The sequence below is a fragment of the Streptomyces sp. NPDC107522 genome, from assembly GCF_055657525.1.
In genome coordinates this window covers 1-57,671 of the sequence record NZ_JBVKAU010000023.1, presented here as the reverse complement: position 1 = coordinate 57,671, position 57,671 = coordinate 1, and the positions used below count along the sequence as shown (strand labels likewise).

The window sequence follows — 57,671 nt, the reverse complement described above, 5'->3', positions numbered from 1 at the left end:
CTTGGGCACTTCCCGCGCCGGTAAAGTCTTTACCTTTAAGGACCTGACCAGTTAGATCAGGGAGGCTGCCATCCACGCCGGAATCGACGACGGCTACCGTCACGCCTTCGCCCTGCGACTCGGCCCAAGTGTCTTTCATGGCAAATACATCCAAGACCCACTGCTGGTCCCTAACGTAGTCTGCCGAGGCAGTAGGTGCTGAGGTGAGGAGCAAGGCTCCCGTCAATGCCACGGTTCCTGCCGTGGACGCGACTCGCTTGAAACTCAATTCCCTGCTCCTCACTCAGCTGTGGCTGGGTGCTCAGCCTTCATATTTGGGCGACTACTTTTCGCCCAGTCCGCTTATTTGCTTACTCGATAGTCCGCGGTACGTTGCGGTTTCGGTCTTCTTCCGAGATCCAGGTCTCTTCATCCTCGACCAGGTAGTCGGGACGGTCGCCCCTGCTGTTCTCGTCCTCGGACCGTCGACCGTTGCGGCCGCCCATCCCCCCAGCACCGCCCGCCATGGCGCCGCGCTGGGTTCCGCCGCGACTGCCGTGCAGGCCTGCACCGCCACCGGCGCCCTTGCCAGCAACTCCCTTGGCCGCACCGACTACACCGCCGCGCGACTTCGCAAGAGCTCCACGGCCGCCAGCGCTAGCGCCGCCTCGTCCAGCCGCGCCAGCTCCGCCACCCCCCATACCGCCCATACCGGCACGGCCTGCAGCACCGCGGCCAGCCGCCGCGCCGCCACCAGCCAGACCGCCACGACCACCAGCAACTCCGATGCCGCCACGCCCGGCGGTGCCACCACGCCCGAGGCCGGATGCTCCGCCAGGAGCCACGACGCCAGGGCCCTGGGCTCCGCCGGCACCGACACCGCCGCCTCCGCCCCCTCCGATGCCAGGGCTCGCGCCAGGTCCCGTCCCCGTCAGGCCAGGCGAAATGCTGTCCACCTTCGTCTTGGCCGTCGGAAGCTGCGAGCCCCCCGTGATCCCAGGGTCACGGGGCACGGTGGGGGCGGGCTTGACGCTGGTCGTCGGCCCTGCGCTCCACGGCTTATTAACCGGCGTTGAACCGCTCGGGCGAGACGCACCTACACCAGGCGAGACGACAGGCGGCGGATACTCCACATCCCGGTTAGGCTCCTTGACTCCCTTGTCCGGGTTTTGAACTGGCGGGTTCTGGTTCAAGTTCCGCGTGATTCGCGCGTACTGAGCGCCCAGGTTCTCCATGACAGCGACGCCGTTGAGCTGAGCTTCTCGGCTGGCGCCAATCTTGCCTTCATTTTTCTGCGCAATCTGATCGGCGGTCATATTGCCTTGACGGAGATCGTTGGCTACTGCCGAACCGTCATCCCACTGCCAGTCGGTGAGACCATCGCCGATCTTGTCCAGAGTGCTGGGTTCCTCGATGGCATCCAGTTGCTCCTTGTACCTCCGCAACTGCGAGCCAGCATCGGCCATCTGTGAGCTGTTGAGGTCCGCATGCCAAGCTGTGTTTCGGATGCTCTGCGCGATTTCGCGAGCCTTCTTCTCGAAACTCCTGGCTGCTTCGCCCTCCCAGTGCGCCAGAACATTGTCGACTGCCTTGTCGAGCAGCCCAGCAATCCCGCCACCCTCGCCGCCGGCGAGAATTTCATTGACCTTGCCCCAGTGGCGGCCAACCTCCTCGATTGCCCCCGGGTTGGTGCCCTCAAGCATCTGCTTGAGCTCTTTAAGTGAGTAGTCGATGAATTGGGTCTTGGTTTGAGGCCGCACCGGATTCGCGGTGCAGGTGTCATACTCGATCTTGGGTGCGGGCAGTGCCTCGTCACCGGCCATTTTGAAACCTCCTTCGTAGGTGTTCCTCGATTTGGACTACTAGTCCCACTTGCCGGAGCCGCCGGAGTTACCACCCATTTGCTGCTTGTTCGCGTATTCCTGTTCGGTGTACTTATCTTTCACCTTGGAGGTGCTCTTGCCGAACTTATCGATCAGCTCATGCAGTCCCTCGATCGCGCCCTCAAGCTTGGTCTTCGAGTCTTTGTGGGCAGTATGAAGATCGCCCGCCTCCAGGAACATGCAAGTGTTCCCGAACGCATCCATCGGGATCTCCGTGTTGTACCGCGACGTCTGCCCCGCTTTATCCATATCGTCCAGCAGCGTCCAGAGCTTCCGGATGACCTCATCCAACGCGCTCAGATCAACGCGCATCCCGTTACTCATACCCCGTTGTCCTCTCCCCTGTATCTCAAGTTGTCAGCACCCACTCGGTGCCCAAGTCATCGCCCAACCCGACTACTACCCAGCAGCCCGCCCGGCCCGTACAGCCCGTCCGGACTCCCGATCTCGCCGGCTACGCCAGTCCCGCACAGCCACCCCACTCCCCGCAACCACAAGCGCCAGCGCAAACCCCGTGCCGAGCACATAAATTGCCACCCGGCGCTCCCGCTCCGCCTCGCTCTCCCCCATGGTCACAGCCATGGGCACGACCCCACCGGACCCCGCCGCAACCGGCGGATCCGGCTTGGGAGAAGTCGCCGGCTCGGAGTCGTCCGACAACGCGGCGACCGGATCGACCACACCCCACCCGATGTACCGGTTGGGTCCCCGCCCCGGCCGCTGGGCCGTTTCCTCGATGCGGGTGGCGATCTGGGCGGCGCTCCAGTCCTCGTGCTTCTCCTTCAGCAGAGCCGCTACGCCAGCCACATACGGCGCCGCGAAGCTCGTGCCGTCGGCTGTGCACTGGCCGTCCAAGGGGACGGTGGAGACCATGCCGACGCCGGGAGCCGCTACGTCGACGAAGTTGCCCGGCTGGGAGAAGAAGGCGCGTTCGTCGTTGCGGTCGGAGGCCGCGACCGCCAGGACGCCGTCGTACGAAGCGGGATACGTGTTCGCGGACTTGCCGTCGGCTCCGTCGTTGCCGGCGGCTGCCACGATCAGGGCGCCCGCCTTCACGGCTGCCGCGACAGCGTTCCGCAGTTCCAGGTTGTCTTCCTTGTTCGCGGTGTCCGAGGAGATGTTGATGATCTTCGCGCCCGCGGCGACCGCGGCGCTGATCGCCTGTGACATCGTCCGCGAGTTGCCCTGCTTCTCCCCCTCCCCGCCCGTGTAGCGGTAGGAGAGGATCTTGGCGTCGGGCGCGATGCCCACGAAACCCGTGCCCTTGAGCGGGCGGGCGGCGATGATGCCCGCCACCCGGGTGCCGTGACCTTCGATGTCCTTGGTGGGGGAGCCACCGACGTACGACTTGCCCCCTGCCACAGCGCTGGTCAGCTGCTTGTTGGACTTGTCGACGCCCGTGTCGATCACGGCGACCGTGACGCCCTTGCCCGTCGCCTTCTCCCACAGCTGGTCCAGGAGGATCCGCTGGAGCGACCAAGGCGTGGACTTGATGACGTCGCCTCCGAAGACGCACTCCGTGCTCGCCGACAGGCCGAAGTCCGGGCTCTCGGAGCGAGGGCTGTCCGGGGCGGCGAACGCCGGCGGCGCCGACGCAAGGCAGATTCCCGTCGCCGCGAGCACGCCAAAGACCCGCTGCAGTGCGCGGGTTCCACTGTTGCGGCCACTGCGGCCGTCGCGGCTACGCGTGTGGGCTGTTCGGCCCTTCACGTTCAGGCCCCTCATGTCCAGGCCCCCGGGGGCGTCCTTACTGCCTTGCTTCCTTCGAAGCTGGGTCATGTATGTGTCACGTGTGTGGCGATGGGTGTGAATGTTTTCGGGATTTGCTGTGTGCAACCCCGAATGTGGTCTGTACGGCCCCGAAGCAGAGGTCGGCCCAGCGGTCGCCGTGGCGTCCGCTGGGCCGATTCCCTTCATGTCATGTCCCTCGGATCGCCGACGGGCTACTGCCAGGTGCCGGCGTTGCTCTTCTCGGTCGCCTGGTAGTTCTCGGCCGCGCTCTGCAGCGCCGTGGAGATCTTCAGCAGGGTCGCGTGCAGGTCCGCGGCGGTCTTGTCCCACTCGCGCTGCTTGCGCTGGTAGCCCTCCTGCGCCTCACCTTCCCAGGTGTTGGCGACGCGCTTGACGGCGGCCTCGAGGTCGTCCAGCTGCTGCTTGATGCGGCCGGCGGTCGTCTTCACGTCCGTGGACGCGTTGGTGATCGTTGCGTAATTGACGAGGATCGACATCGTCATTCCCTTTCAGGAAGAAATCGAAGGAAGTCGGCGGGATTCAGGAAGATCAGGAACAAGCACCGAAGGACCTCGGAAATCAGGCAGAACCGAAGCCTTCGGACCGAACCGGCTCGATCAGCCGAAGTCCGACATGATCTTGCTGATCTCGGAGTTCTGCTGCTCTTCCGACGCGGAGTAGTTGCTCCGCGTGGAGTCCACGGCTTCCTTGATGTCGTTGAGGATGTCGCTCATCCTCTTCGCATCCGAGTTCCAGCGGTCCTGCAGCTGGCGGTAGGACTGGGCCGCCTGGCCCTGCCATCCGCCGGCGATCTGGTCGATCACTCCGTTGAGGCGGCGGATCTCGCCCTGCAGCTGACCGTTCACGGTGTTGATGTCACCGGAGAGCTTGGTGAGTTCGTCCTCTGTTACCCGGAACTGGCCGGCCATATGAACCTTCCCCCATGTCGTCGTTGGTCCGGGAAACCTGTGCCGGTCCCGGAGGAGCTTCGCACGCTTGAGCGCTGCAAACACTCTATCGTCAGCCTGTCACTCAACCACAGGCACGGCCAATCAGTTACACGGCTCACACACTTGGGCGATCATCTTGTGACCGGCGTGCCGTCTTACTCTCAAGTGCGTTTGCCCGTACGCCCGTTGGCCAATCACACCCGTCACTGGCTCTGCGGCTGCGCCGCGCTCGCCGTGTCCAGCGTGGGGCCCTTCGGGATGAACGTCGCCCAAGTCTGCGGTACGTACGCGGGCTTGGAGAGGTCCTCGTAACCAAGTCGCGTGCGCGCCTTGTCCGTCTCGCTGGCCTCGCCCTCGGAAGAGCCCGACGAGGACGAGCCCGCCGCACTGCCCTTCGCCTCGCTGTCGGGGCCCGCAGGCAGCGAGTACCTGAGGCCCGTGTCCGTCAGCAGGTACACGCGACCGCCGCCCCCGGTCGCACCGGTGATCTCCTGGAAGAGGAGACCCGAGCCGGACGAGACGTAGGCGCTCAGGGAGTCGGTGATGACCCTCTTGGGGTAGTTCTTGCCGGCCCAGGCAGCGAGCTGCGGCTTGTTGTTCTCGATGCCGCCCTTGTAGACGCTGCAGGAGGTGGTGAGGGCGTCGCCGCTCGGCGAGGACGCCGGGTTGGCCTGCCGCGGAACGGTGAGGGGCCAGCCCTTGTCGTCGTAGAAGCGGTCCGCAGAGCCGCCGTTGGCCTCGATGATCTCCGGGGTGCTCGCCTTGACGGGGGTGGTCCCGTCGTTGGCGACCAGCAGAGCGGCGACGAAGGGCGAGATGACGGCGACCCGGTCCTTGAGGACGACGTAGAACTGCTCGTTCTGCGCGTCCCGCGCCCTGAGCACCTGCCCAACCGTGGTCACCCCGGGGAGCCCCTGGACGGAGGTCGCGTCGCCGGCGTTCGGGACCGTCGGGAAGGTGATGTCCGTGCCCTTGTTGAGGGTGTTCAGCCACTCCTGGCTCACCGCCTGCGGCTGGGCCGTGGCACTGCTGCCGATGACCGCGGTACGCAGCTTCTCCATGGCGGTGTCGTCGAGGCCCGCCTCGCCGCCCAGCAGGAAGCGGTTGCCCCGGCCGTCGACCAGGTACTCGCGGCCCGTCTCGGTGTCCTTGACGTACAGGGCCTCGAGCGGGTTGACCTTCCCCGAGTTCTCCAGCGACTTGGCGTCGTCGGCGTCGAAGACGAAGACGGCGCGGTCGATGGCGCCCTCCTTGCCCGGCGCCGGGCGCTCGCACACCGCCCACGTCTTCGGCTTGTCCGCGTCGTCCTTGGAGGGCAGCCGGTCGGGGGCGTAGGGGATGCCGAGCGTCGCACCGTGCCGGATGCCGCTCTTGTCGATCTCCTTGCCGGGGACCTCGAGGACGGTGCCCTTGCCCTTGTCGAGCAGCAGCTTCGCGGAGGCGTAGTTGAGGACCGGGTGGAGGACCTTCTCCACCTTGTTCTTGTCCGGGTTCCCGTCGAGGACCACGTACCGCGTCGTGGAGTCGCTGTCGACGATGATGTACTGGCCCGGCGTGTCCCAGCCCTTGGGCGCCGTCGGCTTGATGACGCCCCAGGCGATGAAGCCGATCACCAGCACGATGCCCACCGCCAGGCTGGGCATCACCGTACGGACGGGACGCGGCGCGCCTTCCTCCGAGCCGCCCGGCGACGGAGCCAGGAAGGCCGCGACGGTGCGCTTGCGAGCGAAGGTGTAGGCGGCGAGCTCATCCCGACGCTGCTTTGCCATGGTCCCCGTTTCTCCCGTTTGTGATGCTCGATCGTGTTGCGGACTCAACGGTGTTCGGCGGTACTCGATCGCGTTTGTTACGACTTGACCGTGCTCTGAAGGCCGCTTCCGTCACGCAGCCACCTACTATGCCCTGCGCCACGCGGCCGTGATTCATCAGGTGTGCGGCCGACCCCGCATCTTCACAGAGCTTCACGACAGCGCTCCACCATGCGGGGTCGGTCCGTGAAACTCTGGTCACCTGGGGTTTCGGTGTCCCCTGTGTCGCCTCGCGTTCCGCAGCGGGTACCGTGAGCCACTCGTATGGCCGATGTGGGCCCGGTCAGCGGCCATTGCTTCGAACGGCCACTACTTCGCGAAAGGGATGTCCCGGGGGATGACCAGCGCTACGAGCACTCGGCGCGGACGCCGCGCACCGCAGCAACAGGGGGGTCCGAGCGGCAGCGGCAGACGTTCGTCGGCTGCCCAGGCCGCCCCGGTCGCCGCATCGCCGCGCACGTTGCCCCGCCCCGGCGGTCTGGGCCCGGTGCGGCTGCAGCAACTCATCCTGGTGGAGCTCGCGGCGGCGGTCATGCTGGCCGCCTGGGCCGCCGACCAGTCCTGGCTGCTGGTCCCCGCCGGTGTCGTGGCGGCACTGCTGCTGCTCCTGGCGGTCCTGCGCCGGGGTCGTCGTCCACTGCCGGAGTGGTACGAGACGTCGCGCGCGCTGAGGCAGCGCCGGCGCGACGCCAAGTTGCCCGTGCCGCCCGGGACGGACGCGATGCTGGCCCCCGTCGTGGAATGCGACCCCGCCCTGCGGACGTACAGCTTCGTGTCGCGTGACGACCGGTCGATCGGGATGATCGGCGACGGCACCTTCCTGACCGCCGTGCTCTTCGTGCAGCCGAGCGACGAGCCGCTGCGTCCGGCGGCCGCCGGGCGGCAGCTGCCGCTGCGGCTGATCCAGGACGCCCTGGAGGTCGACGGGATCCGCCTCGCTTCCGTGCAGGTCGTGCAGCACACCCAGCCCGCGCCGGCGCCGCACCTGCCGCAGCAGTCGCTCGCCGCGCGGTCGTACGGCCCCCTCCAGGCGCAGTCCGGTGCCCCCGCGCTCCGGCTCACCTGGGTCGCCCTCAAGCTCGACCCGGAGCTGTGCCCGGAGGCGGTTCAGGCCCGCGGGGACGGCGTTCCCGGCGCGCAGCGCGCACTGCTGCGCGTGGCCGACCAGTTGGCGAGCCGGCTGGCCGGCGCCGGCTTCAAGGCGACGATCCTGGACGAGACCGAGCTGGTGCACGCCCTCGCCACGTCCAGCTGCCTGAACCCGCGCGCCAACGCCCAGCACGGCCAGGACGGCCGGACCCAGCGCCGTACGGTCGAGGCGGTACGGACCTGGCGCGTCGACGACCGGTGGCACACGACGTACTGGGTGTCCCGCTGGCCGCAGTTGGGCGCCGGCGGTGTGGCGCTGCCCGAGCTCGTGACGCGGTTCACCTCGCTGCCGGTGCTCGCCACGACGTTCAGCATGACCCTGAGCAAGGCCGGCAACCGGGGTGTCTCCCTCACCGGGCACATCCGCGTCACCGCTCGCGGCGACAGTGAACTCGGCCAGGTGGGACGGGAGTTGGAGCGGGCCGCGAGTGCCGCGAAGGTCGGCCTCGTCCGTCTCGACCGGGAGCAGGTCCCCGGAGCCCTCGCCACTCTGCCGCTCGGAGGTACGTACTGATGTCCCACCCCGCCCCGACCATGCCCCAGGGACAGAACCAGGGACAGCAGGGCCGTACCCCCGGACGTACGCCCGCGCACGTGGCCTCGCCCACCGACACCGGCATGATCCCGATCATCCGGCAGCCGGAGCCGCCGCAGCAGCAACGCCGTATCTTCAGCCCGGGGTTCGGGCTGCGCGGCCCGCGCCGCAACCGCCATGTCGTCACCGCCGACGAACTCGCGGCGATCAGCATGCCGCTCGGTGACGACGGCGTGATCATCGGCACCGACCCGGAGTCCCAGCCGGCCGTGCTCGGTCTGTCCCGTCCGACTCCTTTCGACGTCGTCCTCGTGGGTGGTCTGTGGCTCGCCCAGGTACTGGCGTTGCGCGCCGCCGCGACCGGTGCGCGCGTCGGCGTCGAGACCGGACGTCCGCAGGCCTGGCAGCAGTTGGCCCAGGCGGCCGGCGGCGGCCAGCAGTGTGTGACGGTCTATCCGGTGGGCCGGGTGCCCGCGCAGGGGCCGTCGGTGTCGAGTCCGGTCGTGCTGTTCCGGGACTGCGGCATCCGTCCGCCGCGCGGGCGGGTGACGTCCGTGCCGTGGCAGGCCGTGGTGACGGTGCTGCCGTTCGTCAGCGAGCACGCGCCGCGTTGGCTGGCGCAGGCCCATCTCGTCGGGATCCAGCGCATCTCGCCGTACGAGACCGAGGTGGTGAAGGACACGCTGGGTGTCCCGGAGGAGCATCTTCAGCACCTTCCGACCCTTCACGACGGCGTCGCCCTGTGGTGCACTCGCAAGCACCACAAGTTCGTCATGACCGAACCCACGGATGCGGAGACGGGTCTGCTCGGTGTGGCCCGCCGTATGGACTGACGCGTCGGCCGGCTGACGCGTCGTCGTCTCCCGCGGCGGGGCGCGAACAAGCGGACAAGTCGTGCCCATAGGGCGTTTCCGTCCGCGCCCATGGGGGCTTTTCCGTCCCGCCATGCGAGTGATTAGGCTTCTGGTGGTGCGGTGACGATCGCAGTCGCGTGGGACTCGCCACTCGGTCCGCCCGGCCGCGACGACGACCAGCTCAGCAGCAGTGGCTGACCAGGAGGCAAGCAGTGAACAGGGATCGGTCCGAGTACAACGGCGGGAGCCCGACCTCGGACGGGGACGATCACGAGGTGGATCTCACCGGCGAGTTCGAAATCGTCTACACACCTCCCGCCTGGTACGCCCAAGGCACGCAGGGTGGCTCCACGGGCGGCGGACAGCAGGACGCCCCGCAGACGTCACCACCACCGCCGACCGGCCCACCCATCGGGTCGCCCACCGGACCGCCGGGCGGTCCCGCGGCGCAGGGTCCGGCACCGCACGCGCCCGCACCGGCGCAGCCGCCCGCGCAGCCCGCGCCGCAGGCTCCGGCACAGGGCGTGCCCGGCGCGAACCAGCAGGGCGCGGCCCCGGGTGGCTACGGATTCCCGCAGCAGCAGTCCACGCCGGGTGGCGCCCCCGCGGCAGCGCCCGGCGGCTACGGCTATCCCCAGCAGCCGGGCCAGGACACCTCCGGTGGCTACGGCTATCCCCAGCAGCAGCCCGGCCAGGGGACGTCCGGTGGCTTCGGCGCGCCCCAGCCGGGCCAGGACACCTCCGGCGGTTTCGGCGCCCCGCAGCAGCACACTCCTGCCCAGCCGCCCGCCGCCCCCGCGCAGCAGCACACTCCTGCCCAGCCGCCCACCGCCCCCGCGCAGCAGCACACGCCTGCCCCGGCGCCCGCCGCCCCCGCGCAGCCCGCCCCTGCCCAACCGCCCGCCGCCGCGCCCGGCTTCCCCGTGCTGCGCCCGGTCGACGAGGACGCCCAGGCAGCGGCCGCCCCCGCCCCGACCGCAACCCCGGCAGCCGGTGTCCCGGCGGCGCCCGCCCCCGAACAGCCCGCCCCTGCCCAGCCGGTGGCGGAGCAGCCTGAGGTCGAGCTCAACCACGCCGCCGCCGATGCCGAGGCGGCCCGGCTGTTCGGCGGTGGCGACGACGACGAGCCTGAGGAGCAGCGGAACGACGAGGCGGAGTCGGGTGACGCCGCCGCGTCCGCGACCGGTGCGGAGGGCGACGAGCCCACGCCGGTCCAGTCCGACGACTCCCCCGCGCAGCCCGATGCCGAGCCGGCGACGGCGCCGGCGCCGGCTGAAGCGGAGCAGCAGGCGGAGCCGGAGACGCAGCCCGCTCCGGCCGCCGCTGCCCCCACGGCCCCCGCACAGCCGCCCACGGCTCAGCCGCAGCCTCCGGCTCAGGCACAGCCCACGGCTCCGCCGCAGCAGCCGCAGGCCCAGCCCGCCGGACAGGTCCCCGGGGCGCCCCAGGCCAACCAGGCGCTTCCTCCGCTGCCCCAGGGCTTCGTGCCCGCGGACCCCGCCCACGGAGCACCGCAGCAGGCGGGCCACCCGGACCCCCAAGCCGCAGCAGCCGCACAGGCCGCTGCCGCCCAAGCCGGCGGATACGGCTACCCGCACCAGGCACCCGCCCAGCCGCAGCCCGGCCAGCAGGGACAGCCCGGCCAACCAACCCCGCCGCAGGGCGCGTTCGGCCCGGCCCACCCGCAGCCCGGCCACCCGGCGCAGCATCAGCCCCAGCACCCCGCAGCGCAGGCAGGCCAGCCCGCTCCGGTCGACCCGCGACAGGCACCCCAGCCCGCGCAGCAGCCCGCCCAGCCGCAGCCGCCCGCCCAGCCACAGGCCGCCGGCTACGGCTACCCCCAGCAGGCACCTCATCCCGCGCAGCCGCAGGGCGTACAGCCGCCCGCCGGTTACGGCTATCCGCAACAGGCGCCCGACCCGGCGCAGGCCGGTTACGGCTACCCGCCTCAACAGCAGCCGCAGCAGGCGGGCTACGGCTACCCGCAGCCCGCCCAGCAGCAGCCCGCGCCCGCGCAGCAGCCTCCGGCCCAGCCCGAGCAGCAGCAGGTGCCGCAGCAGCACCCCCAGCACAACCCCGCTGTCCCGCCCGCCGCCTACGGCAACCAGGGCGCCCAGGGCAACCAGGGCTGGAGCGCCCCGCCCGGCCCGCAGGCCGGCCCCGGTGCTCCCCAGCAGCAGCAAGCCGCGCCCGGCACGCCGCTCGGCTACAACGCCGCCGTGGAGCTGTCCTCCGACCGCCTCCTGCGCAACCAGCCGAAGGCCCGCAAGAACAACCAGGGCCCCTCGCGCTTCAAGCTCGGCGCCAAGAAGGAGCTGGCGGAGCGGGAGCGGAAGCTGCAGCTGATCCGTACGCCGGTGATGTCCTGCTACCGGATCGCGGTCATCAGCCTCAAGGGCGGCGTCGGCAAGACCACGACGACCATGTCGCTGGGCGCCACGCTCGCCACCGAGCGCCAGGACAAGATCCTCGCGATCGACGCCAACCCGGACGCCGGCACCCTCGGCCGACGGGTCCGGCGTGAGACGGGCGCGACGATCCGTGACCTGGTGCAGGCGATCCCGCAGCTGAACAGCTACATGGACATCCGCCGCTTCACCTCGCAGGCGCCCTCGGGTCTCGAGATCATCGCCAACGACGTGGACCCGGCGGTCTCCACCACCTTCAACGACCAGGACTACCGCAGCGCGCTCGACGTGCTGGGCCGGCAGTACCCGATCATCCTCACGGACTCGGGTACCGGTCTGCTCTACAGCGCCATGCGCGGAGTGCTGGATCTCGCCGACCAGTTGATCATCATCTCCACGCCGTCGGTGGACGGTGCGAGCAGCGCCTCGACGACGCTGGACTGGCTGTCGGCGAACGGCTTCGCCGACCTCGTCCAGCGGTCGGTCACCGTGATCTCCGGTGTCCGCGAGACGGGCAAGATGATCAAGGTGGAGGACATCGTCGCGCACTTCGAGACCCGCTGCCGCGGTGTCGTGGTGATCCCGTTCGACGAGCACCTGGCCGCGGGCGCCGAGGTGGACCTCGAGATGATGCGTCCCAAGACGCGCGAGGCCTACTTCGATCTCGCCGCGCTCATCGCCGAGGACATCGCGCGGACGCAGCAGGGCTTCGGCAACCCGAACATGCAGTACCAGCAGCAGCACCCCCAGCAGGGGTACGACCAGCACGCCCAGCAGGGCTACCCGCCCCAGCAGCAGCCGCAGCAGCCCTACGCCCAACCCGGTGGCGCCCCGCAGCCGGGACAGGGCTGGGGGCAGCCCCCGCAGCAGCCCGCACCGGGGCAGGGCTGGCAGCAGCAGCCGCCCCAGGACCCGCACCAGGGCCAGCCGCAGCAGGGCGTCGTACCGCCCGGCTGGACGCAGCAGTAGCGGACGGCTGGAAGAGAACCGGAAACAAGGAAGAGGGCCGGCACCTTCACGGTGCCGGCCCTCTGTCGTCGTGCCGTTCAGCCCGCGGCAGCGATGAGCTCCCGGCAGCGCTTCACGTCCTCGGCCATCTGCTCCAGCAGGGCTTCCAGCGACTCGAACTTCGCCTGGCCGCGCACGAAGGCGAGGAAGTCGACGGCGACGTGCAGGCCGTACAGGTCCAGCCCCACCCGGTCGATCGCGTACGCCTCCACCGTGCGCTCGGTGCCGTCGAACTGCGGGTTCGTGCCGACGGAGATCGCGGCCGGCATCGCCTCGCCCTGGGCGTGCAGCCAGCCGGCGTAGACGCCGTCGGCGGGGATGGCGGTGTGGGGCAGCGTCTCGACGTTGGCGGTCGGGAAACCGAGCTCCCGTCCCCGCTGCGCCCCTCGTACGACGACACCCTCCACCCGGTGCGGCCGGCCCAGGATCTCGGCCGCGCCCTGGACATCGCCCTCGGCGACCAGGCGCCGGGTCAGGGTCGAGGAGAACGGCTCGCCGCCGCCCGCCTCACCGGTCACGTACAGGTCGACGACCTCGACCTCGAAGTCGTAGACCTTGCCCTGCTCGGCGAGGAACTCGACGTTGCCCGCCGCGCGGTGGCCGAAGCGGAAGTTGGGGCCCTCGACGACCGCCTTGGCATGCAGCTTGTCGACCAGGACCTTCACCACGAACTCGGCCGGCGACAGCTTCGAGAACTCGGTCGTGAAGGGCAGGATCAGCACCGCGTCCACGCCCTGTTCGCCCATCAGCTCGGCGCGGCGGTGGTGCGGGGCCAGCAGGGGCGGGTGGCTGCCGGGGCGGACGACCTCGCTGGGGTGCGGGTCGAAGGTGACGACGACGGCGGGGACGCCCAGCTCGCGGGCGCGGTCCACGGCATGCCGGATGATCAGCTGGTGCCCGCGGTGCACACCGTCGTAGGAGCCGATGGTGACGACGCTGCGCCCCCAGTCCTGGGGGATGTCCTCCAAGCCACGCCAGCGCTGCACTGTGCCTGCTCCTTGTCGCAAACTCGTCGAACCGGTGTCCGTCTGTGCCTCAGACGCTCTTACGCAGGTCTAAGGGTGCCATGCCGGACGCCTCGGGCCCGCATCGGCATGGTGGCTGTGACCGGGTGCACGTGACGACGCGCCGGTCATGCGGGAACTCGTACGCCGGCCAGGTTCTCGATCATCCGGCGGGTGCTCGGGCCGACGACCGCCGACCACTCCTGCGGGGCCTCGGTCAGCCAGCCGGCGACCCGCCCGGCGAACCCGGGGACACGGCGGCCCAGGTCGACCAGGCCACGGTCGAAGCGGGCCGCGCCGTCCGGGGTGCGGACGAGCAGCAGACCGGTGTGGTGGACGAGGCCGCGGAGGTCGTCGTCCGCCCGGTCTCCGCCGCGCTGAACGGTGGCCTGCAGGAAGGCGTCCAGGACGGCGGGGGCGCGTTCGTGGCCGAGGAGGACGTCGCGGAGTTCGCGGCGCAGGGGGCGGGACTCGGGTGTGCCGGGCAGTGCGAGTACGGCGGCGAGAGCGGCCCGCACCTGTTCCACGCCGCCCCGCAGCAGGCCGGTGACCAGCGGCAGGAGTACGGCGCGTGCGGTGGGGCCCTGGTCGAGGCGCCGGTCGACGTACGCGGCCACGTCGGTGGCGGTCTCGGGGCGCCGCTGGACCGCCTCCCGGACGAGGGCGGCGACGCGGAGGGCGAGGCCGGGCGTGGTGACGTCGGCGAGGGTGCGCAGCGCCTGCCCCGGGTCGGGTCGGTTCAGGCGGTCGCGGAAGGCGTCCAGGACCGGCTCGGGGTGGGTGGCCAGGGCGGCGAGCAGGGCGCTGGGCGGGAAGTGCGGGTCGGCGTCGGTGAACAGGGCCAGCGCCTGCGGGAGGTGGCGGGCACGGGTGCGTGGATCCCGGACGAGCAGGGCGACCGCGCCGCTGTGCAGGGTGCAGTCGGCGGGGCGGGCGAGCAGGGCGAGGGCGGCGTAGCGGAGGAGCTCGCGGTCGGCCTCGGTGTGGACGTGGGGCGCGGCGCGCAGCGCGTACGCCATGGCCGCGACGCGCCGCCCGGGCCGCTCGTCGTGCGTCCAGCGGTCGACGGCCCGGCAGACGGCGGACGGTTCCTCTTCGGCCAGTACGGCGAGGAGTTCGTCGGCCTTGCGGTGCGCGCTGTCGACGAGCGTCTCGGTGAGGTCGTCGAGGGCGCGGTGGCGGTGGGCGTAGAGCAGGGCCTGGGCCGCGCGGGCGACGGTTGCGTGGGGGGTGGCGGGCAGGGGGCGGTCGTCGTCGAACCAGCGGGTGAGGTGGGGTTGTACGGCGGTGGGGGTGGTGGCGAGGAGGTGGGCCACGGCGTCGAGGTAGCGAGGCGTGTGGGAGGGGGGTGCGGTGGAGTCGGGCGAGGGCGAGCAGGCCGTGCACCACAGGTGCCCACGCGCCGGACAGCCCCGCCGCCGGCAGGGGGCGGTCGGGTGGGCCTCGCCCGGGACGCTGTCGGTCTCGTGCGGTGGCCCGTCGGCGCGGACGAGGTCGCTGAGGAGGGTGAAGCGGTCGGTGTCCGGGAGGCGGAGGGCGGTCCAGAAGCCGGGGTGGAACTCCGAAGGTGCGGGGCGTTCCTGGTGCCGCCAGGCCACGATGCGGTCGGCGAGCAGGCGCAGGACGTCCAGGTACGGCGTCGCGTCCGGGACGCGCAGCACGGTCTCGGCGAGGAGGCGGGCGGCCCACCAGGAGTGCCGGTCGGCGTCGAGGGCGTGCGTCAACTCATCCAGTCGGCGGGCGAGTTGGGCCGTGCCGTGCTGACGGGCCAGGAGCAGCAGGGCCTGCACGACGGGGCCGATGCGGTGGTGCGGCACGGGTACGGGGTGCGCGGCGTCGGGTTCGGTGCGGCTGCGGTGGACCAGGGCCTGGAGGGCCTCGTCCAGGTCGAGGTGCATGCCCTGGATCCAGTCGGCGAGTTCCTCGTGGGCGAAGCGGTAGCCGTTGCCGGCGGGGACGAGGAGGCCTTCGGTGAGGACGGCGGAGGCCCAGCCGGTGCCGCCGCCGAGCCTCGCGGGGGCGGGGCCCCAGGGGAACACGTCCTCGAAGGACGGACGGTCCAGCTCTCCCTGGCCCGGGCCGAGGCTGCGGCGGGCGGCCTCGTGGACCTGGCCGGACACCTTGGCGGCGAGGCGGCGTACGGCTGTGCCGCGCAGGCCGTTCTCGGCGGCGAGGCGGACGGCGATGCGGAGGCACATGAGGTCGAGGTGGGCGGAGAGGACGTCGTAGCGGTCGAGTGGGGGGTGGGGGGTGTCGGGGAGGGCGGCGCGGACCTCGGAGAGGAGGCGGAGGGTGAGGGGGTGGCGGGCGTCGGGGGTGGTGAGAGCGTCTTCCGGGATGCCGTAGCGGGTGCGGGCCTGGTGGGCCTCGTCGGGGGAGAGGTCGCCGAGCGGCACGCAGGGTGGGAGGCGCCGGGAGTACGCGCGCCCTGAAGGGGTCTCGTCCTCAAACGCCGGACGGGCTGACATGCCGGCGTCGAGAGGTGCAGCCTCCCCGTCCTCGAGCTCCCCACCCCTGTACAGCAGCTCCTCCGGAAACTCCGCCCCCGCCCCCTCCCAGTACTCCGCCCTGCACGCCACCACCAACCGAGTCCCCGTCTCCCGCAGCCACCGCGTCGTGCCGTCCGTCCAGGCCGCGAGGCGGTGGGACAGGAGTGGGGGCATTTCCTCGGGGCCGTCGAGGAGGAGCAGGAGGGGGCGGCCGGTGGTGTGGGAGAGGTGGGCCAGGCGTTCGGGGGTCGTGTCGCCCAGGGTGGTGGGGTCGGCGGAGGTCGACGCCGCCACGATGCGGGCCGCTCGGGTGAGGGCCCGGCGCGCGGCGTCGGCCACGGAGGTGTCGTCGTCCTTCAGGTCGGCGCCGCGCAGCCACAGCGTGGGGGCGGGTTCCGGGCCGCGGTGGCGGCGGACGGCCAGAGCCGCGAGTTCGGTCGTACGGCCGCTGCCGGGAGGCCCGACCAGGCCCAGGACCGCGGCCCCGCTCTCGGCGAAGGCGTCGAACTCCCTTGCTACCGAGGACCTTTCGACCGGGGCCACCGCCCCCGCTCCCCCGGCCTCCACGCGGCCCACGCAGCCCGCCAGTGCCCCCGGCGGACCGTCCTGCCCGATCGACGTGGCCGTCAGCTCCAGTACGCCCGCCAGGTTCAGGTCGGCTCCGTACGCGGGCACGGTCGCCGCGTTCTCCGCGAGCAGCTCGGCCAGCGCACCGTCGGGCGGGACGCAGTTCAGCAGCGGCACGGCGAACCCGGCGTCACGGTCGCCGGACCTCAGGGCCGTGCCGAGGACGCCCACCACCGCCCCGGTCCCGGCGTCGAGCACGGGTCCCCCGGCCGCCCCTCCGCCCAGCCGCAGCGCGTCCCGGCCCGCCGTGCCGATCGCCAGCTCCAGGGCGCCCTCGAGGAGGTGGAAGCCGCCGGTCGCCGTGTACGTCACGGACGCCGCGCCCAGCACCCGCGCCTCCCGCCATCCGCCGGCGGCGATCCGGACGTAGGCGCCGGTCTCGATCCGTTCCCGCACGGTCACCGGCAGCGGCTCCACGCCCAGGCCTTCCGTGCGTACGAGGGCCAGGTCCAGCTCCGGCAACGGGGTCACGGCACTCGCGGGAACCACACAGCTCCGGTCGCCCTCGGCGGCGTGCAGGACCAGTCGGGACAGCCCGTCGACCACCTCGTGGCTGGTGACGATGGTGCCGCGGTGGTCGGCCACGAAGCCGAGGCCGCGGGGCCGCCCGGCCAGGTCGTGGATGCGGACCAGAGCGTCGCCGCGGACACGGCCGGCCGGCGCGTCACCGTCCGAGTGTTCGCCGGCATGCCTCGGCCCGCGTGCGTGGCGAGCCCGGTCGTCGTCGTGGGACCGGGAGCAGTGGGGGTGCCGTGCGCAGCCGTCCTTCTCGGACCGGCCCGTCCCGTCCGGCGTCTCCCCCGGACCGGATGAGTCCCCCAGATCCCGAACACCCCAGGGGGCGTCCCGCGGGCCCCGTCCCGCCATCGTCGAACCTCCCCGCCATGCGCCCGTACGCCCATACACTCGCGCCCTGTTTTTTCGACAGTAGGCACCAAGTGATCAGCGGGACAGATCGCCCGGCGAACGCGCCCCCTTCCGCTCCCTCGGTTCACTCCGAGCGCCCGCACGGACGGGTGAACAGACGGGGGTCGCTGGATACACCCTAGAGGTGGGGGAACCGAGGGGGGACCGTGGAGCGGCGGGCAGAGGACAACCCCGTGACCGCCGCTCCACGGGCAGGCACCCGGCAGGGGCCAGACAGCCTCAGCCGAAGACGGCCAGGCTCTTCGCCTTGCCCTTGTGCTGCTCCACGAGCGCGAGGAAACGGCCCTCGGGGTCGAAGACGGCGACGGGACCGGCACCGGCGTACTCGTCGGGCATGTCGAGGCGGACGCCGTTCGTCAGCAGGCGGGCACGGCGGGCGTCCACGTCCCAGCGTGGGAACGCGGCCGCGGCGGCCTCGGCGATCGGCATCACCGTCAGTTCCTGCTGCAGCTGGTCCAGCGTCTTCGCGGAGTCCAGCTTGTACGGGCCGACGCGGGTGCGGCGCAGCGCCGTGAGGTGACCGCCGACGCCCAGGTCGGCACCGAGGTCACGGGCCAGGGCACGGATGTACGTGCCCGAGGAGCAGACCACCGACACGACCAGGTCGAGAACGGCGGTGCCGTCGTCGGCGACGGCGTCCCGGACGTCGTACACCGAGAAGGACGAGACGGTGACCGGCCGGGCGGGAATGTCGAAGTCCTCGCCGTCCCGCGCCCGCTTGTAGGAGCGCACGCCGTCGATCTTGATGGCGCTGACCTTGGACGGCACCTGCATGATGTCGCCGGTCAGCTTGGCGATCCCGGCGTCGATGGCGTCGCGGGTGACCTTCGAGGCGTCGGCCGCCCCCGTGATCTCGCCCTCGGCGTCGTCGGTGATGGTGGTCTGGCCGAGGCGGATGGTGCCCAGGTACTCCTTCTCGGTCAGGGCCAGATGACCGAGGAGCTTCGTCGCCTTCTCGACGCCGAGGACGAGGACGCCCGTCGCCATGGGGTCGAGGGTGCCGGCGTGCCCGACGCGGCGGGTGCGCGCGATGCCGCGCATCTTGGCGACCACGTCGTGCGAAGTGAAGCCCGACGGCTTGTCGACGATGACAAGGCCGTCGGGCGTGGTGTGCTTCTGCGTCATTCCGCGGTGTCGCCGTCCGTCTCGTCCTCGGAGCCCGGCTTGCGGTACGGGTCCGCCTCACCGGCGTACTTCGCGCCCGCGGACACCTCGCGCACCTTCTCGTCGGACTGGCGCGCCTTGTCGAGGAGGTCCTCGATGGTGCGGGCGGTGTCCGGCAGGGCGTCGGCGACGAAGGTGAGGGTCGGCGTGAACTTCACGCCCGCGGCCGCCCCGACGGCCGAGCGGAGCACGCCCTTGGCGCTCTCCAGTCCGGCCGCGGCGGCTGCCCGCTCCTCGTCGTCCCCGTACACCGTGTAGAAGACGGTCGCCTCCCGCAGGTCACCCGTGACCCGGGCGTCCGTGATGGTGACGTGCGAGCCGAGCCGCGGGTCCTTGATCCCGCGCTGCAGCTTCTGGGCCACCACCTCTCGGATGAGGTCCGCCAGCCTTTTAGCCCGCGCGTTGTCGGCCACTGGTCCGTCTCCCGTTCTTTCTTCTCTTCGTTCTGTGGTCAGTCGTCGTCGCCGTGGAAGCGGCGTCTCACGGACAGCAGTTCCACCTCGGGGCGGCCGGCGACCAGCCGTTCGCACCGGTCGAGTACGTCGCTGAGGTGCCCCGCGTCGCCGGAGACCATCGCGAGGCCGATAAGGGCCCTGCGATGGAGGTTCATGTGATCGACCTCGGCCGCGCTCACCGCGTACTTCCGCTGGAGTTCGGCGACGATCGGGCGGACGACGGAGCGCTTCTCCTTCAGCGACCGTACGTCGCCGAGGAGGAGGTCGAAGGACAGAGTCCCCACGTACATGTGTGTAGCCGGTTCACCCGCCGGTACGGGATCGATGGCCCTGCCGGTCGTGTGGCCAGGGACATCAGAAACCGTACATCGAAGGGGCCGGGCGGATCGACGGATATTACGCTCCGTAGACCTGGGCGCATCTCACGCGCCGGTCAGGCAATCTCAGTCCGTCCGGCGTTTGAGGACGAGGCCCGTTCAGGGCCGAAGCAGGGTCTGGGGGCTGCAAGCCCCCAGCAACGGCGCGCTGGCCGACGGAACCGATGTCCCGCCGGCCAGCGCACAAACCGTCGGCTTTACGCCCGCGGCTTCTCACGCATCTCGTACGTCGCGATGACGTCGTCGACCTTGATGTCGTTGAAGTTGCCGAGGTTGATACCGCCCTCGAACCCTTCGCGGATCTCGGTGACGTCGTCCTTGAAGCGACGCAGACCCTCGATGTTGAGGTTCTCCGCGACCACCTTGCCGTCGCGGATGAGGCGCGCCTTGGTGTTGCGCTTGACCTCGCCGGAGCGGATGAGAACACCCGCGATGTTGCCCAGCTTGGACGACTTGAAGACCTCGCGGATCTCCGCCGTACCGAGCTCGACCTCCTCGTACTCCGGCTTGAGCATGCCCTTGAGGGCCGCCTCGATCTCCTCGATCGCCTGGTAGATGACCGAGTAGTACCGGACGTCCACGCCCTCGCGCTCCGCCATCTGCTGCGCACGGCCGGCTGCCCGGACGTTGAAGCCGATGACGATGGCGTCGGAGCCCATGGCCAGGTCGATGTCGGACTCCGTGACCGCACCGACGCCGCGGTGCAGGACGCGGATGTCGACCTCTTCGCCGACGTCCAGCTGGAGCAGCGAGGACTCGAGCGCCTCGACGGAACCAGAAGCGTCACCCTTGATGATCAGGTTCAGCTGCTGGACCTCGCCGGCCTTCAGCACCTTGTCCAGGTCCTCCAGCGACACGCGGCGCGTGCGCTTCGCGAAGGCCGCGTTGCGCTCGCGAGCGGCACGCTTCTCCGCGATCTGGCGGGCCGTACGGTCCTCCTCGACCACGAGGAAGTTGTCGCCCGCACCCGGGACGTTGGTGAGGCCCAGGACCTGCACCGGCGTCGACGGGCCGGCCTCGGTGACGAGGTTGCCGTTGTCGTCGTGCATCGCCCGGACTCGGCCGTACGCGTCGCCGACCACCATGGTGTCGCCGACCCGCAGGGTGCCTCGCTGGACGAGGACCGTCGACACGGCACCGCGGCCGCGGTCGAGGCGGGACTCGATCGAGATGCCCTGCGCGTCCTGGTTCGGGTTGGCCCGCAGGTCGAGCGAGGCGTCGGCCGTCAGGATCACGGCCTCCAGCAGCGAGTCGATGTGCAGACCCTGCTTGGCGGAGATGTCGACGAACATGGTGTCGCCGCCGTACTCCTCGGCCACCAGCCCGTACTCGGTGAGCTGACCGCGCACCTTGGTCGGGTCGGCGCCCTCGACGTCGATCTTGTTGACCGCGACGACGATCGGGACCTCGGCCGCCTTGGCGTGGTTGAGCGCCTCGACCGTCTGCGGCATGACGCCGTCGTTGGCCGCGACGACCAGGATCGCGATGTCGGTCGACTTCGCACCACGGGCACGCATGGCGGTGAACGCCTCGTGACCCGGGGTGTCGATGAAGGTGATCTTGCGCTCTTCGTCGTTGACCTCGGTCGCGACCTGGTAGGCACCGATGTGCTGGGTGATGCCGCCGGCCTCGCCCGCGATGACGTTCGTCTTGCGGATGGCGTCGAGCAGTCGGGTCTTACCGTGGTCGACGTGACCCATGACGGTGACGACCGGCGGGCGGACCACCAGGTCCTCCTCGTCGCCCTCGTCCTCGCCGAACTCGATGTCGAAGGACTCGAGCAGCTCGCGGTCCTCCTCCTCCGGGCTGACGATCTGAACCGTGTAGTTCATCTCGTCGGCGAGGAGCTGGAGCGTCTCGTCGGAGACGGACTGGGTCGCGGTGACCATCTCGCCGAGGTTCATCATGACCGCGACGAGCGACGCCGGGTTGGCGTTGATCTTCTCCGCGAAGTCGGTGAGCGACGCACCGCGCGACAGACGAATGGACTCGCCGTTGCCGCGAGGCAGCATCACGCCGCCGACCGACGGGGCCTGCATGGCCTCGTACTCCTGGCGCCTCTGCCGCTTCGACTTGCGGCCACGACGCGCGGGACCGCCGGGACGACCGAAGGCGCCCTGCGTGCCACCACGGCCACCCGGACCACCGGGACGACCGCCGAAGCCGGGACGGCCACCGCCGCCACCACCGGGACCACCCGGACGGCCGGCGAAACCGCCGCCACCGCCACCGGGACCGCCGGGACGGCCGGCGAAGCCGCCACCGCCGCCGCCACCGGGACGACCGGCGAAGCCGCCGCCCGGACGACCGCCGCCGCCACCGGGACGACCGCCGCCACCGGGACCACGGCCACCGGGGCCACCGCCGCCGGGACGCGGGCCCGCAGCGGGACGCTGCGGCATCATGCCGGGGTTAGGACGCGGACCGGCGGGGCCGCCGCCGGGACGCGGGCCGCCGCCCTGCGGACGGGGCATGCCGCCCGGGGTCGGACGCGCGCCGCCCGGAGCCTGCGGACGGGGACCGCCCGCCGCGCCCTGGGGACGGGGACCGCCCTGACCCTGCGGACGCGGAGCGCCGCCGGGAGCGCCGGGGCCACCCGGGCCGCCGGGACGCGGGGCACCGCCCGGACGGGGCGCCTGCGGGCGCGCCATGCCGGTGGAGCCACCAGAGGTGAAGGGGTTGTTGCCCGGACGGGGACCGGCCGGACGGGCGCCGGGACGCGGGGCGCCGCCACCCGGACGCGGAGCGCCGGGACGGTCGCCGCGGTCACCACGGCCCTGGCCGCCCTGACCGGGACCACCCGGACGCGGCGCGCCGGGACGCGGGGCCTGGCCGGCCGGACGCGGGGCGCCCGGACGCGGGCCGGAGCCCTGGGAGGCAGCCGGTGCGGCGGGAGCCGACGGGGGTGCCGTGAACTCGGGCGTGGTCGGAGCCGGGGACGCCGGGGCAGGCCGCGGCGCGGGCTTCGGGCCCGGAGTGGGACGGGGGCCGGGAGCGGCCGGCGCGGCGGGAGCCGCGGGCTTCTCGGCGGCCGGCTTGGGGGCCGGCGGGCGCGGGGCGGCCGGACGGGCAGCCTGCGCCGGAGAGGGGGCTGCCGGCTTCGCCGGGGCAGCCTTGCGGGCGGGGGCGGGCTTGCCGCCTCCGTTGCCCTGCTGGAGGGCGTCCGTCAGCTTGCGGACAACGGGCGCTTCGATGGTCGAAGACGCCGAACGGACGAATTCACCGAGTTCTTGGAGCTTGGCCATGACGACCTTGCTCTCAACCCCGAACTCCTTGGCGAGTTCGTATACCCGGACCTTAGCCACTTCGCTCCTTTTAGGTCCGGGTTGCGGCCGGACCGTCGCTACTTCATGGGCGTACTCATCGCGTACTCATCGAGTGCTCATCGCAATCTCGACCTGCTTTCGACTCGCGAGGTACCAGGGCCGCACGGGGTTCCGTACGACGCTTCTTACGGTGTTGCCTGCTCAGCAACTGTTGTCTGCTCGACGTACCGGCGCAACGCCTTTGTGTCGAGCGCTCCCGGGGCGCGCAACGCCCGCGTGAACGCCCGGCGGCGTACCGCCTGGTCGAGACAGACCAGTGCGGGGTGTACGTACGCACCCCGGCCGGGCAGCGTACCGCGATGATCAGGGACGCACTCGTCCTCGATCGCCACGATCCGCAGCAGATCAGCCTTGGCCGCTCGCTCCCGGCACCCCACACAGGTGCGTTCAGGGCATGCGCGGACGCGTGTCCGGCCAGACACCGTTAAGTCTACCTCCCCGTACGCTCCTCACCCCTTTGGGGCAGGATTCGAACAGTTGCCGGGCGATAACCTGACGTGATCTAAGCGACCTGCGGCTTGGATCTATTCCCCGGACTGCTCGGTGTCCGGACGGATGTCGATCCGCCAGCCGGTGAGCCGGGCCGCGAGGCGGGCGTTCTGCCCTTCCTTGCCGATGGCCAGGGACAGCTGGTAGTCGGGCACGGTCACCCGCGCGGAGCGGGCCGCCATGTCCACGACCTCCACCTTGGAGACCCGGGCCGGCGAGAGGGCGTTCGCCACCATCTCGGCCGGGTCGTCCGACCAGTCGACGATGTCGATCTTCTCGCCGTTCAGCTCGCCCATGACGTTGCGCACACGGCCGCCCATGGGGCCGATGCAGGCGCCCTTGGCGTTCAGGCCGCTGCGGGTGGACCGGACGGCGATCTTCGTACGGTGACCGGCCTCACGTGCGATGGCGGCGATCTCGACGGACCCGTCGGCGATCTCCGGCACCTCCAGGGCGAAGAGCTTCTTCACCAGGTTCGGGTGCGTGCGCGAGAGGGTGACGGACGGGCCTCGGACGCCCTTAGCCACTCGGACGACGTACGACCGCAGCCGCATCCCGTGCGGATACGTCTCGCCCGGGACCTGCTCCTGCACCGGCAGGATGGCCTCCAGCTTGCCGATGTCCACGAGCACGTTCTTCGGGTCGCGTCCCTGCTGGACCACGCCGGTGACGATGTCGCCCTCGCGCCCCGCGTACTCGCCGAGCGTCGCGTCGTCCTCGGCGTCGCGCAGCCGCTGCAGGATGACCTGCTTGGCGGTGGTGGCGGCGATACGGCCGAAGCCGGACGGGGTGTCGTCGAACTCGCGGGGCTCCTGCCCCTCCTCGAGGTCCTCGGGATCCTCCTTCGCCCACACGGTCACATGCCCGGTCTCCCGGTTGAGCTCCACGCGCGCGTGGCGGCGGCTTCCCTCGGTGCGGTGGTAGGCGATGAGGAGGGCCGACTCGATCGCTTCGACCAGCAGGTCGAAGGAGATCTCCTTCTCCCGTACCAAGCCCCGCAGGGCACTCATGTCGATGTCCACGGCTACGCCTCCTCTTCCTTCTCGTTCTTGCTGTCCTTGCGGCTGAACTCGACCTGCACGCGCGCCTTGGCGATGTCGGGGAAGCCGAGTCTGCGGCTCGTGGCCTTGCGGCCCTTCACTCCGGGCACTTCGAGGTCGAGGCCGTCGTCGTCGACCTTCAGGATGCGGGCCACCAGCTCGCCGCCCTCGGCCAGTTGGAACTTCACCAGCCGGTCTACGGCGCGCACGTAGTGCCGGTGCTCCGAGAGGAGGCGCTCAGCGCCCGGGGTGCCGACCTCGAGGGTGTACTCGCCCTCGCCCATCGCGTCCGTCTCGTCGAGCTTCGCCGAGAGCGCACGGCTCACATCGGCGATCTGGTCCAGGTCCGCCCCGGTGTCGGAGTCCACGACGACGCGCAGCACTCTCTTGCGTCCGACCGAGTCCACCGCGATCTCTTCGAGATCCAGGCCCTGGGAGGTGACGAGCGGTTCGAGCAGTTCTCGCAGCCTCTCGCTCTGGGTGGTGCTCATCCGGGTGACTCCTCGGCCGCGTGTGCTGTTGTGGGATGGGTCGCGTGTCTGGTCAAAGGGTATCCGGTCGCAGGGAGTGTTGCCGTCCACCTGCCTGCGAACGGTGCCGCTGAGTGGTGCCGTCCGGTGACGCGGGTACCGTGATCACGGGCCTGCGGCCCGCTGCTTCGGCAGCTGCTTTCGTAACTGCGTTCGTGACTGCTTTCGTACGAGTTCCCCGAGGACGTCTGCCGTGCCGTACCCCTCGCCGCCGCGCTCCCCCTCGGGGCCGCGCAGAAGAACCCTGCTCGCCTCGGCCGCTGGGGCCGCCCTGCTGGTGGGCTGCTCCTCCGGGACCGGGAACTCCCGGGACTCTGCGGGCACCACGAGCGGCAGCCCGTCGCTCACCGAGCGGGCACGCGCGCGTGCTGCCCGGGACAGCGAGGGGCTGGTGGAGCGGTACGACGCGGTGCTCGCCGCCCATCCGGGGCTGGTGGCACTGCTGGGGCCCTTGCGGGCGGAGGCCCTGCGGCATGCGGGGGCGTTCGGCCGGGGAACCTCCGGACCTTCCAGCGGCTCTTCCTCGACGTCCAAGGCGCCGGAGGCCGGGACGGCGGCCTCGCCTTCGGCCTCCCCGTCGGCCACCGCGCCCACGAACGAGAAGGACGCCCTGGCCGAGCTCGCCGCGGCCGAGCGTGAGCTCGCGGACCGGAGGGCGAAGGCGCTCCTGGACGTACCCGGTGAACTGGCACGACTGCTGGCCTCCGTGGCGGCGGCCGGGGCGGCGCACGCGTTTCTGCTGACGGAGGGGGCCAAGTGAACGAGGCGGGCGAGAGCAGGAAGACGCAGCGGCTGACGGCTCTCCAGGCGGCGCTCGCGGCCGAGCACGCGGCCGTGTACGGGTACGGCGTCGTCGGCGGCCGGATCCGCGAGGGGCGGCGCACGGAGGCACGCGCGGCCTATGACGCACACCGGGCGCGGCGGGACGCGCTGGCGCGCGAGGTGCGCGACCTGGGCGCCGAACCGGTCGCCGCGAGCGCCGCGTACGCGCTGCCGTTCCCGGTACCGGACTCGGGCGCGGCCGTGCGGCTCGCCGCCGAGCTGGAGGACCGGGTGGCCGGGGTGTACTCCGACCTGGTGCGGGCAGCCGAGGGTGAGCTGCGCCGTACGGCCGCCGAGGCGCTGCGGGAGGCGGCGGTGCGGGCGGTGCGCTGGCGGGGCGAGAGCGTAGCCTTCCCTGGGCTCGCCGAGCGGGCGGGCACCGCGTCGGCATCGGCGGCGCCCACCGCGTGACGTGGGCCCGAGGAGCACGTACGGCAGTACGGGAAGGGAACGACTCGCGCATGGCTTTCGAACCGCCGCAGCGTCTGGTCAGGGCGCTCGGTGAGACGGCACCGGACGGTGACGACTGGTTGGAGAAGCTGCCGGAGGCGGCCCGCCAGGCCGTCGCGCTACGCGAGTTGACCGTTGAGCGGGTGCAGGTGCCCGGCGGGCGCAGCAGCCTGGTCGTCCTGGTCCGGCGCCCTGACGGGACCCCCGCCGTGCTGAAGCTGGCCCCGCCCCGGGCCCGTCCCGAGAGCGAGCGGGCGGCACTCGCCCACTGGGGCGGACTGGGCGCCGTACAGCTTCTGGAGCCCTTCGTGACCGAGGGTGTGCTGCTGTTGGAGCGGCTGCATCCGGATCTGTCGGTGCGGTCGCTGCCGGAGGCGAAGGCGCTGTTGGAGGCTGCGGGGACGTTGCGGCGGCTGTGGGTGGAGCAGCCGGCCGGGCATGTCTTCGAGACGGTGGCCGAGCGGACGGGGCGGCAGGCGGAGGCGATGCGGGCGACCGCGTCGGCGCATGCCGAGGTGGCGCCGCTGGTCGACGCCGCGCTCGCGGCACGCGAGGAGCTGTTGGCCGCGCCGCCCGAGCACCGGCTGCTGCACGGGACGTTCCGGCAGAGCAAGGTGCTGGCCGGGGAGCGGATGCCGTGGTTGGCGGTGGGGCCGGACCCGGTGGTCGGCGAGTGCGCGTTCGACCTCGCCCGGCTGGTGCGGGACCGGGTCGAGGACCTGATCGCCCAGCCGTCGGGGGCGGCGACGACCCGGCGGCGGGTGAAGCGGCTCGCGGAGTCGCTGGACGTCGATCAGGAGCGGTTGCGGGGCTGGACGCTGTTCCGGGCGGTGGAGTCCGGGGTGCGGGCGCTTCGGGTGGGGCGGCCGAAGGATGCGGAGCTGTTGCTGGAGTTCGCCGGGTGGCTTTAGGGCGTGCGGTGAGAGTGCGCCTACTCGGTGGGGTGCTTCGGCTGGTCGGCGGCTGCGGGTCATATGTGGCTGGTCGCGCAGTTCCCCGCGCCCCTGGGGCATCACCCGGCCCTCGGTTTGAAAGCGAGCGCCGGGCAGTCTGACGCTGCCCGGCGCCCGGTTCACGCCGTCAGGCGTGCGATCGCCTCGTCGACCGTCAGTTCCTCGCGCTCGCCCGTCTTGCGGTCCTTGAGTTCGACGACGCCCTCGGCCGCGCGCCGCCCGGCCACCAGGATCTGCGGTACGCCGATCAGCTCCGAGTCGGTGAACTTCACGCCCGGCGAGACGCCCGCGCGGTCGTCGCACAGGACGCGCAGGCCGGCCGCGGCCAGCTTCTCGGAGACGTCGAGGGCGAGTTCGGTCTGCAGGGCCTTGCCGGCGGCGACCACGTGGACGTCGGCCGGGGCGACCTCGACGGGCCAGCACAGGCCCTTGTCGTCGGCGGTCTGCTCGGCGAGGGCCGCGACCGCGCGGGAGACGCCGATGCCGTAGGAGCCCATGGTGACGCGGACCGGCTTGCCGTTCTGGCCAAGGACGTCGAGCTTGAGGGCGTCGGCGTACTTGCGGCCCAGCTGGAAGATGTGGCCGATTTCGATGGCGCGGTCCAGCTTGAGGCCGGTGCCGCACTTCGGGCAGGGGTCGCCGTCCTGGACGACCACGACGTCGACGTACTCGTCGACCTCGAAGTCACGGCCTGCGACGACGTTCTTCGCGTGCATGCCGTCCTTGTTGGCGCCCGTGATCCACGCGGTGCCGGGGGCCACGCGCGGGTCGGCGAGGTACTTGACCTTCTCGCCGAGGCCCTGCGGGCCGACGTAGCCGCGGACCAGGTCCCGGCGCTCGGCGAAGTCCGCCTCGGTGACCATCTCGACGACGGCCGGGGCGAAGTGGGCCTCGACCTTGTCCATGTCGACCTCACGGTCGCCGGGGACACCGACGGCGACGATCTCGCCGTCGACCTTGACGAGGAGGTTCTTGAGGGTGGCCGAGGCCGGGACGCCGAGGTGGGCGGCGAGGGTCTCGATGGTGGGGGTGTCCGGGGTCGGGATCTCCTCGAGCGCGGCGGCGCCGGTGGCGTCGACCGGCTTGAGCTCGTAGGTGATCGCCTCGGTGTTCGCCGCGAAGTCGCAGTTCGGGCAGTCCGCGAAGGTGTCCTCGCCGGCTTCGGCCGGGGCGAGGAACTCCTCCGACTTGGAGCCGCCCATCGCGCCGGCGGTCGCCGCGCAGATGCGGTAGTCGAGGCCGAGGCGCTCGAAGACGCGCTGGTAGGCCTGGCGGTGCAGGGCGTAGGACTTGGCCAGGCCGTCGTCGTCCAGGTCGAAGGAGTAGGAGTCCTTCATCAGGAACTCACGGCCGCGCAGGATGCCGGCCCGCGGGCGGGCCTCGTCGCGGTACTTGTGCTGGATCTGGTAGAGGATGACCGGCATGTCCTTGTAGGAGGACGCCTGGTCCTTCACCAGCAGGGTGAAGATCTCCTCGTGGGTCGGGCCGAGCAGGTAGTCGCCGCCCTTGCGGTCCTTCAGGCGGAACAACTCCTGGCCGTACTCGTCCCAGCGGCCCGTGGCGTCGTACGGCTCACGCGGCAGCAGGGCGGGAAGCAGCACCTCCTGGGCGCCGATGGCGTCCATCTCCTCGCGGACGATGCGCTCCACGTTGGCGAGGACCCGCTTGCCGAGGGGCAGCCACGACCAGATGCCGGCCGCCGTGCGACGGACATAGCCGGCGCGGACGAGGAGCTTGTGGCTGAGGACCTCGGCGTCCGCCGGGTCGTCGCGCAGCGTCTTCGCCATCAACTGGGACATGCGCTGGACCGGTGCGTTCGCCATGGTTCTCGTACTCCTGCCGGGTTTGGGTTATGGCAGGAGGTTAGCCGGGTGGGACGGGGCGGTGGAAATCGATTGGCGGCGGCGCCCACGCCTACCGGCGGCGCAGCGGGAGGGGGGCGCCCATGACGGCGTACGGCTTGGGGGCGCTCGGGAACAGGACCTGGCGGGCGAGGTCCTGGTAGCCGAGGGAGCGGTAGAGGCCGCGGGCCGGGCTTTCGACGTCGATCGCGGAGAGGATCGAGCGGGGTTCGATGGCGCCGTCCGTGATCGTGGTGATCAGGGAGCGGCCGACGCCGCGGTTCTGGTAGCGGGGGTGGACGTGGAGTTCCGTGATGACGAAGGAGTTGTCGAGCCAGTCGTCGTGGCCCTGGGCCCGGAGGTAGGGCTCCACGACGGTGGACCACCAGTGGGTGCGGTCGTTGGGCATGCCGTAGACGAAACCTACGAGGTTGCCTCCGGCGGTTGCGCCGAGGGCCCTTGCGCCTGGGTAGGTCATGTGGCGCAGGACGATCTGGCGGCGTACGGCTACTTCGTCGGGGCCGAGGCCGAAGGCTACGGCTTGGACTGCGAGCGCTTCGTCGACGTGGGACGAGAGGTCCAGGGGGCCGATCACGATGTCGTCTGGTTGGCGGCGGTGTCCGTGACCGGGAAGGCGCATGTGGGGAGCGTACAGGGGACTGCGGGTTGTAGTTCGGCTGCGGGTCGTGGGGGCTTGTCGCACAGTTCCCCGCGCCCCCAAGGGTGTTGGCCGCCGTCCCTTCAGAAGCGAACGCGATCAGAACAGGATGCTCATGAAGGCGCCCACCTCTTGGAAGCCCACCCTCGTGTACGTCCTTCGCGCCGCCGTGTTGAAGTCGTTGACGTACAGGCTGACGACCGGGGCCACGTCCGCCAGAGCGTAGCGCAGGACCGCCGCCATTCCGGGGGCCGCCAGGCCCTGGCCCCGGTACTCGGGGGCCACCCACACGCCCTGGATCTGGCAGGCGCGGTCCGTCGCGGCGCCGATCTCCGCCTTGAAGACGACCTTGCCGTTCTGGTCGAGGCGGGCGAAGGAGCGGCCGGAGCCCACGAGTTCGGCGACTCTCGCCTGGTAGAGGAGGCCTCCGTCGCCGGCCAGCGGCGATACGCCGACCTCCTCGGTGAACATCGCCACGCAGGCCGGCATGATCGTCTCCATCTCGTCCTTGCGGATGCGGCGGACGTACGGATCCGGGGTGATGTCGGCCGGCATGCGGTCGGTGACCATGAGGGGCTGGTGGGCGCGGACCTCGCGGGCCGGACCCCAGCCGGGTTCCAGCAGGCGCCAGAGCTGGGCGGTGGATTCGGCGGGGCCGACGATGGAGGAGCAGCGGCGGCCCGCGCGCCGGGCTCGGTCGGCGAACGCCCGTACCGCTCGCGGGGTCGCGCAGATCGGGACGAGGTTGGCGCCCGCGTAGCACAGGGACGTCAGCATGCCGTCCTCGTACCAGCCCCACATCTCACCGCCGAGGCGCCAGGGGTCGAGGCCGGCGACCTGGACGCGGGACGTCACGAAGGCGTTCACGACCGGCTCGCGGTCGAGGACGGCGAGCGCGGCGTCCAGGTCGCTCGGTTCGAGCACCCGTGAGGTGGTCTGGGTCAACACGTTCGGGGGGCCTCCGGGGAGCTGCTGGTCTCCGCACTGTACCTGCGGAAGCTGAGCCGTGCCGCCCTGCCTTGGTGCCGCCTGCTTTGAGGTGCCGTGGGCTGTGGTTCGCCCAAGAGCTCGGGGGGGTCGTGCGTCTGCGCGAGTGCGGGTTGTGTGGGGCTGGTCGCGCAGTTCCCCGCGCCCCTTTGGGGCGCTGCAGTCAGCCCGCCACAGAGACCGACGGCTCCCCGCTCGCCACGCCGTCCGCCTCCATCTGTTCGGCCAGCTTCATGGCCTCCTCGATGAGGGTCTCGACGATCTTGGACTCGGGGACGGTCTTGATGACCTCGCCCTTGACGAAGATCTGGCCCTTGCCGTTGCCGGAGGCGACGCCGAGGTCGGCCTCGCGGGCCTCGCCGGGGCCATTGACCACACAGCCCATGACGGCCACCCGCAGCGGGACCTCCATGCCGGTCAGGCCTGCCGTGACCTCTTCGGCCAGCTTGTAGACGTCGACCTGGGCGCGGCCGCAGGACGGGCAGGAGACGATCTCCAGGCCGCGCTGCTTGAGGTTCAGGGACTCCAGGATCTGGTTGCCCACCTTGACCTCCTCGACCGGCGGGGCCGAGAGGGAGACCCGGATCGTGTCGCCGATGCCCTGCGAGAGCAGCGCGCCGAACGCCACCGCCGACTTGATCGTGCCCTGGAACGCCGGGCCCGCCTCCGTCACACCGAGGTGGAGGGGGTAGTCGCACTGGGCGGCGAGCTGGCGGTACGCCTCGATCATGACGACCGGGTCGTTGTGCTTGACCGAGATCTTGATGTCGCGGAAGTCGTGCTCCTCGAAGAGGGAGGCTTCCCAGAGAGCCGACTCGACGAGGGCCTCCGGGGTCGCCTTGCCGTACTTCTGCAGCAGACGCCTGTCCAGCGAGCCCGCGTTGACGCCGATGCGGATCGGGGTGCCGTGGTCCTTGGCGGCCCGCGCGATCTCCTTGACCTTGTCGTCGAACTGCTTGATGTTGCCGGGGTTCACACGGACCGCGGCGCAGCCGGCCTCGATCGCCGCGAAGACGTACTTCGGCTGGAAGTGGATGTCCGCGATCACCGGGATCTGGGACTTGCGGGCGATCGTCGCGAGGGCGTCGGCGTCGTCCTGCGTCGGGCAGGCCACGCGCACGATCTGGCAGCCGGAGGCCGTGAGCTCGGCGATCTGCTGGAGGGTGGCGCCGATGTCCGACGTACGCGTGGTCGTCATCGACTGGACCGAGACCGGCGCGTCCCCGCCGACCGCCACGGATCCGACCTGGATCTGCCGGCTCTTCCGGCGCTCGGCGAGCTTGGTCGGAACGGACGGCATGCCGAGAGAAATCGCAGTCATCTGCTGTGCAACCCCAAGTCGTGGATCAAGGTCCGGTCCCGTCAGCAGCGGGCTCCAGGCTTCGAGATTACGGCACGGGCGCGGACCCCAGCACTCCCCCACCTCGAACCCACTCGGCGGGGGGACCCCCATCGGTCCGTAAACCCACTCAATGGAAGGCGGCCCGGGACAGAGGGTCCCAGGCCGCCTCGAACGCCGTATGACTAGGAGATTCTGACCGGGTTGACCACGTCCGCCACCAGCACGAGCAGCGTGAAGCAGACGAAGATCCCGGCGACCACGTACGCCACCGGCATCAGCTTCGCCACGTCGAACGGGCCGGGGTCCGGGCGGCGCAGCACCTTCGCCGTGTTGCGGCGCAGCGACTCCCACAGGGCGCCCGCGATGTGGCCGCCGTCGAGCGGCAGCAGGGGGAGCATGTTGAACAGGAACAGGGAGAGGTTGAAGCCCGCCAACAGGAAGACGAACGTGGCCAGCTGCTGGGACGCCGGGATGTCCAACGTGGCGATCTCGCCGCTGACCCTCGCGGCCCCGACGATGCCCATCGGGGAGTCCGGTTCGCGCGGGCCGTCGCCGAAGGCCGCGTCCCACAGGGCGGGGATCTTGGAGGGCAGCGCCACCAGGGAGTCGACGGCGTCGCCGACCCGGTCGGTCATCCAGGACACCGAGTCGCCGAAGTCCTGTTTGACGACGCCGGTGGCCGAGCTGAAGCCGAGGAAACCGGCCTTGACGTACTCGCCCTCGACGTACGCCCCGCTCGCGTCCTTCTTCAGGACCCGGTTGGTGGCGATCTTCGCCTCCAGGGTCACCTGCTCGCCCTTGCGGTCGACGACGATCGGCACCTCCTTGCCGGCGCTGTCGCGGATCAGGTCGGAGAGGGTGTTCCAGTCGTCGGTCCGGACCCCGGCGAAGGAGACGATCTTGTCGCCGGCCTTCATGCCCGCGGCGGCGGCCGGGGACTCGGGGTCGGACGCCTTGCAGTCCTCGCGGTTCTCGGTCTGTGCGATGACGCACTGGGAGACCGAGCTGACGGTGGTGGTCTGCTGCTGGATGCCGAAGCCCATCAGCACGGTGAGGAACAGGCCGAACGCGAGCACCAGGTTCATGAACGGGCCCGCGAACATCACGATGACCCGCTTCCAGGGCTTGCGGGTGTAGAAGAGGCGGGTGTCGTCGCCGGGCTTGAGTTCCTCGAAGGCGGCCGAGCGGGCGTCCTCGATCATGCCGCGCCAGGGAGATGTGGAGCGTGCCTCCAGGCGGCCGTCCGGTCCCGGCGGGAACATGCCGATCATGCGGATGTAGCCGCCGAACGGGATCGCCTTGATGCCGTACTCGGTCTCGCCCTTCTTCCGCGACCAGATGGTCGGCCCGAAGCCCACCATGTACTGCGGCACGCGGATGCCGAACAGCTTGGCCGTGGACAGGTGGCCCAGCTCGTGCCACGCGATCGAGAACAGCAGCCCGACCGCGAACAGCACTATGCCGAGGATGAACATCAGGGTCGTCATGCACGGGCCTCCGCCGTGTGTGCCGCCAGTTCCTGTGCCCGCCTGCGGGCCCAGGTCTCCGCTTCGAGGACGTCCGCGACGGTGAGGGAAGTTCCCGCGTCCGGGGTTCCGTGCTCCTCCACCACCCGCGTCACGGTCTCCATGATCCCGTTGAACGGCAGCGCGCCGGCCCGGAAGGCCTCCACGCACTCCTCGTTGGCCGCATTGAACACCGCGGGCGCCGTGCCCGCGAGCTCACCCACATGGCGTGCCAGGTTCACCGACGGGAACGCGTCGTTGTCGAGCGGGAAGAACTCCCACGTCGACGCCTTGCTCCAGTCGAACGTGGGCGCGGCGTCGGGGACGCGCTCCGGCCAGCCGAGGCCGATGGCGATGGGCCCGCGCATGTCGGGGGGCGTCGCCTGGGCGATCGTGGATCCGTCCGTGAACTCAACCATCGAGTGAACATACGACTGGGGATGCACGACCACCTCAATGCGGTCGAAGGAAATGTCGTAGAGCAGGTGCGCCTCGATGACCTCCAGACCCTTGTTGACGAGGGTCGCGGAGTTGATCGTGATGACCGGGCCCATCGCCCAGGTGGGGTGGGCGAGGGCGTCCTCGACGGTGACGTTCGCCAGTTCCTCCTTGGTACGGCCGCGGAAGGGGCCGCCGGAGGCGGTGACGACGAGTTTGCGTACGTCGGCACGGTTGCCGGAGGCCAGCGCCTGGAACAGGGCGGCGTGCTCGGAGTCGACCGGGATGATCTGCCCGGGCTTGGCGAGCGCCTTGACCAGCGGGCCGCCGACGATCAGTGACTCCTTGTTGGCGAGCGCGAGGGTGCGGCCCGCCTCCAGGGCGGCGAGGGTGGGGGCCAGGCCGATGGAGCCGGTGATGCCGTTGAGGACGGTGTGGCAGTCGGAGGCGGCGACCTGGGTGGCCGCGTCCGGGCCGGCGAGGATCTCGGGGAGCGGCTCGCCCGTGCCGTACTGGGCCTGGAGGGCTTCGCGCAGCGCCGGGACGACGTCCTCGCGGGCGACCGCGACGGTCCGCGCCTTCAGCCGGTACGCCTGCTCGGCGAGGAGGGCGACCCGGCCGCCGTTGGCGGAGAGGGCGGTGACCCGGAACCGGTCGGGGTTGCGCAGCACGAGGTCGATGGCCTGGGTGCCGATCGAGCCGGTGGAGCCGAGGATCACCACGTCCTTGGGGCCGTCGCCCGCCACGGGGTCGTAGACGAGATGCGGGTCGGCGAGAGGGGCTGGACTGTCGCTCATCCCCCCATTGTGGCCGGAACGGCTGGCGGGGAGGACAGGGTGTCCCCTTCGTCGGGTTACAGGATGGTGAGAGGTCACTGCGGGCAGTGACCTCTCACCACGTGGGTCACCGGATCGGACGGTGCATGTTCTCCCGTGGGCTCGGGCCCGGCGTCGCGTCCGCGATCCATACGCCGCCGTCGTCCGACGGGTCGACGATGCCCTGCTCCAGCCACTCGTACGTGCCCGACATCACTCCCTTGACGACCTTGCGGTCCAGGTCGTCGGTGTTGGACCACAGGCGGCCGAAGAGCTCCTCGATGCGCAGGCGGGCCTGGCGGCAGAAGGCGTCGGCGAGCTGGTAGGCCTCGCGGCCGTGCTCGCCCTGGCCTCGCAGGTGCTCGGCGCGGACGCAGGCCGCGCTCATGGCGAACAGTTCGGCGCCGATGTCGACGATGCGGCCGAGGAAGCCCTGCTTGCTCTCCATGCGGCCCTGCCAGCGGGACATGCCGTAGAAGGTGGAGCGGGCGAGCTTGCGGGAGGTGCGTTCCACGTAGCGCAGATGCGCGGAGAGGTCGACATGCTGCTTGAACTCGCCGTAGGTGTACGGCAGTTGCCCCTGGCCCGCGACCAGCTTCGGCAGCCACTTGGCGTAGAACACGCCCGCGTTCGCGCCCGCCTTCGCCTTGTCCTGGAGGGACTTCTCGGGGTCGATGAGGTCACCGGCGACCGACAGGTGGGCGTCGACGGCCTCGCGGGCGATCAGGAGGTGCATGATCTCCGTCGAGCCCTCGAAGATCCGGTTGATGCGCAGGTCGCGCAGGACCTGCTCGGCGGGGACGCCTCGCTCGCCGCGCTCCCGCAGTGAATCGGCGGTCTCGAAGCCTCGGCCGCCGCGGATCTGGACGAGTTCGTCAGCGATCAGCCAGGCCATCTCGGAGGCGTACAGCTTGGCGAGGGCGCCCTCGATGCGGATGTCGTTGCGGTCCTCGTCGGCCATCTGCGAGGCGAGGTCGGTGACGGCCTCCAGGGCGAAGGTGGTGGCCGCGATGAAGGAGATCTTCGCGCCGACCGCCTCGTGCTGGGCGATGGGCTTGCCCCACTGCTCGCGTGCGGCGGACCACTCGCGGGCGATCTTCAGGCACCACTTGCCGGCGGCGACGCAGGAGGCGGGGAGCGAGAGCCGGCCGGTGTTGAGCGTGGTCAGGGCGATCTTCAGGCCCGCGCCCTCCGGGCCGATCCGGTTCGCCGCCGGGACGCGGACCTGGTGGAAGCGGGTGACGCCGTTCTCGATGCCGCGCAGGCCCATGAAGGCGTTGCGGTTCTCGACCGTGATGCCGGGCGAGTTGGTCTCCACGACGAAGGCCGTGATGCCGCCCTTGTGGCCCTCGGACTTGGGCACGCGGGCCATGACGACGAGGAGGTCGGCGACCACGCCGTTGGTGGTCCAGAGCTTCACGCCGTCGAGGATGTAGTCGTCCCCGTCCGGTACGGCGGTGGTGGCCAGCCGCGCCGGGTCGGAGCCGACGTCCGGCTCGGTCAGCAGGAAGGCGCTGATGTCGGTGCGGGCGCAGCGCGGCAGGAACCGCTCCTTCTGCTCCGGGGTGCCGAACAGCTTGAGCGGCTGCGGGACGCCGATCGACTGGTGGGCCGAGAGCAGCACACCGATCGCGGGCGAGGCCGAGCCGGCCAGGGTGAGCGCCTTGTTGTAGTACACCTGGGTGAGGCCGAGGCCGCCGTACTTGGTGTCGATCTTCATGCCGAAGGCGCCGAGTTCCTTGAGCCCGTTGATCACCTCGTCGGGGATCCGGGACTCGCGTTCGATCAGGGCGCCGTCGACCTTCGTCTCGACGAAGTCGCGCAGTTTGGCGAGGAACTCCTCACCGCGCTGGGCGGCCTCGTCGGTCGGCATCGGGTGGGGGTGGATGAGGTCGAGGCGGAATCGGCCGAGGAACAGTTCCTTGGCGAAGCTGGGCTTGCGCCATTCCTGTTGCCGGGCCGCCTCCGCCACCTGGCGTGCCTCACGTTCGGTGACAGTAGGGCGTCCGGAGGACGACGTGGGTGCTGCGGACATGAGGCTCACCTCGCCGCGAATCGGGATCTTGAGGACCGTTTGGTTACCGACGGGTGCTACCCGATCGTATGTACCCGATTACGGGCGACCCCACCACCCTGCGTGCAGCCGTTCAGCCGATGTTGACGGAGTACGCCTTGGTGTCCAGGCGGCCCGTGCCCTTGAAGACCTCGGTGCCGGACTCGATGCCGGAGACCTACCTGTCGTTGCTCAGCAGCTTGCGCCGGACGAGTGCCTGGGTGACGTCATCGAGGTCGACCCCCACCGGCGGGTGGCCCTGGTGGTGTTGGTGCGGCGGACGAAGGAGTGGGGCCCAGACGCACTGGGTGCCGGTGTACTTCACCTCGTTCCAGAGGTTGTCGTTGACGTAGTTACATGGGGGACGGCCCTTCCGGGGACGGTTCGGGTACGACTTCTCGGGTGGCCGTCCGGCCCGCCGGGAGGTTGCCCCCACCGGCGCCGAAACCCTCGGACGAGAAAAGGTGTCGAAGCGCTTCGACAACCTATGGACACCCACGCGTGCCAGAGCTAGTGTCGAACCACCCTCACACACGCCCCTGTACACAATGCGCACTGTCGAAGCGCTTCACACCGCTTGGAGAGCTGGATGGTCACCCTCGCCGAGGTCGCCCAGCACGCCGGAGTCTCGGCGAGCACGGTGAGCTATGTCCTCAGCGGCAAGCGGTCCATCTCCGCGACCACCCGGCAGCGGGTCGAGCAGAGCATCCGCGAGCTCGGCTACCACCCGAACGCGGGTGCCCGTGCCCTGGCCAGCAGCAGGTCGAACATCATCGCGCTGATGATCCCGCTGCGCACCGACATGTATGTGCCGGTGATGATGGAGATCGCCATCGCGGTGGCGACCACGGCCCGTACGCACGGCTACGACGTGCTCCTGCTGACCGGCGAGGAGGGCCCCGACGCCGTGCGCCGCGTCACCGGCAGCGGGCTCGCGGACGCGATGATCCTCATGGACGTCCAGCTGGACGACGAGCGGCTGCCGCTGCTGCGCGGCACCGACCAGCCGTCCGTGCTGATCGGGCTGCCCGCCGACACCACCGGGCTGACCTGCGTCGATCTCGACTTCAAGGCGACCGGCGCGCTGTGCGTGGAGCATCTGGCGATGCTGGGGCACCGCGACATCGCGGTCATAGGCGAGGCCCCGGCCGTCTACGAACGGCACACCGGTTTCGCCGAGCGCACCCTCGACGGACTGCGGGGGCGCGCCCAGGAGTTGGGGATGAGGCTGCTGCACCGGCCCTGCGAGGGCGGGTACGACGCGATGGCCGTCACCCTCGCCCGGATCCTCGACGAACGGCCGAGCACCACGGGGTTCGTCGTCCAGAACGAGTCGGCGGTCGAGCCGCTGCTCGCCCTGCTGCGCCAGCAGGGCCGTGCCGTGCCCGAGGACGTGTCGGTGGTCGGCATCTGCCCCGACCAGGTCGCCACCCAGGCTTCCGTGCGGCTGACGTCCGTCTCCATCCCCGCGCAGGAGATGGGCCGGCATGCCGTGGAGCAGCTGGTCGCCAAGCTCGACGGACGCGGGAGCGACGAAGTCGTGCTGCTCGCCCCCGAGTTGACGGTCCGGGCGAGCACGGGCCCGGCGCCCAGCCACTCGTAGACCGTCTCTTCGCGCGCCTCCCACGCGCCGCCGGTCCCCTACCGGGGCACCCCCATGTCTGAACTCCTCCAGGAGCACGCCACGTGAATGAGCCTGCTGAAAACCAGCCCCAGGTGAGCCTGGCGCAGTCCTCCCCCACCGTCGGCACGTTCCGCGAACGGGACGGCGCGCTGGAGTGGAGCGGCCGCCAGGAGACCGTCCGTGTCGAGCCCTGGGGTCCGGACGCGGTCCGGGTGCGTGCCCGACTCGGCGGACCGGTCCTCGAAGGTCTGCCGGGTGCCCTTCTCGACGAACCCCCGGCAACCGAGAGCGCGGTCAAGGTCGGCGACGGGGAAGCGCAGTTGAGCGTGGGCGCACTGACCGTCCACGTCAATGCCGAGGGCCTGATCCGCTTCCTGCGCACCGAGGACGGCACGGAGGTGCTCGCGGAGGAGCGCGCCCACTTCTGGTGGCCGGGCACCCGCCTCTACACGGCCGTGGGCAACGGTTACCACCGCCTGGAGCAGCGCTTCGCCGCCTACGAGGACGAGAAGCTGTTCGGCCTCGGCCAGCACCAGCACGGCCGCTTCGACCAGAAGGGCCTGGTCCTCGACCTCGTCCAGCGCAACGCCGAGGTCGGCATCCCGGTCCTGTCCTCCAGCCGCGGCTACACGCTGCTGTGGAACAACCCGGCGATCGGCCGCGTGGAGCTCGCGCACAACGGCACGCGGTGGGTCGCCGACTCCGCACGCCAGATCGACTACTGGATCACCGCGGGCACCCCGGCCGACGGCCAGCGCCGCTACAGCGCGGTGACAGGGCGTACGCCGATGCTGCCGGAGTGGGCGGCCGGCTTCTGGCAGTGCAAGCTGCGCTACCGCACCCAGGACGAACTCCTCGCCGTGGCACGGGAGTACAAGCGCCGGGGCCTGCCCATCTCCGCGATCGTCTGCGACTTCTTCCACTGGACGCACCTCGGCGAGTGGAAGTTCGACCCGAAGGAGTGGCCGGACCCGGCGGCGATGGTGCGCGAGCTGGCCGAGCTCGGCATCAAGCTGGTGGTCAGCGTCTGGCCGTCGGTCTCCCCGCTCTCCGAGAACCACCCGGTCATGGAGCAGCGCGGCTACTTCATCGGCACGCAGTACGGCCCGATGGCGCACGCGGACTGGCCCGACAAGGAAGTGGCTTCGACCGTGCAGGTGGCCTTCTACGACGCCACGAACCCGGAGGCGCGGGAGTTCGTCTGGTCGAAGGTCCGCGACAACTACCTTGTGCCTTACGGCATCACGGCCTTCTGGCTGGACGCCTGCGAGCCGGAGCTGAAGCCCGGCTTCCAGGAGAACCTGCGCTACTGGACGGGCCCCGGCCTGGAGGTCGGCAACATCTACCCCGCCGAGAACTCCCGCACCTTCCACGAAGGCCTGCTCGCGTCCGGCGAGGACGAGATCATCACCCTCAACCGCTCGGCCTGGGCGGGCAGCCAGCGCTACGGCGCCGCCCTGTGGTCCGGCGACATCGGCACCGACTTCCCGACCCTGCGCCGCCAGATCGCGGCCGGCCTCAACACCGCGCTGTCCGGCATCCCGTGGTGGAACACCGACATCGGCGGCTTCCACGGTGGCGACCCGGACGACCCGGCGTACCGCGAGGTGGTGGTCCGCTGGTTCCAGTTCGGCGCGCTGTCCCCGCTGATGCGCCTGCACGGCTTCCGCGACCCCGGTATGCCGCTCGGCCCGGCGATGACCGGCGGTCCGAACGAGGTGTGGTCGTACGGCGAGGAGGCCGGCGCGATCCTGGAGAAGTACCTGCGGCTGCGCGAGCGCCTGAAGCCGTACGTCCTGGACGTCATGCGCGAGGCCCACGAGGAGGGCCTGCCGGTGATGCGGCCGCTGTTCCTCGAGTTCCCCGAGGACCAGGCGGCCTGGTCGGTCGACGACGCCTACCTCTTCGGCCGGGACCTGCTGGTCGCCCCGGTGCTGACGGCGGGGGCGTCGGCCCGGAGGACGCACCTTCCGGCGGGCGCGCGCTGGACGGACGCGTGGACCGGTCAGACGTACGAGGGCGGTACGACCGTGACGGTCGACGCCCCGCTGGACCGCATCCCGCTGTTCCTGCGGGACGGGGCACGGCTGCCGGTAGCGGAGTAGCCGGTCCGGAGGGGGTGGCCGGTGGGGAGGTCTTCCGGTCACCTCCTCCGAATGTTCGGCCAACTTCCTTACAGCCTCGGGCAGTTCGACGGGATAGGTTCCCTGCGTGTCCTCGACTCCGCTCGCCCTCGCCCTCGCCGATCTGCTGCTGCGCCCCGGCTTCGGCTCCCGGCGCGATCCCGACCGGATCTTCGACAGGATCGCCGCGGAGGCCGGGGAGGCGCCCGGTGACCGGCAGTTCGTCGACGACTTCCGGTCGCTGCTGTGCTGGTGGGCGACGGCCGAGAACCTGACCCCGGTCGGCTGGCAGTCGGCGCAGGCCTTCGTCCGCAGGCATCTCACCAACCGGGCCCGCGTGCGGCGGCTGATCGCCGAGCACCCGGAGATCGAGCGGGAGCCGATCGAGAGGCCGGTGTTCGTGGTGGGCCTGCCCCGCACCGCGACGACCGTCACCCACGCCGTGCTGTCGCTGCCGGACGATCACCGCAGCCCGCTGCTGTGGGAACTGCTGGCGCCCGACCTGGAGTTGCCGCCCCGGCAGCGACGGAAGGCGATCAGGGCCGGGCGTCGGATGGCCCAGGGCACGGACCTGTTCGCGCCGCGCTTCCGGGACATCCACGCGATGGTGGCCGAGGGTCCGGAGGAGTGCACGTTCACGCTCCCGCACGCGCTGATGCCGTTCTCCCAGGCCCGTATCCCCGAGTACTTGGACTGGCACCGCGAGCGGGACTTCGTCCCCGACTACCGGTATCTCAAGCAGGTCTACCAGGTCCTGCAGTACGGCCGTCCGCGCCGCCGCTGGGTGCTGAAGTCCCCCATGCACCTGGAGAACCTGGACGCCCTGCGCACGGTGTTTCCCGACGCCACGATCGTGTGGTGCCACCGCGACCCGGTCACCGCCGTGGCATCCTTCTGCAGCCTGATCGAACACGGCATGGCCGTCGGCTCACGCCCCGTCGACCTGGCCGGCATCGGCGCCACCTGGCTCGACCTGCTGAGCCGGGCCATGACGCGCGGTCTGGCGGCCCGTGCCACCATCCCTGCCGAGCAGTTGGTGGACGCCCCGTACTCCTGGCTCGGCTCCGATCCGGCCGTCGGCGCCCCCAAGCTGTACTCGGCCGTCGGCGCCCGCTGGACCGACGCCGAGGCCGCCCGGCTGTCCGATGCCGTCGCCCGCCCGAAGGGCAGCCGCCCGCACCGGTACGACCTCGCCCGCTACGCCCTGACCCGCGCCGAGGTCGAGGCCGCCTTCGCGGACTACAACGCGCTGCGGGCCGAGGTCGACCCCGCCTGAGGCGACCTCGGCCCTGCTGACGGGTCAGCTGCTGCTGACGGTCAGGTTGTTGGTGACGAAGTCGAGCCCGCCGGACGACGAGGTGATCTCGTAGCCGAACTGGACGTCACCGATGGTCTCGTTGCTCGACATCCAGCCCTTGGTGCCCGAGATCCAGGTGAGGATCGGCTTGATGTTCACGGTGCCGGAGCTGGAGTCGGAGGTCCGCAGGAACGAGAACACCTCGTTCGCGCCGTTGGTGCCCTTGTAGACGGTCCAGGTGTGGCCGCCGAGCGTGACGTTGCCCTGCGAGGTGCCGAGCGGGCCGACGGCACCGTTGTAGTTGACCCAGAGCATGATCTCGTAGTCGTAGTCGGTGTCCCAGATGTCGTACGACGTGTTGTACGCGCCGGACGACGGGACCGTGACGTTGTAGCTGCTGGTGAGCGAGCCGAGGGAGGCGATCGTCTTGTTGATCACCTTCTTGGAGTTGGGGTAGGACTTGATGCCGCCGGTGTTGGGGTGGTTCGCCCAGACACCCCAGTTGGTACCGGAGTTGGCCCAGATGCACTGGCTGCCGGCGCCGGAGCCCCAGATGTTGTTGTAGAGCGTGTAGCCGTTCAGGCTGGTGTTGCCCCACTGGTCGCAGGAGTTCCAGACCGCGGCCGAGGCGGGGGTTGAGGCGAGTCCGACGGTGGCGCCGAGGGCCATCGCCGGGGCCAGCACGGCCATGGTGATCTTGCGCAGTGCTCTCTTTGCCATGGTGTCCCTTTCCATGGGTGGGGGGGAGTTGCGGGGGATTTGTGGGGGGTTACCACGTCCCCAGGTTGAGGACGTGGTCTTCTCCGGCGACGAGGTCGAGCGGTGGTCCGTCGCCGTCGCCGTCGCCGGATGAAGTCCGGAGTTCGACGCGGACGGTGCGGGACGGCTTCAGGACCGCCGTCGCCCCGTCGGGCGTCCAGGTCAGGTCGACCTCCGCGCCGAACCGTGTGCGCACGCCCCGGAGGCGGCCCTCCGGGAGGGTGGGGGGCAGCGCGGGCAGCAGGACCAGGCGGTCCGGGGTCGACTGCACGAGCATCTCGATCAGTACGGCGGGCAGGGTGTGCGCGGCGTCGGCGTTGTAGACGTCGCGGTTGGGGTAGTGGGCGCTCATCAGGGAGGCGTGGAAGAAGTCGCCGCCCAGGACCTGGTCGAGGGCATGGGCGACCCGGTCGCCGTCCCTGAGGCGGGCCGCGATCAGGGCGTGGTGGAGGTGGCCGTGCGCGGAGTCGTTCTCGGCGCCCCGCAGCTCGAGGGCGCGGTGGGCGGCTGCCGCTAGGTGGGGGGTGTCGTACGGGGTGATCTCGTCGAGCGGCCAGACGCCGTAGAGGTGGCTGAGGTGACGGTGGTCGTAAGAGTCCTCCAGGCCGGGCCAGGCCCATTCGGCGAGGGCGCCGTCCTCGTTGATCCGGTGCGGGGGGAGGCGGTCGGCGAGGGCGCGCCAGCGGTCGGCGTCCGGGGTGTCCGGGTGGTACTGGGCGGCCGTGAGCAGGGCGTGCCGGGCCGCGGAGAGGTCCATGGCGGCGTTGATCGTGCCCCAGCTCGCGTTCGCCGGGCGGTTCTCGGGTGAGTAGGAGGGGACGACGGCCACGTGCCCGTTCTCGTCGGTGCGGGTGAGGAAGTCCTCGTAGAACCGGGCCACTTCGGCGAGGACGGCGGCGGTGCGCGGGTCGCGCTCGCCGCGTGTCTCGTCGTGGTCGACGAGGGGCTTGAGGAGCCAGTCGGCGCCGGCGGTCCACAGGTGGAGGGGGTACTCGCGGCTGAAGTGGTAGATGTGCCCGGACTCGCCGTCGGTGTGGGCGGGGGCCACGACGCCACGGGTGCCGAAGATCGCGCGGGCGTTGTCGCGCCAGTGGGCCACCTGGCCGTGGATCAGGGTGGCGTGGGCCTCCGCGACCTCCGGGAGCGCGGCCGCGGCGGCCGAGGCGGTCTGGAGGTTGAGGTTGGCGTCGGTGGTGAACGCGCCCGACCAGGCCGTGTTCCAGTCGCCGGTCCACAGGCCGGTCAGGCGGGGCGGGAGCATGCCGGAGGCGGAGAGCAGGTGGTAGCGGCCCGCTGCGAAGAGGCGTTCCATGAGGGCCGGACTCTTGGGGCGGCCGATCAACTCCGAGCCGGGCAGCGCGCGTTCGGCGGGGTGGGCGGACAGGTCGAGGGTCACGCGCTCGTAGGCGGCGCGATGGAGCGGCGTGTGGCGGTCGAGGAGGCGGGCGTACGCGCCGGGCTCCGCGGCGAGGTCGCGCAGGGCTTCGACGTGGGCCGCCGTGTCCAGTTCGCCGGTGTGCCGCACGACCCGGGTCAGGAGGAGGACGGATGCGGCTCCGGTGACGCGGGCGCCCGGCGGGACGAGTGCGGTACGGCCGCCCGCGGGCACGACCAGGGTCATTCCGGTGTAGGCACGGTCGCTGTCGGGGTAGCGGACGCGGAGGGTGAGGAGGGCCCCGTCGCAGGCGCGGACGACGCTCTGGCCGACCACCAGTGCGGCGGGGGCGCCCGGGAGCCGGTGGTCGAGGGTGACGACGAGGTCGGCCGCCTCGACCTGTTGCACGATGACGTCGTCCGCGCGGGAGACGAAGGCCCGGCTGCTCCAGTCCGCGCACTGCGCGTGCGTGACGCCGGTGGCGAAGTCGACGGACCGGCGGTAGCCGGAGGTGTCGGCGGCCGGGCGGCGCAGTCGTATCTGGAAGGCGGGGTGGAAGGGCTGCACCCACTGCAGCTCCCGTCCGTCGGTGAAGCGCTCGGCCGCCGTGACGTCTCCGGCGAGCAACTTGTCCTGGAGTGAGGGGAGTTCGGCGGCCAGGGCGGGGGGACGGGCGTGTTCGCCGCCGTTGGGGCGGACCAGGGTGTGATGGTTGACGATGACCCGGTCGTCGTTCGGATCACCGAACAGCATGACGCCGTGCCGGCCGTTCCCGCTCAGGAAGGCGTCCTCCCAGCGGGTGGCGGGGGCGGGTTCCCAGGTGCCGTGCACGGGGGCGGTCGGCTCGGACGCCGGGGGTATGGGGCTGGGACTGCCGGGGATGCTCGTTCGGCTCATGGCGCCCACTCCAGCACGGCGACCCCGTACCGGCCCAATTCCATGCTGTCGGCGACGCCCGCGCCGGTCAGCAGGTCGCGGTGGCGGCCCGGTACCGGCACGGTGACGTCGTCGCGCCCGTGGTTGAGCACGAAGAGCAGTTCGCCCCGTCGTACGGCCTCCACCCCGGCCGGGAGCCCCGCGAGGGTCGGCCGTACGCCCGCCTCGGCGGCGATGTCGGCGAGCAGCGTGCGCAGGGCGTGCGGCTCGGGAAGGGTCGACATGTACCAGGCGTGGCCCTTTCGCAGGACGGCCGGGAGTCCGTCCAACTCGCCGCTCTTGTATGGCATTACGGCGTCCACGTCGTCCGCCGCCTCGATCTCCTCGGACCACAGGGTGCCGTGGAAGCCCTCGACGTCGGCCTTCTCCCCCGCGTCGAGCGGCCACCACTCGTGCAGCACGCGGATGCCGAACAGGTCGCGCAGCCGGACGTCCATGCCACCGGGACGAACGCGGTCGTCCTGGTCGGCGACGCCGGTCTGGAAGCCGGCGACGAGGGTGCCGCCTGCGTCGACGTACGCGACGAGGTTGTCGATCGCCGCGTCGGTCATCAGGTACAGCTGCGGGACGACGACCAGCTTGTAGGCGGACAGGTCGTGCTCGGGGTGGGCGAAGTCGACGGCGGTGTTCGCCTCCCACAGGGCCCGGTGCCAGGCGCGGACGATGTGCGGGTACTCCGCCTCGGAGGACAGCCGCCCGTCCTGCCGGCTCGCCCACCAGGCGTTCCAGTCGAGGAGTACGGCCACCTCGGCGGCCTCGACCCGAGTGCCCGTCACTTTCCCGTCCAGCAGGGCGAGTTCCGCACCGATCCGCTTGACCTCCTGGAAGGTACGGCCGTGCTCCCCCGCGTGGCTGACCATCCCGGAGTGGAACTTCTCCGAGCCCTGCCGGGACTGCCGCCACTGGAAGTAGCAGACGGCGTCGGCGCCGCGGGCGACGGCCTGGAGGGACCACAGGCGGTTGAGGCCGGCCGGTTTGGGGTGGTTGACCCCGCGCCAGTTGACCGGTCCGGCGGCCTGCTCCATGACCATCCAGGGGCCGCCACGGGCCTGCGAGCGGGTCATGTCATGGACCAGCGCGCCGAACTGCCCGCCGAACGGATCCCTCGGGTCCGGATAGACGTCGATCGAGACGACGTCCTCCTGCTCGGCCCAGGTCCAGGCGTCCAGGCCCTGCCACACCGCCATGAAGTTGGTGGTCACCGGGATGTGCGGGCTGTGCCGGGCGACGATGTCACGTTCGGCGAGGTAGCACTCCAGCAGCGCGTCGGACGTGAACCGCTTGAAGTCCAGCACCTGCGTGGGGTTCTTCATGTAGTGCGCCCGGCGGGGCGGCAGGACCTCGTGCCAGTCGCCGTAGCCCTGGCTCCAGAAGGCGGTCCCCCAGGCCTCGTTGAGCGCGTCGAGCGTGCCGTACCTGTCCTGGAGCCAGCGGCGGAAGGCGGCCTCGGCCTCGTCGCCCCAGTCGTAGGTGCAGTACTCGTTGTTGATGTGCCACATCCGCAGGGCGGGGTGGCCGCCGTAGCGGGCGGCGAGGTCCTCGGTGATGGCGGCGGCGTAGCGCCGGTAGGTGGCGCTGGAGTGCGAGAAGTGCTGGCGGGAGCCCCACCACTCGGTGCGCCCGTCCTCGTCGCGCGGGAGGGTTTCGGGGTGCAGGCGCCCCATCCACGGCGGCGGTGAGGAGGTCGGGGTGGCGAGGACGACGCCGATGCCGTTGTCGTGCATGAGGTCCATCAGCCGGTCCAGCCAGCCGAAGTTCCGCTCCCCCGGCCGGGGTTCGAGCCTCGCCCAGGAGAAGACGCCGAGGGTGACGGAGTTGACGCCGGCCTCCTTCATCAGGCGGACGTCCTCGTGCCAGGTCTCCTCGGGCCACTGCTCGGGGTTGTAGTCGCCGCCGAAGAGGAGGCGGCCACGGGTGGCGTCGGCGAGGGTCGGTCGCTGCGGCTCGGACATCACACCGGGTCCCCGTACTGGACGCCGCGTCCGTTGGTGGCGATGTAGACGCGGCCGTAGATCCGCGGGTCGCCGGTGATGGTCTCGCCGATCCAGCCCCACTGATGCTGGTCGTCGTTGATCCGCACCCAGGTCTTCGCCCCGTCGTCGGAGCGGTACACGGCGGTGATCGTCTCGGTGGAGCCGACCATGTAGATCGCCGGGTAGTCGGCGCCGTCGGAGGCCTTGCCGAAGCCGAGGGTGTACGAGGCCCAGCAGCTGCCGACCTTCGAGAAGTTCGTCCCGCCGTCGGTGGACCGGTACAGCCCGTTCCACTTCAGGCTCAGCCACAGATCACCGGAGCGACCGGGCGCAGCGACCAGCTCGAACTGACTGTCCCCGGAGGACAGTCCGGTCGCACGGCCGGTGAAGGTACGGCCACTGTCAGTGCTGGCGTATAGCGTTCCTGTGTCGGTGTCGTACGCGTAGAAGAGCGTCGGGTCGGCCGGGTCGGCGACCGGCGTGGCGCCCTTCGGGAAGGAGGAGACCTCGGACCAGGTGGCGCCGTTGTCCGCGGAGCGGTAGGCGGGGTATTTCGTGCCGTCCCAGTGCACGAACACCCAGAGCAGCACGCTGCCGTCGGCGTTGGTGGCGATCGGCCCCGGTGCGTCCTTGGCGATGGAGGGCTGGGCCTTGAAGGGCGCCCAGGTCTGCCCGCCGTCGTTCGAGTAGGCGCCGTTGCCGTTGTCGCCCCAGCCGGTACGGACGACGTACGCCGGCTTGGCCGCGGCCTGGGCGAGTCCCGTCGCCGACCCGAACACGGGGTTCGACGCCATGCCGCGCGAGGGCGATGCCGTGAGCGACTCGTGGTACATCACGCCGATGTCCCCGTTCCCGCTGATCAGATGCGCCTCCCCGACCGGGGGCGAGATCAGCTGGCGCACGGACGTCTCCTCCAAGCCGCGGATCTGCGGGGCCCAGTTCCTCAGGTCCCGGGTGCCGTAGAGGGTGGCGCCGGTGCCGTAGACGATGCGCCGCGAGTCGTACGGGTCGAGGGCGAGGGCCTGGATCCACCAGCCGAACTTGGGCCTGTCCTGGCCCCACTTGAGGTAGGGGGTCTCGGAGACGTCGAGGACGGCCGTGTCCTTCAGGGACGTCCAGGTACGGCCGCCGTCGGTGGTCCGGTACAGGGTGTCGATGGCGGCCCACCGGTTGTTGGTGGAGACGACGACCGTGCCGGGCCGCCGGGCGTCGACGGCGACACCCCCGTACCCGAAGGTGTCGGCGGACCCGTCGGCCGTGGTCCCGCCCGGCTTGACGGGGGTGACCTCGGTCCACTTCCCGTTGAGGGTGCACAGCTTGTGTACGCTGCCGTCGGACTGGCCGTTGGGGCCGGGTGCGTTGGCGTAGGTCACGTACAGGTGGCTGGTGCCCCGGTCGTACGCGGCCCGGATCGGGACCTTGGCGGCGGTGCCGGAGGGCTGGCCGGGGACGGCTTCCCAGGTGGTGCCGTCGCTGGTCCGGTACAGGTTCTTCGTCCCGGACGTGCCGTCGCCGTCGCCCCAGCCGACGTAGAGGGTGCGCCCGGCGGCGACGAGGAGGGTGACCCCCTGACCGGTGGCGCTCGGGGAGCCCGGGAATCCGGTCGCGGCTGCCCAAGTGGCGCCCCGGTCGGTCGACTTCAGCAGGCCGTCGTGCCGGGTGCCCAGCCACAGGGTGTCTCTGTCCCGCGGATCGACGAGCAACCGCTCGCCCGTACCCCGGCCGTCCTCGTTCGCCCCGAGCTTCACGGTGAGGTCGGTTCGGGTCCAGGTGGCGCCGCGGTCGTCGGAGCGCAGGACGGCGCCGTTGCCGGCCCAGGACTGGGCGTAGGTGCCGAGGGCGAGGTAGAGGCGGTTGGGGTGGGCCGGGTCGACGGCCATGGCCTCGACGCCTAGGAGGTTCCAGTCGTCCCAGCCGAGGTGATCGGTCAACGGGATCCAGGCGGCCGTACGGTCGTCCCAGCGGTAGGCACCACCGATGTCGGTACGGGCGTAGGCGAGACCGCGGACGGAGGGGTGGAACAGAACACCGGTGACGAAACCGGTGCCGCCCATGACGGCGGTGCGCCAGCGGTACGCCTGGCCGGCCGCTGCAACGGGCTCTGCGGCGGACGCACGCCCTGCGATTGACGGGACGGTGGTGAGCGCGGCGGCGGCCGCGGTCCCGGCAAGAACGGCTCTTCGGCTCAGGCGGGACGTACGCATGGACATACCTCGTTCCGGAAGTCGGGGGGAGTGGAGAACCTCTAGGGGCGCGGGGAACTGCGACCGGCCACAAAAGACCCGCCGTCGCCGAAGTACCGAAGCACCCCATTCAGCGGGCGCCAATCAACCCTTGACCGCGCCCGTGAGCATGCCCTTCTTGAAATGCTTCTGTACGAAGGGCGACAGCACGGCCACCGGCAGCAGAGCCATCACCATGACCGCCATCTGCACGGCAAGCCCGGAAAGCTGCCCGGTCTTGATGGCCTGCCCCAAGCCGACCGGCGCTTCCTGCTTCTGCACCAGCTGGATCATGACGTTCTGCAGCGGCATCATGTCCTGGTCGTTCAGGTACAGCGAGGCGTTGAACCAGGCACTCCAGTACCCGACGGCGTAGAACAGCGTGATGACGGCGATCACCGCACGGGACAGCGGCATGACGATCTGCCAGAGGATCCGGAAATCGCCCGCACCGTCGATCCGCGCACTGTCGACGAGTTCCTGCGAGATGTTCATGAAGAAGCCACGCAGGACCAGGATGTTGAAGACACTCACCGCACTCGGCAGGATCAGCGCGAGGTAGGTGTCGGTCAGCCCGAGCGTCTGCACCAGCAGATACGTCGGAATGAGCCCGGCGCTGAAGAACATCGTCGCCAGCAGCGTCATCAGGATCCAGCGGTGACCGAGCGACCCGCTCCGGGACAGCCCGTAGGCGCAGAGCACGGACACGGTCATCGAGAACAGCGTGCCGATGAGGGTGACGAGGAGGCTGATGATCGTGGCGCGGGTGACCTGCCCCCCGCTCAGCAGTTCCTTGTAGGCGATGAAGGTGATGCCCTTGGGCACCATCACCAGTCCACCCGCCTCGTCGATCGTCCTGCGCGAGGAGAGGCTGGTGACGACGACGATCCACAGCGGGAAGAGGATCGCCAGGCAGGCCAGCGACAGGGCGAGACCCTTGCCCGCGAGTCCCGTCTTGGAGGGCTCTTCCTCCCACGTCGGCCGGGGTGGCGCAGCCCACCAACGGGGTTCCCGCGCCGGCTTGTCGATCACGGCGGTCACTTCTTGTACACCCCCTGCTCGCCCATGAGATGGGCCACCTTGTTCGCGGCGAGGACCAGGCCGAGGCTGACGACGCCCTTGATCAGGCCGGCGGCGGCCGCGTAGCTGAAGTCCTGGTTGCGCACGCCGTTCCACCACACGAAGGTGTCGAGGACCTCCGCCGCACCCGGTCCGACGGCGTCGCGTTGCAGCAGGATCTGCTCGAAGCCGACGGTCAGGGCGTCACCGACGCGCAGCACCAGCAGCAGCGCGATCACCGGACGCAGTGCGGGCAGGGTGACATGCCACATCCGCCGCCACCGCCCCGCGCCGTCCATCGCGGCCGCCTCGTACAGGTCAGGGCTCACCGAGGCCAGCGCGGCGAGGAAGACGATGATCCCCCAGCCGGCGTCCTTCCACACGCTCTCCGCGGTGATCAGGAGCGGGAAGGTGTTCGGGTCCGTCATGATGTCGAGGCCGTCGTAGCCGTGTTGCCGCAGCAGCTGGGAGAAGATCCCGGCGCCGCCGAACAGTTGCTGGAAGACGGCGATGACCAGTACCCAGGAGAAGAAGTGCGGCAGGTAGAGGATCGCCTGTGAGACCGCCCGTATCCGGGGCCTGACCACGCTGTTGATGAGCAGGGCGAGCAGGACCGGGATCGGGAAGAACAGCACGAGCTGGAGGAAGAACAGGATCAGTGTGTTCTGGACGGCGTTCCAGAAGGCCGAGTCCTCGAAGATCCGCTGGAAGTTCTCCAGGCCCACGAAGGGGCTGTTCAGGATGGAGACGATGCCGTTGTCGCTGATGTAGGGGTCGTACTCCTGGAACGCGACGACGTTGCCGAGGATCGGTACGTAGTTGAAGAGCAGGACCAGCAGGACGGCCGGCAACGTCATCAGGAGCAGCAGCCGGTCGCGTCTGAGCCTGACCTTGAGGCTCAGCTTCCCCGATGGACGGTTCCCCCCTGACCCGGTGGCGCCGTCGGACGCCACCGGAGTCTCCTCACGCGGGGTCTTCCTCTTCGCCTCGGCCCTGTTCCGAGGCACCGTGCTGTGGGACACGGCCTTCTCCTTGCCTTCAGCCCCGGATCAGTTGGCCGCGCTGCCGTTCTCGTCGAGGATCTTCTGGTACCAGTCGCGCAGCTCGTCGCCGCCCTTGCTCTTCCAGTCGGAAACGGCCTGCTGCATGTCGCTGATCTTCTTGCGGCCGCGGACGATGTCGTCCTCCAGCTGCTCGAAGTCGTTGGAGAGGTTGGTGTAGCGGGCGGGCTCGGTGATCTGCATGCCCCAGAAGGAGGACTTCTTGGTGAAGGCGCCCATCCGCTGCTGCCACTCGACCTGGCCCTTGGCGACCTCGGGGAAGTCGGGGTGCGCGATGGTCGCGGCGGGGCTCGCGACCATGACGTAGGCGTTCATCACCTCGATGTTGCCCTGGTCGTTCTTGGTGGGGACGCCGTCCTTGACGGTGTAGTGGGTGCCTTCGACGCCGTAGTTGGTCATCATGTACTCCTTGGTGCCGTACGGCGCCGCGGTGACGTTGGCGACGGCCAGCACGTCGCGGATGACCGACTCGGAGGCCTTCTTGTTGACGAAGGCGAAGATGCCGGCGGGCTGATCGGCCCACAGGGTGGGGTTGCCGCCGTCGTGGCCCCAGACGTCCATGCCCCAGATCTTGAAGTCCGGGTTCTGGACGGCCTGTTCGGCGGTGCGGCCCCACCACTGGGAGATGTTGTTGGGGTAGATCAGGAACTCGCCCGCCGCGAACTTGGGGCCCGGGTCGGGGGCGTTCTTGCCCATCTTGGAGTCGGGGTGGACGACCCCGGCGGCGAACAGCTTGCGGGACCACTCCAGCGCCTCGAGGAACTCCTCGGTCTCGATGCGGTTGACGAGCTTGCCGTCGACGAGATTCCAGCCGAGCGGCTTCTCGCTGCCCGACAGCACACCGAACGCCTGGAAGGCGGTCCACTTCATGTCCAGGCACGCCCACCGCTTGGCCTTGGCGTTGGTGATCTCCTTGGCCAGGGCCATGAACTCGTCGCAGGTCTTCGGGACTTCGTAGCCCTCCTCCTCGAAGATGTCCTGCCGGTACAGGGGCACCATGGAGGGGGCGGACGGCGCCGGCATCGGCAGGCCCCGCAGCTTGCCGCCGAAGATGGAGCGCTGCCAGGCGTCCGTCGGGATCGCCGCGAGGTTGGGGTACTCCTTGACCTTGTCCCCGGACAGGTACGGGCCGAGGTCGGCGAACTTGCTGATGATGGCGCTGGGTATCTTGCCGCCCATGTTCCACCCGGGGATGACCACAACGTCCGGGACGTCGCTGGAGGCGAGGACCGCGCCGAGCTTCTGGTCGTAGGTGTTGCCGTCCTGGTTCTGCCAGACGACGTCGACGCCGATCAGGTCGTTCATCGCCTTGTAGTAGGCGTTGTTCTGCTTGGGCGGCGAGCCCCAGAACGGCGACATGATGGTGACCTTGCCGCCCTTGCCGAGCTTCTTCGGGACCGAGGTCTTGAGGGTGGCGAGGTCCAGCTTGCTGGTGAAGCCGAGGGCCGAGCCGTTCTTGGACGGGATGTCCGGCGTCACCACATTGCTGGCCACGTACGTCGGCAGGATCTTCTTCGCGTCCTTGCCCGACGTGGTCCCGTCACGCGACCCACTGTCCGAACCGCCGCAGGCGGCGAGCAGCGGCATCCCGCCGGCCACCGCTGCGGTGGCGACCGCCGTGGAGGCGAGGAAGCTTCTCCGGCTGGGTCCGGAGGCGGAGGCGGCGTTCGGCGTCATTGCGTCAACCCTTCATGGCGCACCTGGACACCCGGCGGTGGGCCGTCGGCTGCGGTGTCGTAAGTGGAACTGGCTGAGCTGAAGCGATTCTTCGAGCCCTGTGCGAGATTCCCGTAGTCGAAGCGCTTCGATGTTGCTGCGAGGTTAAGTGAAGCCCAGTGGGTGCACAAGGGTCGTTCCCAAGATTCCTGCACGGCTCAGGGGGGGACCATTTCTTATGCACCGCTTGAAGTCATGGTGTCGATCCCTTGACACCCGCCCTTGCGTCGAATGAGCATCGAAGCGCTTCGAAAGCACTGAACCGATCCATCGCAAAGGGATCCCCACGTGACCGCACACACGCCGCCCACGCCGCCTTTCCGCGATCAGCACCTGCCGTTCGCGAAGCGCATCGACGACCTTCTGTCGCGGCTCACGCTCGACGAGAAGACCGGGTTCCTGCACCAGTTCGCGCCGGCGGTCGAGCGCCTCGGCATCGCGGCCTTCCGCACGGGCCAGGAGGCGCTGCACGGCGTGGCCTGGATGGGTCCGGCCACCGTCTTTCCCCAGGCGGTCGGCCTCGGCGCGACCTGGAACACCGATCTCGTACGACGGGTCGGCGAGGCCGTCTCCAAGGAGACCCGCGCGATGCGCGCCCGCGACGACCGCGTGGGGCTGAACGTCTGGTCCCCCACCGTCAACCTCCTGCGCCACCCCCTGTGGGGCCGCAACGAGGAGGGCTACTCCGAGGACCCGAAGCTCACCTCGGCCATCGCCACCGCGTACACCCGCGGCCTGCGCGGCGACCACCCGACGTACTGGCGCACCGCGCCCGTCCTCAAGCACTGGCTGGCGCACAACAACGAGACGGGCCGCGACGTCACGTCGTCCTCGGTCCGCCCGCGCGTCCTGCACGAGTACGACCTGCGCGCCTTCCGCGAGACGGTCGAGGCGGGCGCGACGGCCGGGGTGATGCCGGCGTACAACCTGGTCAACGGCCGCCCCAACCACGTCTCCCCGTACCTGCGCGAGCACCTGCGCACCTGGACCGACGAGGACCTGCTGGTCTGCTCGGACGCGGGCGCGCCGTCCAACCTGGTCGATTCCGAGCACTACTTCGACACCCACGAGGAGGCGACGGCCGCCGCGCTGCTGGCCGGCGTCGACAGCTTCACCGACCACGGCACGGACGGTTCGAAGATCACCGCCCGGCTCCGCGGCGCCCTCGACCGGGGCCTGCTGACCGAGCACGACATCGACACGGCCGTCCGCCGCCAGCTCTCGGTGCGTTTCCGCCTCGGCGAGTTCGACCCGGAGTACGACCCGCACGCGCTCACCAAGGACTTCGACACCCCGGCCCACCGCGCCCTCGCCCAGGAGGCCGCCGAGCAGGCCGTTGTCCTGCTGAAGAACAGCGGCGACCTGCTGCCGCTCGCCCCGGACACCCGGATCGCGGTGGTCGGCCTGCTCGCCGACGAGTGCAAGCTCGACTGGTACAGCGGCACGCTCATCCACCGCTCGACCCCGCTGGAGGGCCTGTACGAGCGGTTCGGTGCCGAGCGGGTGGAGTTCGCGGAGGGCGTGGACCGCGTCCTGCTGAAGACCTCGACCGGAGCCTTCCTGCACGTCCCCGAGGCGGACGCCGCCGACGAGGTGCGCGGCGCCGAGGGCGCCCTCGACCCGGCCCTGCTCGCGGGCCGCACCGACCTGCCCGCGCTGACCACCGACCCGGCCGGCACCGAACTCGCCCTCGTGGACTGGGGCGAGGGCGTGCTGACCCTGCGCGCCCCCGACGGCCGCTACCTCTCCGTCGCCGAGGACGGCTGCCTCCGCGCCTCCGCCGACCAGCCCGGGGGCTGGATCGTCCAGGAGACCTTCCGCCTGGAACCGCACGCGAACGGACACCTCCTCCGGCACATCGGCACGGGCCACCACGTATCGGTTGCCGCCGACGGCGTCAGGGTTGCCGAAGCGAACCCGGAAATCTTCGAGCTGATCATCGTCGAACGCGGCGAGGACGCGGTGACCAGGGTCACCTCGCAGGCGGACGTGGTCCTGGTGGTCGCCGGCAACGACCCGCACATCAACGGCCGCGAGACCGAGGACCGTACGACGCTGGCCCTCCCCGCCCATCAGGAGCGCCTGCTGCGCGCCGCCCGCGCGGCCAACCCGGCCACGGTGCTGGCACTGGTGTCGGCGTACCCGTACGCGGTCGATCACGCGGATGTTCCGGCGCTGCTGTGGACGGCCCACGGCGGCCAGGCTGCCGGCACCGCACTGGCCCGGATCCTGGTCGGCGACGTCTCCCCCGCCGGCCGCCTCCCGCAGACCTGGTACGCCGACGACACCGACCTTCCCGACCTCCTCGACTACGACGTGATCGGCGGCCGCCAGACGTACCTGTACTTCGAGGGAACCCCGCTGTTCCCCTTCGGCCACGGCCTGTCGTACGCGGCCTTCTCCTACGCCGGCCTGACGACGACGGTGAACGGCGACACGGTGGAGGTCTCCTTCACGGTCACGAACACCGGCGACGTGCCGGCCGACGAGGTCGCCCAGCTCTACACCCGCGCCGTGGACCCCACGGTGCCGCGCCCGCGCCGTGAGCTGGTGGCGCACAGCCGGGTGCGCCTGGAACCCGGCGAGGAGAGGCAGCTGGCCTTCGAAGTCCCCCTGGCCGCCTTCGACTTCTGGGACGTGACCCGCGGCGGATGGCGCCGGGAGCCGGGGCCGTACGAGCTGCTGGCGGGCGCCTCCAGCGAGGACATCCGGCTGCGGACGACCGTGATCCTGGACGGCGAGGCGGCGGCACCGCGTCCCGTCCTGCAACGGGGCCTTGCCGCGGCCGACTTCGACGAGCAGAGCGGTGCGGCGATCGTCGACCGTACGAAGACGTCGGGCGACGCGGTGACGGCGGCGCGGGGCAGGTCCTGCCAACTGATTTACCGGGACTGCGACTTCGGGGACGGCGTGACGGAGGTGACGGCGACGGTGTCCGGCGAAGGTGCGGTCGACATCTCGCTGGACGGGGGCGCGGTGCTCGCCGTGCTGACGTCACCGGCGCCGGATGCGGGCCCGTACGACTACACGACCGTGCGCGCCGGGATCATCGCCGAGGGCGTCCGCGACGTCCACCTCACGCTGCGCGGCCCGCTGCGGCTCGCGCACGTCGGCTTCTCCGGTTGAGGGTCCGGACGAGGCCGACGCATGAAGGGGCCCGGCACCGGAAGGCATCGGTGCCGGGCCCCTTCGGGAAGCCTAGCTGAAAATGGTTCCCATTTACTAGAGGGCGAGGCCGGTGAGGACCATCACCCGCTCGTAGGTGTAGTCGTCCATCGCGAACCTCACGCCCTCACGGCCCACGCCGGACTGCTTGGCGCCGCCGTACGGCATCTGGTCGGCGCGGTAGGAGGGCACGTCGCCGATGACAACGCCGCCGACCTCGAGGGCCCGGTGGGCGCGGAAGGCGGTCTGCAGGTCGTGGGTGAACACGCCCGCCTGCAGGCCGTACTTGGAGTCGTTGACGGCGGCGAAGGCGGCGGCCTCCCCGTCGACCTTCTGCACGGTGAGGACGGGTCCGAAGACCTCCTCGCACGCGATCGTGGTGTCGGCCGGTACGTCGGTGAGGACGGTCGGCGCATAGGAGGCACCGTCGCGCTTGCCGCCGGTGAGGAGCTTTGCCCCGGCGGCGACGGCCTCGTCCACCCACGTCTCGACGCGCTTGGCGGCGTCCTCGCTGACGAGCGGTCCGACATCCGTCTTGTCGTCGCTCGGGTCGCCGGTGACCTGGGCCTCGACGGCGGCGACGATGCGCGGCAGGAGACGGTCGTGGACGGACGCGTCCGCGATCACCCGCTGCACGGAGATGCAGGACTGGCCGCCCTGGTAGTTGGAGAAGGTGGCGATGCGGGTCGCGGCCCAGTCGAGGTCCTCGTCGGAGGCGTAGTCGCCGAGCACGACCGCGGCTCCGTTGCCGCCCAGCTCCAGGGTGCAGTGCTTGCGCGGCACCGAGTCCATGATCGCGTAGCCGACCTTCTCGGAGCCGGTGAAGGAGATCACGGGCAGCCGCGGGTCCTGGACGAGCGCGGGCATACGGTCGTTGGGGACCGGGAGGATGCTCCACGCGCCGGCGGGAAGCTCGGTCTCGGCGAGGAGCTCACCGATGACGAGCCCGGACAGCGGGGTGGCCGGGGCGGGCTTGAGGATGATCGGCGCGCCGGCGGCGATGGCCGGGGCGATCTTGTGGGCGCACAGGTTCAGCGGGAAGTTGAAGGGCGCGATGCCGAGGACGACGCCCTTGGGGAAGCGCCGGGTGATGGCGAGGCGCCCCTGACCGCCGAGGTCGGTGTCGAGCCGCTGGGCCTCTCCCCCGTTGAATCGCCGGGCCTCCTCGGCCGCGAACCGGAACACGGAGACGGCGCGGCCGACTTCCCCTCGCGCCCACTTGAGCGGCTTGCCGTTCTCGGCGGAGATCAGCCGGGCGATCTCCTCGGTCCGCTCGACCAGCCGCCGGCTGACGTGGTCGAGGGCGGCGGCGCGCACGTGGGCCGGGGTGGCGGCGAACTCGTCCCGTACGGCGTACGCGGCGGCCACGGACTCCTCGATCTGCGCGTCCGTCGGCACGCTCACCTTGCCGACGACCCGCCCGTCCCACGGGGAGGTGACGTCGAAGCTGTCCTCGCCGGTGACCTGGCGGCCGGCGAGCCAGAAGGCGTGGGTGGCAGCCACATTTTCCTTTGGCATGTCGATTTCCCGGCCCTTCCGCGTTGGGGGTGTTCTTGGGTTCGGGGTCCACGGTAGGGGGGTGGGGGCGGAGGGGCGTTTGTCCGGGGTGGAGTGGTGGGGGGCGATGGTGCGCCGGTTCGGCGGGGTGGGGGGTGCGGGCCGGGTTGTCTCTCGCCCCCGCCGCCCCTACCCGTCCCATCCCTGGGGGCTGCCGCCCCCAGACCCCCGCTTCGGCCCTGAAGGGGCCTCGTCCTCAAACGCCGG

41 protein-coding genes (1 of these 41 running past the window's edge) are annotated in these 57,671 nt (G+C 70.7%); 10 read left to right on the top strand and 31 right to left on the bottom strand.

What is annotated here, in order from left to right; all coding sequences use genetic code 11:
• From mycP (ACZ7L6_RS39795) to eccB, 7 genes are all read right to left on the bottom strand, one after another.
• Positions 1-268 carry the beginning of a type VII secretion-associated serine protease mycosin gene (gene mycP / locus ACZ7L6_RS39795; RefSeq protein ID WP_471932780.1) on the bottom strand. It extends 1,052 nt beyond the left edge of the window, so only the first 268 of its 1,320 coding nucleotides appear in the window; its start codon is at positions 266-268; its stop codon lies off the left edge, out of view.
• A gap of 82 nt (positions 269-350) precedes the next feature.
• On the bottom strand, positions 351-1,802 hold the full coding sequence (locus ACZ7L6_RS39790) for a hypothetical protein (RefSeq protein ID WP_471932778.1): 1,452 nt from the start codon (positions 1,800-1,802) through the stop codon (positions 351-353).
• A 39-nt stretch (positions 1,803-1,841) separates the two neighbouring features.
• On the bottom strand, positions 1,842-2,186 hold the full coding sequence (locus ACZ7L6_RS39785; protein ID WP_471932776.1) for a hypothetical protein: 345 nt from the start codon (positions 2,184-2,186) through the stop codon (positions 1,842-1,844).
• A 75-nt stretch (positions 2,187-2,261) separates the two neighbouring features.
• Positions 2,262-3,485, bottom strand: coding sequence for a type VII secretion-associated serine protease mycosin (gene mycP, locus ACZ7L6_RS39780; protein WP_471932774.1), 1,224 nt, complete (start codon positions 3,483-3,485; stop codon positions 2,262-2,264).
• A gap of 320 nt (positions 3,486-3,805) precedes the next feature.
• Complete coding sequence (locus ACZ7L6_RS39775) at positions 3,806-4,096, bottom strand: WXG100 family type VII secretion target (protein WP_471932772.1); 291 nt, start codon at positions 4,094-4,096, stop codon at positions 3,806-3,808.
• Between the two features lie 114 nt (positions 4,097-4,210).
• A complete protein-coding gene (locus tag ACZ7L6_RS39770; protein WP_189220569.1) occupies positions 4,211-4,522 on the bottom strand; it encodes a WXG100 family type VII secretion target in 312 nt (103 codons plus the stop codon).
• Between the two features lie 224 nt (positions 4,523-4,746).
• The gene (eccB, locus tag ACZ7L6_RS39765) at positions 4,747-6,312 is read right to left on the bottom strand and encodes a type VII secretion protein EccB (protein ID WP_471932770.1); all 1,566 of its coding nucleotides are present in this window, start codon (positions 6,310-6,312) and stop codon (positions 4,747-4,749) included.
• A gap of 376 nt (positions 6,313-6,688) precedes the next feature.
• Here eccB and eccE point away from each other — a divergent pair, with 376 nt between their 5' ends.
• The 3 genes from eccE to ACZ7L6_RS39750 all read left to right on the top strand — a co-directional run bounded on the left by eccE (position 6,689) and on the right by ACZ7L6_RS39750 (position 12,266).
• Positions 6,689-8,014: a type VII secretion protein EccE gene (gene eccE, locus ACZ7L6_RS39760; protein WP_471932768.1), complete on the top strand. Its 1,326-nt coding sequence runs from the start codon at positions 6,689-6,691 to the stop codon at positions 8,012-8,014.
• Entirely contained in the window at positions 8,014-8,868 is an 855-nt protein-coding gene (locus ACZ7L6_RS39755; protein WP_471932766.1) for a hypothetical protein, read from the top strand. The genes eccE and ACZ7L6_RS39755 overlap by 1 nt, the downstream gene beginning before the upstream one ends.
• Positions 8,869-9,101: 233 nt before the next feature.
• The gene (locus ACZ7L6_RS39750; RefSeq protein ID WP_471932764.1) at positions 9,102-12,266 is read left to right on the top strand and encodes an SCO5717 family growth-regulating ATPase; all 3,165 of its coding nucleotides are present in this window, start codon (positions 9,102-9,104) and stop codon (positions 12,264-12,266) included.
• A gap of 77 nt (positions 12,267-12,343) precedes the next feature.
• Here ACZ7L6_RS39750 and ACZ7L6_RS39745 read toward each other — a convergent pair whose 3' ends face one another.
• The 9 genes from ACZ7L6_RS39745 to rimP all read right to left on the bottom strand — a co-directional run bounded on the left by ACZ7L6_RS39745 (position 12,344) and on the right by rimP (position 24,694).
• Positions 12,344-13,291 carry a bifunctional riboflavin kinase/FAD synthetase gene (locus ACZ7L6_RS39745; protein ID WP_471932762.1) on the bottom strand — a complete coding sequence of 316 codons (948 nt, stop codon included), beginning with the start codon at positions 13,289-13,291 and terminating at the stop codon, positions 12,344-12,346.
• 146 nt (positions 13,292-13,437) lie between these two features.
• The gene (locus tag ACZ7L6_RS39740) at positions 13,438-17,292 is read right to left on the bottom strand and encodes a trypsin-like peptidase domain-containing protein (RefSeq protein ID WP_471932760.1); all 3,855 of its coding nucleotides are present in this window, start codon (positions 17,290-17,292) and stop codon (positions 13,438-13,440) included.
• A gap of 279 nt (positions 17,293-17,571) precedes the next feature.
• A complete protein-coding gene (gene truB, locus ACZ7L6_RS39735) occupies positions 17,572-18,477 on the bottom strand; it encodes a tRNA pseudouridine(55) synthase TruB (protein ID WP_471932758.1) in 906 nt (301 codons plus the stop codon).
• The gene (rbfA, locus tag ACZ7L6_RS39730) at positions 18,474-18,929 is read right to left on the bottom strand and encodes a 30S ribosome-binding factor RbfA (RefSeq protein WP_471932756.1); all 456 of its coding nucleotides are present in this window, start codon (positions 18,927-18,929) and stop codon (positions 18,474-18,476) included. Before rbfA ends, truB begins: the two co-directional genes overlap by 4 nt.
• Positions 18,930-18,967: 38 nt before the next feature.
• Positions 18,968-19,261, bottom strand: a complete 294-nt coding sequence (locus ACZ7L6_RS39725) for a DUF503 domain-containing protein (RefSeq protein ID WP_398822993.1) — start codon at positions 19,259-19,261, stop codon at positions 18,968-18,970.
• A gap of 284 nt (positions 19,262-19,545) precedes the next feature.
• Positions 19,546-22,653: a translation initiation factor IF-2 gene (gene infB, locus ACZ7L6_RS39720; protein WP_471932754.1), complete on the bottom strand. Its 3,108-nt coding sequence runs from the start codon at positions 22,651-22,653 to the stop codon at positions 19,546-19,548.
• 146 nt (positions 22,654-22,799) lie between these two features.
• Positions 22,800-23,096 (bottom strand): YlxR family protein, encoded by a 297-nt coding sequence (locus ACZ7L6_RS39715; protein WP_398822999.1) that lies wholly within the window; start codon positions 23,094-23,096, stop codon positions 22,800-22,802.
• A 102-nt stretch (positions 23,097-23,198) separates the two neighbouring features.
• Positions 23,199-24,185: a transcription termination factor NusA gene (gene nusA, locus ACZ7L6_RS39710; RefSeq protein ID WP_471932752.1), complete on the bottom strand. Its 987-nt coding sequence runs from the start codon at positions 24,183-24,185 to the stop codon at positions 23,199-23,201.
• Positions 24,186-24,187: 2 nt separating this feature from the next.
• Positions 24,188-24,694 carry a ribosome maturation factor RimP gene (rimP, locus tag ACZ7L6_RS39705; RefSeq protein WP_471932750.1) on the bottom strand — a complete coding sequence of 169 codons (507 nt, stop codon included), beginning with the start codon at positions 24,692-24,694 and terminating at the stop codon, positions 24,188-24,190.
• A gap of 232 nt (positions 24,695-24,926) precedes the next feature.
• On the opposite strand from rimP, the gene ACZ7L6_RS39700 reads away from it, so the two are divergent.
• The 3 genes from ACZ7L6_RS39700 to ACZ7L6_RS39690 are packed head-to-tail and all read left to right on the top strand — an operon-like array spanning position 24,927 to position 26,916.
• Complete coding sequence (locus ACZ7L6_RS39700; RefSeq protein ID WP_471932748.1) at positions 24,927-25,493, top strand: hypothetical protein; 567 nt, start codon at positions 24,927-24,929, stop codon at positions 25,491-25,493.
• Positions 25,490-25,966: a ferritin-like domain-containing protein gene (locus ACZ7L6_RS39695; RefSeq protein ID WP_471932746.1), complete on the top strand. Its 477-nt coding sequence runs from the start codon at positions 25,490-25,492 to the stop codon at positions 25,964-25,966. Before ACZ7L6_RS39700 ends, ACZ7L6_RS39695 begins: the two co-directional genes overlap by 4 nt.
• Positions 25,967-26,016: 50 nt before the next feature.
• Positions 26,017-26,916, top strand: coding sequence for an aminoglycoside phosphotransferase family protein (locus tag ACZ7L6_RS39690; RefSeq protein WP_471932744.1), 900 nt, complete (start codon positions 26,017-26,019; stop codon positions 26,914-26,916).
• A gap of 161 nt (positions 26,917-27,077) precedes the next feature.
• Here ACZ7L6_RS39690 and ACZ7L6_RS39685 read toward each other — a convergent pair whose 3' ends face one another.
• The 7 genes from ACZ7L6_RS39685 to ACZ7L6_RS39655 all read right to left on the bottom strand — a co-directional run bounded on the left by ACZ7L6_RS39685 (position 27,078) and on the right by ACZ7L6_RS39655 (position 36,579).
• The gene (locus tag ACZ7L6_RS39685; RefSeq protein ID WP_471932742.1) at positions 27,078-28,781 is read right to left on the bottom strand and encodes a proline--tRNA ligase; all 1,704 of its coding nucleotides are present in this window, start codon (positions 28,779-28,781) and stop codon (positions 27,078-27,080) included.
• Positions 28,782-28,872: 91 nt separating this feature from the next.
• Positions 28,873-29,439: a GNAT family N-acetyltransferase gene (locus ACZ7L6_RS39680; protein ID WP_471932740.1), complete on the bottom strand. Its 567-nt coding sequence runs from the start codon at positions 29,437-29,439 to the stop codon at positions 28,873-28,875.
• Between the two features lie 117 nt (positions 29,440-29,556).
• Complete coding sequence (locus ACZ7L6_RS39675) at positions 29,557-30,405, bottom strand: GNAT family N-acetyltransferase (RefSeq protein WP_471932738.1); 849 nt, start codon at positions 30,403-30,405, stop codon at positions 29,557-29,559.
• A 202-nt stretch (positions 30,406-30,607) separates the two neighbouring features.
• The gene (gene ispG, locus ACZ7L6_RS39670) at positions 30,608-31,765 is read right to left on the bottom strand and encodes a flavodoxin-dependent (E)-4-hydroxy-3-methylbut-2-enyl-diphosphate synthase (protein ID WP_031484964.1); all 1,158 of its coding nucleotides are present in this window, start codon (positions 31,763-31,765) and stop codon (positions 30,608-30,610) included.
• Between the two features lie 203 nt (positions 31,766-31,968).
• Positions 31,969-33,261: a M50 family metallopeptidase gene (locus ACZ7L6_RS39665; RefSeq protein WP_471932884.1), complete on the bottom strand. Its 1,293-nt coding sequence runs from the start codon at positions 33,259-33,261 to the stop codon at positions 31,969-31,971.
• Positions 33,262-33,269: 8 nt separating this feature from the next.
• Positions 33,270-34,526 (bottom strand): 1-deoxy-D-xylulose-5-phosphate reductoisomerase, encoded by a 1,257-nt coding sequence (dxr, locus tag ACZ7L6_RS39660; protein WP_471932736.1) that lies wholly within the window; start codon positions 34,524-34,526, stop codon positions 33,270-33,272.
• A gap of 106 nt (positions 34,527-34,632) precedes the next feature.
• Positions 34,633-36,579, bottom strand: coding sequence for an acyl-CoA dehydrogenase family protein (locus ACZ7L6_RS39655; RefSeq protein WP_471932734.1), 1,947 nt, complete (start codon positions 36,577-36,579; stop codon positions 34,633-34,635).
• A gap of 607 nt (positions 36,580-37,186) precedes the next feature.
• Here ACZ7L6_RS39655 and ACZ7L6_RS39650 point away from each other — a divergent pair.
• From ACZ7L6_RS39650 to ACZ7L6_RS39640, 3 genes are all read left to right on the top strand, one after another.
• Positions 37,187-38,200, top strand: coding sequence for a LacI family DNA-binding transcriptional regulator (locus tag ACZ7L6_RS39650; protein ID WP_471932732.1), 1,014 nt, complete (start codon positions 37,187-37,189; stop codon positions 38,198-38,200).
• A gap of 83 nt (positions 38,201-38,283) precedes the next feature.
• Positions 38,284-40,326 carry a glycoside hydrolase family 31 protein gene (locus ACZ7L6_RS39645; RefSeq protein ID WP_471932730.1) on the top strand — a complete coding sequence of 681 codons (2,043 nt, stop codon included), beginning with the start codon at positions 38,284-38,286 and terminating at the stop codon, positions 40,324-40,326.
• Between the two features lie 106 nt (positions 40,327-40,432).
• The gene (locus tag ACZ7L6_RS39640; protein ID WP_471932728.1) at positions 40,433-41,620 is read left to right on the top strand and encodes a sulfotransferase family protein; all 1,188 of its coding nucleotides are present in this window, start codon (positions 40,433-40,435) and stop codon (positions 41,618-41,620) included.
• A 24-nt stretch (positions 41,621-41,644) separates the two neighbouring features.
• Here the strand turns inward: ACZ7L6_RS39640 and ACZ7L6_RS39635 are convergent, their stop codons facing one another.
• The 7 genes from ACZ7L6_RS39635 to ACZ7L6_RS39605 all read right to left on the bottom strand — a co-directional run bounded on the left by ACZ7L6_RS39635 (position 41,645) and on the right by ACZ7L6_RS39605 (position 52,703).
• A complete protein-coding gene (locus ACZ7L6_RS39635; RefSeq protein WP_471932726.1) occupies positions 41,645-42,361 on the bottom strand; it encodes a glycoside hydrolase family 12 protein in 717 nt (238 codons plus the stop codon).
• 49 nt (positions 42,362-42,410) lie between these two features.
• Positions 42,411-44,672: a glycosyl hydrolase family 95 catalytic domain-containing protein gene (locus ACZ7L6_RS39630; RefSeq protein WP_471932724.1), complete on the bottom strand. Its 2,262-nt coding sequence runs from the start codon at positions 44,670-44,672 to the stop codon at positions 42,411-42,413.
• The gene (locus tag ACZ7L6_RS39625; RefSeq protein WP_471932722.1) at positions 44,669-46,663 is read right to left on the bottom strand and encodes a beta-galactosidase; all 1,995 of its coding nucleotides are present in this window, start codon (positions 46,661-46,663) and stop codon (positions 44,669-44,671) included. The genes ACZ7L6_RS39630 and ACZ7L6_RS39625 overlap by 4 nt, the downstream gene beginning before the upstream one ends.
• Complete coding sequence (locus tag ACZ7L6_RS39620) at positions 46,663-48,888, bottom strand: 1,4-beta-glucanase (protein WP_471932720.1); 2,226 nt, start codon at positions 48,886-48,888, stop codon at positions 46,663-46,665. The genes ACZ7L6_RS39625 and ACZ7L6_RS39620 overlap by 1 nt, the downstream gene beginning before the upstream one ends.
• Before the next feature lie 123 nt (positions 48,889-49,011).
• Entirely contained in the window at positions 49,012-49,947 is a 936-nt protein-coding gene (locus ACZ7L6_RS39615) for a carbohydrate ABC transporter permease (RefSeq protein ID WP_471932718.1), read from the bottom strand.
• Positions 49,944-50,987, bottom strand: a complete 1,044-nt coding sequence (locus ACZ7L6_RS39610) for an ABC transporter permease (protein WP_471932716.1) — start codon at positions 50,985-50,987, stop codon at positions 49,944-49,946. The genes ACZ7L6_RS39615 and ACZ7L6_RS39610 overlap by 4 nt, the downstream gene beginning before the upstream one ends.
• 27 nt (positions 50,988-51,014) lie before the next feature.
• On the bottom strand, positions 51,015-52,703 hold the full coding sequence (locus ACZ7L6_RS39605) for an extracellular solute-binding protein (RefSeq protein ID WP_471932714.1): 1,689 nt from the start codon (positions 52,701-52,703) through the stop codon (positions 51,015-51,017).
• 327 nt (positions 52,704-53,030) lie between these two features.
• Here ACZ7L6_RS39605 and ACZ7L6_RS39600 point away from each other — a divergent pair, with 327 nt between their 5' ends.
• Positions 53,031-55,868: a glycoside hydrolase family 3 C-terminal domain-containing protein gene (locus ACZ7L6_RS39600; protein ID WP_471932712.1), complete on the top strand. Its 2,838-nt coding sequence runs from the start codon at positions 53,031-53,033 to the stop codon at positions 55,866-55,868.
• Between the two features lie 96 nt (positions 55,869-55,964).
• Here ACZ7L6_RS39600 and ACZ7L6_RS39595 read toward each other — a convergent pair whose 3' ends face one another.
• Positions 55,965-57,410, bottom strand: coding sequence for an aldehyde dehydrogenase family protein (locus tag ACZ7L6_RS39595; protein ID WP_471932710.1), 1,446 nt, complete (start codon positions 57,408-57,410; stop codon positions 55,965-55,967).
• Positions 57,411-57,671 lie beyond the last annotated feature (261 nt).

Excerpts from the sequence above, each read along its gene's own strand:
- ACZ7L6_RS39790 (WP_471932778.1), bottom strand. The coding sequence starts at position 1,802 with ATGGCCGGTGACGAGGCACTGCCCGCACCCAAGATCGAGTATGACACC.
- ACZ7L6_RS39785 (WP_471932776.1), bottom strand. The coding sequence starts at position 2,186 with ATGAGTAACGGGATGCGCGTTGATCTGAGCGCGTTGGATGAGGTCATC.
- ACZ7L6_RS39775 (WP_471932772.1), bottom strand. The coding sequence starts at position 4,096 with ATGACGATGTCGATCCTCGTCAATTACGCAACGATCACCAACGCGTCC.
- ACZ7L6_RS39770 (WP_189220569.1), bottom strand. The coding sequence starts at position 4,522 with ATGGCCGGCCAGTTCCGGGTAACAGAGGACGAACTCACCAAGCTCTCC.
- eccB (WP_471932770.1), bottom strand. The coding sequence starts at position 6,312 with ATGGCAAAGCAGCGTCGGGATGAGCTCGCCGCCTACACCTTCGCTCGC.
- eccE (WP_471932768.1), top strand. The coding sequence starts at position 6,689 with ATGACCAGCGCTACGAGCACTCGGCGCGGACGCCGCGCACCGCAGCAA.
- ACZ7L6_RS39755 (WP_471932766.1), top strand. The coding sequence starts at position 8,014 with ATGTCCCACCCCGCCCCGACCATGCCCCAGGGACAGAACCAGGGACAG.
- ACZ7L6_RS39740 (WP_471932760.1), bottom strand. The coding sequence starts at position 17,292 with ATGGCGGGACGGGGCCCGCGGGACGCCCCCTGGGGTGTTCGGGATCTG.
- truB (WP_471932758.1), bottom strand. The coding sequence starts at position 18,477 with ATGACGCAGAAGCACACCACGCCCGACGGCCTTGTCATCGTCGACAAG.
- ACZ7L6_RS39725 (WP_398822993.1), bottom strand. The coding sequence starts at position 19,261 with ATGTACGTGGGGACTCTGTCCTTCGACCTCCTCCTCGGCGACGTACGG.
- rimP (WP_471932750.1), bottom strand. The coding sequence starts at position 24,694 with ATGAGCACCACCCAGAGCGAGAGGCTGCGAGAACTGCTCGAACCGCTC.
- ACZ7L6_RS39690 (WP_471932744.1), top strand. The coding sequence starts at position 26,017 with ATGGCTTTCGAACCGCCGCAGCGTCTGGTCAGGGCGCTCGGTGAGACG.
- ACZ7L6_RS39685 (WP_471932742.1), bottom strand. The coding sequence starts at position 28,781 with ATGGCGAACGCACCGGTCCAGCGCATGTCCCAGTTGATGGCGAAGACG.
- ACZ7L6_RS39680 (WP_471932740.1), bottom strand. The coding sequence starts at position 29,439 with ATGCGCCTTCCCGGTCACGGACACCGCCGCCAACCAGACGACATCGTG.
- ispG (WP_031484964.1), bottom strand. The coding sequence starts at position 31,765 with ATGACTGCGATTTCTCTCGGCATGCCGTCCGTTCCGACCAAGCTCGCC.
- ACZ7L6_RS39665 (WP_471932884.1), bottom strand. The coding sequence starts at position 33,261 with ATGTTCATCCTCGGCATAGTGCTGTTCGCGGTCGGGCTGCTGTTCTCG.
- dxr (WP_471932736.1), bottom strand. The coding sequence starts at position 34,526 with ATGAGCGACAGTCCAGCCCCTCTCGCCGACCCGCATCTCGTCTACGAC.
- ACZ7L6_RS39655 (WP_471932734.1), bottom strand. The coding sequence starts at position 36,579 with ATGTCCGCAGCACCCACGTCGTCCTCCGGACGCCCTACTGTCACCGAA.
- ACZ7L6_RS39650 (WP_471932732.1), top strand. The coding sequence starts at position 37,187 with ATGGTCACCCTCGCCGAGGTCGCCCAGCACGCCGGAGTCTCGGCGAGC.
- ACZ7L6_RS39635 (WP_471932726.1), bottom strand. The coding sequence starts at position 42,361 with ATGGCAAAGAGAGCACTGCGCAAGATCACCATGGCCGTGCTGGCCCCG.
- ACZ7L6_RS39630 (WP_471932724.1), bottom strand. The coding sequence starts at position 44,672 with ATGAGCCGAACGAGCATCCCCGGCAGTCCCAGCCCCATACCCCCGGCG.
- ACZ7L6_RS39625 (WP_471932722.1), bottom strand. The coding sequence starts at position 46,663 with ATGTCCGAGCCGCAGCGACCGACCCTCGCCGACGCCACCCGTGGCCGC.
- ACZ7L6_RS39620 (WP_471932720.1), bottom strand. The coding sequence starts at position 48,888 with ATGCGTACGTCCCGCCTGAGCCGAAGAGCCGTTCTTGCCGGGACCGCG.
- ACZ7L6_RS39605 (WP_471932714.1), bottom strand. The coding sequence starts at position 52,703 with ATGACGCCGAACGCCGCCTCCGCCTCCGGACCCAGCCGGAGAAGCTTC.